This is a genomic window from Sorangium sp. So ce145 (assembly GCF_051525985.1).
In the GTDB taxonomy this organism is placed as follows: Bacteria; Myxococcota_A; Polyangia; order Polyangiales; family Polyangiaceae; genus Sorangium; species Sorangium cellulosum_B.
Genome location: NZ_CP150315.1, coordinates 4,071,445 through 4,129,115 on the forward strand (window position 1 = coordinate 4,071,445; position 57,671 = coordinate 4,129,115).

Genomic DNA, 57,671 nt, shown 5'->3' on the forward strand with positions numbered 1-57,671 from the left:
ATGCGGGTGGTCGAGGAGGCGATCGCCCGCCAAGTGCTCCACGGCGGCGATCTCGCCACGAATGTGCTGGAGCTGGGCGCGGTGCGCGAGCGAGAGCTCACGGCGCTGCTCGCGGAGAGCCTCGGGCTCCCGCCCGCCGTGGGCCGGCTGCGACCCGCGTCGCCCGAGGTGCTCAGGACGATCCCCGTCGATCTTGCGGTCCAGCACCGCGTGTTCCCCCTCGACGTACGCGCGGGCCTCGACGTGGCAGCGACGGGAGCCCTGCAGCGCGAGGCGACGCTCGTCATCGCCACGGCAGAGCCCCTCGCGTTGCCCGTGGCGGAGGAGCTGAGCTTCGCGCTGGGGGTCAGCCTGCGGCAGCTCGCCGCGCCGCTGGTGCGCATCCGCCAGGCGCTCGCCGAGCACTACGGCGTGGCCCTGGAGCGGCGGTTGTCGCGGCTGGTGAAGCAGCTCGACGCGCGCGCCGAGCCGAGCCCGAACGAGTCGAGCGAGTCGAACCTCGCGAACGAGCCTGGCCCTCCGGTCGCCGCTGCGGTCCCGCCGGCGCCGCCGCCCGCCTCACCTGCGGGCATCGACGCGGCTCCACGCGCGGCCGTCGACGCCAGCGCGTCCGCGCAGATCGACACGGGTTCACCTGCCGAGGTCGTCGCGGATCCATCAGCTGAGCTCGCTGGCGCCTCGCCCCCTGGCGCCGATGCGGATTCACCGGCAGACGTCCGCCCCACGTCGCCTCCAGGAGTCGAGGCGGCTTCGCTGGCCAGCGTCGATGAGCCCGAGGATGCCGCTGAGACCCGGCAAAAGCGACCCAGCATCGAGGATGCTCCGACGGTCGAATCGCTGACCTCGATCTACGACGAGGACACGGTCGTCGCGGACGTGGCGCTCAACGAGGCGGTGCCCACGCCGAGGAAGCCGCCGCTCCACGAGATGGATGACGAGCCGACGGTCGTCGCTGCGTATCCGCTCGATCTCTCCTTGCTCCGCTATCCCGAGGCGCACATGCCTCGGGTCGAGGCGGTCGCTTCACCGCGCGCCACGCCAGGTCCTGGTGAGGCGGCCGCGCATACCGTCCAGGCGGCCGCGCTGCAGGCAGAGCCGGCGATCGAGCCGGCAGTGCCGACGCCGCGCTCCGCGCAGCTCGCGCCGCACCTTTCGCCGCTGGCGCCATCGGAGGCCGTGCGCACGTCGCCGCCCGTAGAGGCCCCGGGGCCGCCCGTCGAAATCCCGGAGCCGGCGCCGAAAGCAGCGGCTTCGCCGGCGTCGGCGCTGTCCGGCGTGCGTTCGCCAGCGCCAGGCACTCAGCTCCTGACGGGCTGGCTGAAGCGGGCCTCTGCTGCACACCGGCCTCAGCAGGAGCCGCTGCCGCGAGCCGCCGCGGCGCTCCAGCAGCAGCCCCACGGATCCGCATCCACGGCGTCGACAACGGCGGCATCGGTACCCGCAGTATCGACACTTGAGGCGCCGGCACCCGTGCCGTCAGCACCTGCGGCGCCGGCACCCGCGGCGCCGGCACCTGCGGCAGCTCCGGCGGAGCGACGCGAGCTCTCCTCGAGCGCGCCGGCGGCGAAGGTCTCCATGCGCGAGGCGGGACGGTCTGCGTCCGCTGCGCAGCGGCGGAAGGGCCCCTTCACGCTGGCCATGGCCGAGCAGGCGCTCGCCGCCGTCGGATCGAGCGAAGAGGTGCTCGGGGTCCTCTTCGACTTCGCTCAACAGTACTTCGAGTACACGGTCCTGTTCACGGTGCACGGCGAGCGCGCCGAGGGCCGCAACGCTTCAGGTCCAGGCGCCGATCGCGAGCGCGTCACGAAGATCGCCGTGCCCTTCGAACGTCCGAGCGCCCTCGCCAGGGCGCGCGCGCTCCGCGCGCCGGTCGTCACGACCGTCGCAGGCAGCGCGCCTGACGCCGAGCTCCAGCGCGAGCTCGGCAGGAAGGTCCATGCGGCCGCCGTGGCGGTCGTCCCGATCGTCGTGCGCGGCCGCGTCGTTGCGCTCGTCTACGGCGACGACGGCGCCACCTCGGTCGAGCTCTCGAGCATCGGAGACCTCATCGCGCTCGCCGGCATCGCGGCGACGGTGCTGGAGCGGCTCATCCTGCGGAAGAAGCAGAACCGCAGCGGCGGAGCCCAGCCAGGCGACGGCCCGGCGCCCCACGAGGCCGCCTCGCCTCAGCAGAAGGCGCCCGCGCCGCAGCCTCCCGCGCCCGTGCCTCCGGAGGACGCCGCCGCGCGTTCGGAGGACGCCGCTGCGCCGATGGACGAGCCGGCGACGGAGGGACCGCTCTCCCTGCGCACCCGCGCCGCGCTCATGGAGCTGAGCAGCATGGTCCGCGCGGACGCGCACGGCTCGCACGTCGCCGCCGCGGGCGCGCAGCTGCCTGCGGCGGATGCAGACCGCGACGCGGGAGAGCCCCCGCCCGCCGACCCCTCCGATGTCGCGCCGCAAGCCGTGCGGCCGCAGGGCGGCTGGACCACGGAGGACGGCGCTTCTGGGATCGACGCCGTCGCGCGGGCCTTCGGCCTTCGCGGCACCGGCGTGGAGACCGAGCCCGTGCGGCCGAACGAAGGTGTCGCGCACGCGATGGCCTTCAGCTCGACGATCCCGCCGGCCCCGACGCCGCACGCGCAGCGCATGGGCTCCGAGCCGCAGTTCCGGTCGGGCCTCGAGGTGGACGCGGACGTCGTGTCCGGCACGGCCGTCACGGCGCCGATGATGCCGGCGATCACGCCGCCGATGATGCCGGCGGTCACAGCGCCGATGATGCCGGCGATCACGCCGCTGCCTGCGCCGCGCGCCGCGGCGTCGTCGGCGCCGGCGATCATCGACGAGATCCCCGACCTCGAGATCCCCGCGGCGCCGGTCCCCTCGGCGTCGGAGGACCTCGATCTCGGCGAGCCGGAAGAGGCGCGGACGAAGCGGTACTCACGGCCTCCGTGGATGCTCGACAGCTCGATCATGCCGGGCGCAGAAGAGCACCGCGAGCTCGGGCCGGCGCCGGCCGCCGGGCGGCCCTCGTGGCGCCGCCGTACGCCTGTTGCCGTCGAGACCGCCACGGCGTACGCGAGGCCCCCGTCCGAGCGGCGCGCCGCGGTCTCGCCGTCGCCGGCCGGCGACTTGCGCGCGGAATACACCTCGCTCCTTCAACACGTCCTCGCGGGCGGCGAGGCCGGCGCGAGGGCGTTCGCCGAGCTCGTGCGCAACGGCGACACGGCGATCTCGGTCGTCGCCGCGCGGTTTCCGGGTCCGCTCCGGGTCGATCGTCAGCGCTTCCGTGAGCAGCTCGCCGGCCCGGAGGGCGCCGCGATCGTCGCCTCCGCGCCCCCCGCCTCCCAGTGCGGGCCGCTGCTCGAGCTCATCGTCGCGATCCGGCGCCCGGCGCTGCCCTTCATGACCGTGCGGAGCGCCTCGCCCGATCCCGAGGTGCGCCTGTGGGCCGCGCACGTGCTCGGCGAGCTGCCGTACCCGGAGGCCGCCAACGCGCTGCTCCCGCGGCTCTTCGACGACAGCATCGCCGTGCGGCGGATCGCGATCCAGTCGGCCGCCTCGCTGATCGCGGCGCCGCCTGCGGGCGGCCCGATCCTGCAGGGGCTCGACCACATCGCGCGCGACCGCGAGGAGGCGTCCGCGCGGCGGCTCGCGGCCATCGAGACGATGACCGAGATCCGCTCGGGAGCCAGCGTGCCGGCGCTCATCAGCGCGCTCACCGATCCTCACGAGGCGATCGTCGAGGCGGCGGCGCGGGCGCTGGTCGTCATCACGCGGGACGATCTCGGCCGAGACGCGCGCAGGTGGCTGTCGTGGTGGTCGAGGAACGGCGAGCGCCATCGCATCGAGTGGATCATCGACGCGCTCACGCACGAGAAGCCTGCCATCCGCCGCGCGGCGATCGACGAGCTGAAGGGCGTCACCAAGGAGTACTTCGGGTACTACGAGGACCTGCCGCGGCAGGAGCGGGAGGCCGCCCAGGAGCGCTACCGCGCGTGGTGGATCTCCGAGGGGCGCTCGCGGTTCCGCACCACCGGCTGACGCCGCCACCATGGCGCGGGCGGCGGCGGGGAGGCGGGCGGCTCAGCTGCTCAGCGGGAGCCGCCCGTCGGGTGGGCTTCAGGGAGGGTCAGGGGAAGGGGAGAGAGCGAACCGCGCGGCGGCGGTTCACTTCGGCGCGGCGGGGGCGGCGGCCGGCTGCGTGGCGGGCGCCGGCCTCTTGGCGGGCAGCCCGGCGGGCGCGGTCTCGCCGGCCTCCTTCATGGCCTTGTCGATGAGCTTCTTGAACTTCGAGAACGGCTGCGCGCCGCTGATGAAGTAGCCGTTCACGACGAACGCCGGCGTCCCGCTGATGCCCGCCTTGTCCGCGACGGAGTTCTCGGAATCCACGAACGCCTTGTGGGTGTTCGCGTCGAGCGCCTTCTTGAACTTCGTCATGTCGAGGCCCTGCTCCTCGGCGTACTTCTCGAGCGAGGCGCGCGAGAAGGCGTCCGGCTGCCCCTGATTCTTGAAGAGCACCTCGTGGTACGCCCAGAACCCGGCGTTGCCCTTCTGCGTGTAGGCCTCCTGCGCGGCCTCGGACGCGAGCGGCGCGTTCTTGTGCATCGGCAGCGGCCGGTGGCGCCACACGATCTTCAGCTTGTCGCCGTAGGTCTTCGAGATCTGGGAGACCGTGTCCTCGACGCGCTTGCAGAACGGGCACTCGAAGTCCGAGAAGACCTGCATCACGACCTTGGCCCTCTCGCCGCCCTTCCACGGGCTGTTCGGCGCCGGCGCGGAGACCTCCTTGCGCTCGGGCGGCGGCGGCTCCTTGCCGTCCTTGATGATCTCGGCGTAGAGGTCCTTGGCGGCGACGCCCTTGGCGAGCAGCGCCTCCGACTTCTTGATCTCCTCGTCGATGATCGTCTTGAACTTGTCGATCGGCTGCGCGCCGACGAGCCGGCGGCCGTTGATGAAGAAGTGCGGGGTCCCGGACGCCTGCAGGTCGTCCGCGAGCTCCTGATCGGCGGCGATGGACGCGCCGAACTTCTTGGTGGCGATCGCGGCCTTCACCTTCTCGACGTCGAGCCCCAGCTCCTTGGCGTAGCCGAGCAGGTCCTCGTCGTTGAGCTTCTGCTGGTTCTTCCAGAGCAGGTAGTACGCGTCCCAGAAGCCCTTCTCGCCCTTCTGCGCGCGGGCCTCCATGGCGAGCTCAGCCGCGGGCTCGGCGCGCTGGTGGAACGGGAGCGGGTTGTTCTTCCAGACGAACCGGACCTTGTCCCCGTAGGTCGTGAGGATCTCGTCGATGGTCGGGACGACCTTGCTGCAGAACGGGCACTGGAAGTCGGACCACTCGACGATGGTGACCAGCGCGGTGGCCGGGCCTTTCGCCGGCGCGTCGCCGACGGGCACCTTCCAGACGGTCTTGTCGTCCTCCTGCGGGCGCTCGCGGTCCTTCTGCGGCGGCGCCTTCGCCTTGTTCTCCGCGGCGAGCTTCGCGTACACCTTGTCGGGCTTGGTCCCGGCGGCGACCGCCGCCTGCGCGGCCTTGAGCTGCTCGTCGATGACCGACGTGAACTTGTCGATCGGCTGAGCGCCGCTCAGGAACACGCCGTTGATGATCGAGGCGGGCGTGCCGGTGACACCCGAGCTCTTGCCGACCGCCATGTCGGCGTCGATCTTGGCCATGTACTCCTGCCGATCGAACGCCGCCTTGAACTTCGCCCTGTCGACGCCGGCGTCGCCGGCCCACTTCTCGAAGTTCTCGGGCGTGAGGCTCTTCTGGTTCTGGAAGGCGAGCTCGTGGAACTTCCAGAACGCCTTCGAGCCGCCGAGGCGGAACACGGTCTCGGCCGCGAGCGCCGCCGGGCGCGCGTTCTTGTGGAAGGGGAGCGGGTTGTTCTTCCAGATGATGCGCAGCTTCTCGGGACCGTACTTGTCCTTGAGCTGGTTGATCGTGGTCTCGACCTTGGTGCAGAACGGACACTCGAAGTCGCTGAAGACGACCATCGTCACCGGCGCCGCCCGCGTGCCCCACATGGGGTCCTTCGACGACACCGGGACCGCCGCGTCCTCGTCGGTCCACGGCTGACCGTCCTCGTGGACCGCCGAGATCTCGTGCCCGCGCGAGCCGGCGCTCCGATCGATGCTCCACATCAGCCCCATCCCTGCGATGAAGCAGAGAAGAAAGCCGACGATGGCTGTTCCCTTGTTCATGATGTTTCCTCTCTCAACGTGGTGGGGCTCCGCCAGGCGGGCCCCTCCTTCAACGCGGGCGCGGCACCGGGTGCAGCGCCCGCGACAAGATCGCCCATCGTGACCTCCCGGGGCGGCGAGCCACCCCGGGCCAAGGGAGCCGCCGCCGCGTGCGCGCGGCGCAGCCCCCGGCGGAGCGCCAGAGCCGCTCTCGACCCCTCACGCCGGCGCCAGCGACCGGCCTCAGGCGCGGCTGGCACGTCGCCCTCGAGAGGGCGAGCCTGCGCGACGTGGGACCGGACCAGCGCCTAGGAGGCTCGGGTCAGACCGGCAAGCGCTCCGGACCTCGCGGCAGCGCCGCCCTCGCGCCGACAGCTGCGGTCTACGAGAGACCACGCGGCGCGATCGGGTGTGGGCTGCCGGCGAGCTCGCCTCATCGAGGCGGGTGGTAGACGCCCTGCGCGACGCCGGGACGCGGTCCTCCGGAGACCGCCGCGAACGAGAAGAGCGAGAGCGGCGCGCACGGGGCAGGGAGGACGAGGTCAGCAAGGAGCAACGCCTGCTGCGGGGGGCTGGAGAGCTCGCTCACAGGGCCGGGGTGCCGCGAGTTCGGGCCGACCATCGGCCCGCCATCGCCCCTGGCGCAGCCTGGCGCCGCGTCGATCCGCGCGTCGGTGATCGGGAGGGTGCGGGGCGGAGCGACCGAGGAAGCTCCGCGGGGATCGCAGATCGGCGCGTCCCTCGTCTCGCCCGTCGCATCATCGACGCTGGTCAGGACGGTGCACGACGGCTCGTCCGGCGGTGCGACGATCGTCATCCGGTCGTCCTCGCACACGGGGACGATCGCAGCGCGCGCTGTAAGCGGCAGGACCAGCGCCAACGCGAACGTCAGCACGGTCATCAGGCGCTGGACAGCGTGTCGCGACATCCCTCGCAAGGATTAGCCGAGGCGTGCAGGGAGAGCAATGGCCCGGATCCCCGCAGGAACGCGACACTTCGGGGTCTTCCTGGACGGATCCCGACGCTTCTCCAGGGTACCGCCCGGAGGACGCCACTTGTCGACAGGGTGTGGATAACCCTGTGGATAAGTTGGAGATCCCCTGTGTCGAAACGGTGGTTCGAGCGGCCCGCGCCAGCAGGAGTACGGCCGGTTTCCGCGTCGTGCAGCGGTTCGCGCGAACTTGGCCCACCTTGTCCTACATCCGGTAGGTTCGCTGCATGGCGAACTCCTCCGCGACCGTGCCTCGCCCGGTTCCTCCGCCCTCGCACGAGCCCGCCAAGAGCGGCTTCGCTGCGGACGATGTTCCCCGGCCGCTCGGCCGTTACGTGCTCCTGCGGCGCATCGCTCGGGGAGGCATGGGGGAGGTGTTCCTCGCCTCCACGACCGGGCTGGAGGGGGCCGAGCGCCCCGTCGTCGTGAAGATCATCCGCCGCGAGCACGCGTCCGATCCGAGCTACATCGCCCGCTTCCTGGACGAGGCGCGGGTGCAGGCGCAGCTCCAGCACTCCGGCGTCGCGCAGGTCATCGAGGCGGACGTCGACCCCGCGACGGGGGAGCCTTACGCGGTGGTCGAGCACGTCGAGGGCCGGAGCCTCGGCGAGGTCCGGGCCCGCGCGGTGCAGCTCGGGCACCGCTTCGACTGGGCGGAGGCGGTCGCGATCGCGACGATGATCGCCGAGGCGCTCGCCCACGTGCACGAGCGCAGGGACCCGTCGGGCGCCGCGCTCGCCATCGTCCACCGCGATCTGTCGCCGCAGAACGTGATGCTCGGCTTCGCCGGCGACGTGAAGATCATCGATTTCGGCACCGCCCGCGGCCAGAACCGGCGCTGCCACACGGTCGCGGGCGTCGTCTTCGCGAAGCCGGGCTACGTCGCGCCGGAGGTCGCCAACGGCGACCCGGGCGACGCGCGGGTCGATCTCTATGCGCTCGGGATCATGCTCTGGGAGCTGTGCGCGGGGCGCCGGTTCCTGCAGGGCGACGCGCAGACGCACATGGCCGCGGTCGCGCGCAACCAGAACGACCCGCCGCCGATCGCGCTGTCGCTCGGGGCCCCGTCGGCGCTCGACGCCGCCATCGGGCGGCTCACGGCCTTCGACCGCGAGGCCCGGTACCCGTCGAGCCGCGCCGCCGCGCGCGACCTCGCCGCGCTCCTCGGGGCGGCGGTCGCCCTGCCCGGCGGCGAACGCGGCGTGCGCGCGCGGGCCGCGCACCTGATGCAGCGCCTGTTCCCTGGCGAGCCGGGGCGCTCGCGCGGCGAGTTCGCGGCCCTCGTCGCCGCCGCCAAGGCCCATCGCGCCACGGCCGTGACGCCGGTGAGCCCGCGCGCCGAGGCCATGGCCTCCGCCGAGCGCGTGGACGACGGCACGCTGCCCGGGACGCGCTACCGGCTGCTGCGCGAGATCGGGACGGGCGCGAGCAGCACCGTCCACGAGGCGGAACACGTCGATCTGGGGCGCCGCGTGGCGCTCAAGGTCGTCTCGGCGGAGCACTCGGCGACCGACGTGATCGCGAGCCGCTTCCGCCGCGAGGCTCGCGTCCTCTCGCGCCTCTCCCACGAGCACCTCGTGAAGGTCCACGATTTCGGCATGGCCGCGGACGGCCGGCTGTTCTGCGCCATGGACCTCCTGGAGGGCGAGACGCTCGACGCCCTGCTCGTCCGCGGCGGCGCGATCGACTGGAGGGACGCGCTCGCGATGGCCGCCAAGGTGCTGAGCGCGCTCGAGCTCGCGCACGCCGAGGGGCTCGTTCACCGGGACATCAAGCCCGAGAACCTCTTCATGACGCGCCCTCGCGGCGCCGAGGGGGCGCTCTCCCTCGCGGACGCCGGCCTGAAGCTGCTCGATTTCGGGCTCGCGAAGCGCCTCTCCGAGGATCGCGGCGAGGCCTGTGGCGTCGCGGACGAGACGGGGGCCGGCGAAGGGCCGGCCCGGGCCGCGGTCGCGATCGTCGGGACGCCCGAGTACATGGCCCCCGAGCAGGCCGCGTCGGGGCGCATCGACGGGCGCGCCGATCTCTACGCGCTCGGCTGCGTCCTCTACGAGATGCTCACGGGGCGCCTGCCGTTCGTCGAGCAGAGCCTCGTCGCGCTGATCGACGCGAAGATCAAGGGCAGCCCCGAGCGCCTCCGCGAGCGCGCGCCGACCCGGCAGATCCCGACCTTCGTCGACGATCTGGTGATGCGCGCGCTGGCCCGTCACCCGAGCGTCCGCTTCCAGAGCGCCGCCGAGATGCGACAGGCCATCCTGGAGGCGCTGGGGCGACCCGCTCGCGCGCGCACCCGCCGCCGCGCGCTGGGGTTCGCCGCGGTCGCTGCCGCGATGACGCTCGCGGGCGTGCTGGTCGTCGGCAAGGGGCGCGAGCTGGTGGCCCGTGTCCCCGCGGTCGCTGCGCTCGTCGGCGCTGCGGGCGAGGCGGCCGCGACGTCGGGTGATGCGGCGCAGCCCGCCGCGCCGGCCATCGCCGCGGAGGCGGCGGCCGTTGCCGCGGAGGCGCCGGCGGCAGCCGCGGAGGCGCCGGCGGGCGGCGTGCTCGCGGCAGCTTCCTACGCGCCGGCGTCCGTCGCGGCAGCTCTCGCAGCGGCCAGCGCGGCAGGGCAGGGGAGCGCCACGCCTCCGGCCCTCGCGGCTGTGCCCGCCGCCGGCTCCGATGCCGCCGCGCCCCGAGAGGGAGCCGCGCAGCCTGCGGCGGTCGTGTCGCCTGCGCAGGCCGCCGTCGCGAAGAGCGACGCGGCGAAGCCGCCCGCGAGGGACGAGCCCGCCCGGCGCGCCTCGGCGTTGACCGCGCGCGCGCCGGCGCCGAAGGCCGGCAAACCTGCGGCGCGCGGCGCGGCGGATCGCGCCTCCCGCGAGGTCGCGAAGCGCGAGCCGAAGGCGCGCGAGCGATCGTCCTCGTCCGCGGCGCGCGAGTCCGCCGCCCCGACGCCCGCGCGTGGCGAGGCTGACACGGCGACGAAAGACGCGCACGAGGATCGCAGCGAAGCGAAGCGGCGCCGTCACAAGCGGCGGTCCCGGGTCGCGAAAGCGGAGTAGCCGCGCGTCGCGCGGCGCATTTCGCTCGCGCGTGGGCTGCGGCGTTGTATACCGCGCAGCCTGCGATGGCTCAGATCGCCTTGTCCGCGCCGGGCTCGAACGCCGTTACCTCGGGCCCACCCCATCGCGCCATCCTGCGGCTCGCGCTGCCGACCGTGGCGGCGATGCTCACCCAGAGCATCGTCAACGAGGTCGACATCGTCTTCTTCGCGCACCTGCCGTGCCCCGAGTCGTCGAACGCGCACGCGGCGCTCTTGCCATCGCTGATCGTCCTGTGGCTGTTCGGCGGCTCGCTCAGCGCGATCTCGGTCGGCACGCAGGCGTTCACGGCGCGCCGCTTCGCCGAGAATCGCCCCGGGGACGCCGGCGCGGTCCTCGCGAACGCCCTGTTCTTCGCGATCGTCGCCGGCGTCGTGTTCTCCGCGATCGGGTACCTGACGATGCCGTACATCCTGTCCGTCATCATCAAGGTGCCGGACGCGCGGCAGGCGGCGCTCGATTACCTCGGCTGGCGCCTGCTCGGCGTGACGTCGATGGCGGCGACGTTCGCGCTGAAGGCGTTCTTCGACGGGATCGGCAAGACGCACATCCACCTGGTCTCGGCCCTCGCGATGAACGGGCTGAACATCGTGCTCTGCCTCCTGCTCATCTTCGGCAACGCCTCGCTCGGCATCCCGAAGTACGGCATCGCCGGCGCGGGCATGGCCGGCTTCATCTCGACCTACGTCGGCCTCGCGATCATGCTCGCGTACGCGCTCCTGCCGGAGTACCGGCGCCGCTACCGCCCGTTCGCCACGAGCAAGCTGTCGGCCCCGCTCGTCTGGTCCATCCTCAGGCTGTCGATCCCGAGCGCCGTCGCGACCGTCGCGATCATGACGGGCTTCGCCCTCTTCTACGCGATCGCCAGCAAGCTCGACCAGGTCGCGCCGGCGGGCGTCGTCTCGCCGCTCTGTCCCGGCGGCCGCGCGGAGCCGGTGTACGGCGCCGCGACCACGGTGATCGTCGGGATCCTGAAGCTCACGTTCACCGCCTGCCTCGCCTTCGGCACGTCGACGGCGACGCTCGTCGCGCAGTCGCTCGGCGAGAAGGACGGCGACAAGGCCGCGCGCTTCGGCTGGACCAGCGTCCGGCTGGGGCTCGCGATCTTCGGCGTCGTCGGCCTGCTCGAGGCGATCTTCGCGCCGCAGATCCTCGCGTTCGCCAGCAGCAGCGAGCTCGTCCAGGCCGCGGCGCTCCGGCCGCTCCAGATCATGGGCATCTGCACGCCGCTCGTCGCGGTCGGCATGATCCTCACGCAGGCGCTCTTCGGCGCGGGCAACACGATGTTCGTGATGATCGTGGAGCTCATCCTGCACTTCACCTGCCTCGTCCCGCTGGCGTGGCTGCTCGGCATCACGCTCGGCTTCGGCCTGATGGGCATCTGGGGCGCCGGCGTCGTCTACGTGGTCCTCCTCGCCGCGATCATGGTGTGGAAGTTCCGCTCGGGGGACTGGAAGAAGATCCGGCTCGACGGCCAGAAGCCCGTCGACGAGGCCGCGCTCGGCGAGGGCGGCGGCGGGGCGAGCGCGTAGGGGCTCTGAGCCGAGCGGCTCAGCGCGGGAAAGCGGCGGCGTTCCCGCCGTCGACGGTCACGACGCAGCCCGTCGTGGCCTCGGCGGTCGCGAGATAGAGGAAGGCCTGCGCCACGTCCGCCGCGGTGGTCTCGCGCCGGAGCAGGTTGTCGCGGAAGTAGTCGTCGACCGAGACGTTGCGGGCGTGGGCGCGCGCCTCCAGCAAGCCGGCGCCGAAGAGCGCGGTGCGGATCCGGTCGGCGTTCACGGCGTTGGCCCGGATGCCCTGAGGTCCGAGGTCCACGGCGTACTGGCGCATCAGCGAGACGAGCGCCGCCTTGGCGACGCCGTAGGGGCCGAAATCGGGCCCCTGGTTGAACGCGCTCTTCGACGCGTTGAACAGGATCGCGCCGCCTGAGCCCTGCGCGAGCAGCACCCGCGCCGCCGCGCGGGCGACGTTCTGGTGGCCGAGCAGGTTCAGCTCGAGCGACGCGCACAGGGCCTCGTGCCCCTCGGACGTGTGGAGGGCTCCAGAGAACGCGCGGCCGGCGTTCGACACGACGACGTCGACGCCGCCGAAGTGCGCCGCGCTCTGCGCGAACGCGCGGTGCACGCTCGCCTCGCTGCGCACGTCGCAGGCGACCTTCATGCAGCGGCCGCGGTAGCGGCCCCCGAGCTCGGCGGCGGCCTTCTCGAGCGACTCCTCGTCGCGATCCGCCAGCACCACGTGCGCCCCCGCGGCGAGGAACGCCGCCGCCGTCGCGCGGCCGATCCCCGAGGCGGCGCCGGTGATCAGCGCGATCCGCCGATCGAGCGGGCCCCGCTGGCCTGCGCCGAGCTTCAGCTTCGCCTGCTCGAGGCTCCAGTACTCCATGTCGAAGAGATCGAGCTCGGGGACCGGCTGGTACCCGCCGAGCGCCTCGGCGGCCTCGATCACGGAGACGGTATGGGCGTAGACGTCCGCGACGATCTCGGCCTCGGCGCGGGAGCCGCCCACGCACAGCGCGCCCGCCCCGGGGAACAGCAGCACCCGCGGGAACGGATCGAGCTCGTCGCGAACGACGCCACGCGCCGCGCAGGAGCGGCGGAAGTACTCGTGGTACTCGTCCACGTACCTCGCGATGGCCTGCTCGACGGTCGCGCGGAAGCGCGCCGTGTCGGCGATGTCGTGGCCGTGGATGACGAGCGGCCGCGCCTTGGTGCGGATGACGTGATCCGGCGTGGCGCAGCCGATCTGCGAGACCCTGGCCAGATCGTCGCGCGCGCAGAACGCGAGCAGCTCCAGGCCGGTGCGGAGCGTAGAGACCCAGGGGCGCCCCGACGCGCGGGCGAGCGCTCCGCGGACGACCGGCCCGATGGCGGCCCGGAGGTCCGGATCCGCCACGACCGTGGGGTGCGAGACGATCACGCTGCGCTCGGCGATGTAATGCTCGGCGCGCGTCACGGCGTCGATCATGCGCGTGTAGCTCTCCTCGGCGGTGTCTCCCCACGTGAAGACGCCGTGCTTGTCGAGGATCATCAGCGACGGGAGCGCCCCGTGTGCGAGGCGCTCCCGGACGAGCTCGGCGACGCGGCGGGCGAGCGCGAAGCCCGGCATGACGTACGGCACGAAGAGCGCGCCGTCCCCGTAGATCGCCTGGACGACCTCGGCCGAGCCGGGCTGATCGATGACCGCGAGCACCGCGTCCGCGTGCGTGTGATCGACGAACTTCGCGGGGATGATCGCGTGCAGCAGCGCCTCGACCGACGGCGTCGGGCTCGCCGGATCCAGCATCTGGCCGCGCAGCAGCGCGACCATCTGCTCGTCGGTCATCGCCTCGAGCGCGCAAGCGCGCTGGAGCGGCGCGAGGCGGCACGCCGGGAAGCCGCGCGGCTCGATGGTCGCGAGGTCCCACCCGCTGCCCTTGATGAAGAGCACGTCGACGCGATCGCCGAGCAGGTCGACGGCCGTGCTCTTGACGCTCGTGTTCCCGCCGCCGTGGAGGACGAGCGACGGATCGGCGCCGAGCAGGCGGGAGGTGTAGACGCGGAGGGCGAGATCCTCGCCCCAGGTCGAGGCGTAGGTGTCGAGGTGGCGCTGGGCTTCGTCCTTGCTGTGGCGAGGATCCATCGATCGGCCGCCTACCCCAGCGGCGGAGGCGCCGAAAGCCCGCCGCTCAGTAGCGGTAGTTCTCGGCCTTGAAGGGGCCCTCGGCGGGGACGCCCAGGTACTTCGCCTGCTCCGTCGTGAGCTGGGTCAGCTCGACCCCGAGCTTCGGCAGGTGCAGCGCCGCGACCTTCTCGTCGAGCTTCTTCGGCAGCAGGTGGACGCCGATCGTGTGCTTCTCGGTCCACAGGGCGATCTGCGCGAGGACCTGGTTGGAGAACGAGGTCGACATCACGAACGACGGGTGGCCGGTGGCGCACCCGAGGTTCACGAGCCGGCCGCGCGCGAGGACGATCAGCCGCTTGCCGTCCGGGAAGATGAAGTGATCGACCTGCGGCTTGATGTTCTCCTCCTTGATCTCGGGGTTCTTCTCGAGCCACGCGATCTGGATCTCCGAGTCGAAGTGCCCGATGTTGCAGAGGATCGCCTCGTCCTTCATCGCGAGCATGTGCTCCGCCCGGACGACGTCGGCGCAGCCGGTCGCCGTGACGAAGATGTCGCCGACCGGGGCGACGGTCTCGAGGCGCTTCACCTCGTAGCCCTCCATCGCCGCCTGCAGCGCGCAGATCGGGTCGATCTCGGTGATGATCACGCGCGCCCCCAGGCCGCGCAGCGACTGCGCGCACCCCTTGCCGACGTCGCCGTAGCCGCACACGACGGCGACCTTGCCGGCGAACATCACGTCGGTGGCCCGCTTGATCCCGTCGCCCAGCGACTCGCGGCAACCGTAGAGGTTGTCGAATTTGCTCTTGGTCACCGAGTCGTTGACGTTGATCGCGGGCACCTTCAGCTTGCCCGCGCGGTGCATCTCGTAGAGCCGGTGCACGCCGGTCGTCGTCTCCTCGGAGAGCCCGCGGATCGGGTCGGCGCCGGTGAAGAGCTCCGGGTGCTTCTCGTGGGCGACGATCGTGAGATCGCCGCCGTCATCGAGGATCATGTTGGGCCCCTTGCCGCCCTTGAAGGCGTAGAGCTGCTGCTCGATGCACCAGTCGTACTCCTCGAGGGTCTCGCCCTTCCACGCGAAGACCGGGATGCCGGCCGCCGCGATCGCCGCCGCCGCGTGGTCCTGCGTCGAGTAGATGTTGCAGCTCGTCCAGGTGACCTCCGCGCCGAGGGCCACCAGCGTCTCGATCAGCACCGCGGTCTGGATCGTCATGTGGAGGCAGCCGGCGACGCGCGCGCCCTTGAGCGGCTGCGTCGGGCCGTACTCCGCCCTGAGCGCCATCAGCCCGGGCATCTCCTTCTCGGCGATGCGGATCTCCTTGCGACCCCAGTCCGCGAGCGTGATGTCGGCGACCTTGTAGGAGAGCTTCTTCTCAGCAGTCATGGTGTCCCTTTGCCTTTTCGGTGAATGCGCTTGTGCGCGCGCCGCGCCAGCCGACGAGCAGCTGCCAAACCAGGTGTCGATCCGGGCCTTCGCCCTGCCATGCGGACGGCAGCCGCCGGAGCTCGACGCCGGAGAGCCCGGCCTCCTCGGCGAGGCCTCGGAGGTCGCCCGGCGAGAAGCCGAGCCAGATGTCCGCCTCCTGCTCCCGGAGGGCCTGATCGTGGTGCGCCTCGTAATCGAGCACGCACACCGCGCCCCCGCGGGCGTGAGCGCCGTCGCCGCCTCCGGGCGCGGCCGGGCGCGCGAGCTCGACGAGCGCGCGCATCGCCTTCGCCGGCTGAGGCGCGTGGTGCAGCACGCGCGCCGCGAAGACGACGTCGGCGCCCCCGGAGAGGGCCTCGCCGGCCTCCGGAGGATCGCCGCCGAGCGCGCGCGCCACGGCCCGGATCACCTCGGGCCCGTCGATCTCGCCGCACACCAGCTCGACGTTCTCGAGGCTGCGCCGCCGCAGGCGCTCCCCGGCGAGCTGCAGCTGCGCGCTCGCGCGATCGAGCGCGACGACGCGATCGAAGACGGGCGACAGCACCTCGAGCAGCGCCCCGTCGCCGGTGCCCGCGTCGACCGCCAGCCGCCGATGGGGCAGGAGCGGCGCGAGCGCCGCGAGGTAGGCGGCGAGCTCGGCCGGCGGCCCCGGGCGCAACGGCCGCCCGCCGCGCGCGAAGAACTCGCGCGTCTCGGCGTCGCGCGCGGCCAGCACCTCCTCGACGCGCGCGAGCGTCCCGTCCGCCGCGCACGCGCGCTGGCCCGCGCGCACCGCGTCGTCGACCACGGGATCGGTCGTCGCGCGCGGATCCAGGCGGAGCAGCGTCCACGTCCCCTGGCGCCTGGCGAGCAGGATCCCCGCTTCACGGAGCGCGGCCGCGTGGCGCGAGATCTTCGGCTGGCCCTCGCGGAGCAGCTCGGCCAGCTCTCCGACGGCGAGCTCCTCCGCCGCGGCCAGGCCGAGGAGCCGCACCCGCACCGGATCCGCCAGCAGCCGGTACAGCTCGCACCGCGCCACCGCCTCCTCCGGTTGAGCCGGCGTCTCTGCGACCGAGACCATGGGTCATGTATATGTGTTGATGCGCATAGATGCAAATAGTTTGAGCAAGGCCCTGAACGCGCCCGATTCGCCGCGAAAGCCCCGGCCGACACGTGTGCCTGGGCACCCGGGATCGCACGCCGAGGAAGGCTCCCCTGCAGCGGGCAGCCGTGGCCGGCCGTGCGCACGGCGGGCGCCCTTCAATGGCTGCCCGCGCACGGGGCTCCTTCCGCTTCCTTGCGATCGCCGCTGTCGTGGTGCGCCGCGGCGCTTGGCTCGCGCCGGGTCAACCGAACGAGCGGACGGCCTTCTCCAGCTTCGCCTCTTCCGAGGAGCGGAGCAGGCCCACGGCCACCACGGTGAGGCGCTCCGGCCGGAACAGCGCGCGCGCGGCGTCGCGCACGTCGGCGACGCTGACGCGGGCGAGCTCCTCGTGCCGCGCCTCCGGGGTGCGCGTGATGTCGGCGAGCGCGGCGAGCCCATGGAAGCCGGCGGTCGCCTCGGCGTCGTCGAGCATTGCCTCCACCGACCAGAGGTGGCGGTCGCGCGCCTTGGCGAGCTCGTCCTCGCGCGGGCCGACCTCGGCGAGCTCGCGGAGCAACGCGAAGATCTCCCGGACCACCACGGTCGCGCGGTCGTGCTGGACGCCCGCGGCGATGTCGACGACCCCGTCGTCCTCGTAGGCCTCGAACATCCCCGACACGTCGTAGCAGAGGCCCAGCCGATCGCAGATCCGCTCGTACAGCCGCGTCGACATGCCGTCGTCGAGGACGCGGAGCAGCATCTCCACGGCGGGCTCGCGCGGATCGCGCTCGCTCACGCCCCGGAACGCGATCCGCAGATCGGTCTGGCTCGACTGGTTCTCGATGAAGCGGAACCTCGGCTTCTTCTGCCCGTTGGGCGGGGGCGCGGCGGGCACCTGCTCGCCGCGCGGCATGGCGCCGAAGTGCCGCTCGGCGACCCGCGCGCACGCCTCGGGATCGAGCCGCCCCGCGAGGCAGAGCACCGCGTTCGCCGTCGTGTAGTGCCGGGCGTGGTGGGCGCGCAGCATCGGCTCGTCGAAGCGATCGAGCGCCTCGATGTCGCCCGTGATGGTGAACCCGAGCGGGTGTCGCTCGTACATGAGCGCGCGCGCGTTGTTGTCCGCGTCGATGTCGCGCCCCTCGTCGTCGAGGTCCTCGAGGATCTCCTCGCGCACGATGCCGCGCTCGACCTCGATCGCGGTGAAGCGGGGCGACGTCGTCACCTCGCCCAGCAGGGCGAGCACCGGCTCCAGGTTCGTCGGCGGCACGGAGATGCTCATCACGCCGTGGTCGACGTGGGTCGCCGCGTAGAGCGTCCCTCCGAGGCGCTCGAAGGCGAGCGCCTGCGCGTGCGCGGTCGGCAGCGTCGGCGTCCCCCGGAACACCATGTGCTCCAGGAAGTGAGAGATCCCGTTGTTCTGCTGGCTCTCGAACCGCGAGCCGACGCGCAGGTAGAGCGAGGCGACCGCCCGGTGGACGTGCGGTTGCGGGACGAGGACGACCTTGAGGCCGTTCGAGAGGACGACGTCGCGCGCGTCACGCAGGGGGAGCGACGTCATTCCCCCTCTTCGAGCGGCAGCGGCGGCTCGCCGGAGCCGTCCTCGGCTGGCCTGGACTCCTTGAGGAGGTTCTGGTCGTACTTCACCTCGCTGCCGATCGTCGACTTCAGCCGGCGCACGTACCCGATGAGCGCGTCGTTCTGCTTCGCGGCGCGCATGGCCGACGTGTAGAACTCGCGATCCTTGTCCCACTGCTCCTGGCTCGCGGAGGTCTTCTCCTTGAGCTGGATCACCGCATAACCGTTCGCCAGCGCCACGACGTCCTTGGGCAGGTCGCCCGGCTTGTCGAGCTGGAAGGCGATGCGCGCGGCCTCGGTGCTGTCCCTCGCGTCGGCGATGGGCGAGCCGGAGACGTTGAACGGCAGGCTCGTCTCGACGGTGGGCCGGTTCGGGTGCGTCGCGATCGTGTAGGGAGCCCGCGCCTCGGCCTGGCCACCCTCCTTCGCGCCCGCGTCCTTGTCGCCGTCCTGCTTCCCTGCGGCGGCCCCGCCGCCAGCCTTCGCGCCCGGCGCGGCGCCACCCTCCTTCGCGCTCGCCTTCTCCTTCGAGTTCGCCGGCGTGAGCTGGGCCATGTACGCGGCGAGCGCGTCCTCCAGCGACTTGCCGCCCGCGGCGGCGGCGAGCACCTGCTTCGCGGCCTCGGCCGCGAGCCGCTCCGACTCATGGGCGATGTAGAGGTCGCGCGCCGTCTCCTGCCGGCCGATCTTCTCGGCCTCGGCGTCCTTCGCGATCTGCTCGAGCTTGATCACGTGGAAGCCGTCCTCGGTCTCGATGAGGTCCGACACGTCGCCCGCCTTCATCTCGAAGAGCTTGTCCTCGACAGGCTTGCTCAGGCGCCCCTTGGCCACGCATCCGAGCTCGCCGCCGCGCGCCGCGCTCGGATCGTCGCTCGCGCTGCGGGCCACGTCGGCGAAGCTCTCGCCCTTCTTGAGGCGCTGGACCGCGCCCTCGATCCGCGCCTTCGCGGCGGCCTTGCCCGCCTCCGGCCCCTGCTCGGCCTCCTCGGGCCTCACCTCGACCGCGAGGACTCGGGCGACGCGGCACTCGGGCTGATACTGCGCCTTCCGCCCCTCCCAGGCCTTGTCGAGCTCTTCTTTGTTGTTGTCGGCCCAGGCCTGGATCGCCTTCTCCGACGTGTCCACGATGAGATCGCTGTAGAAGCGCCGGTCGAAGCGCACATAGGCGAGCGTCCTCGTGGATTTCTCGCGCGAGAACTGCTCGAACGCCTCGTTCTCGCCGACCCGGACCCGCGCCCGGATGAGCTCGCGCATCCGGGCGGCGATGAGCTCCTTCCGCTGGTATTCGCGGAAGTCCGTGGGGCTCATCTTCGTGATGTTCCGGATTTGCTTCTCGTACTGCTTGTTGTCGAATTTCTTCGTTTGCCGGTTGCGGACGTCCAGGTAGCGAATGAGGTCTTCCCGGAGGCTGAGGGCGTAACCGACCTGGCGGATCTTGTCTGCCGGGAGCGAGACATGCACCCTGCCAGCCACGAGCTCGCTCGTGAGCTCGTCGTCCGAGACGGTGATCCCGAGGCGCTTCGCGTCCTCGTTGAGGAGCCACCGCTCGTAGAGCCCCTCCGCCGTGAGCCGCCGGTAGCCCATCGCCCGGAGGCGGTTTTCGTCGGGGCTCCGCATCGCGAGCAGGTTCTTCGACGCGTTGAAGTCGATCGAGGAGATGCAGCTGCCTCGGACCTCGACCGCACAGGTGTTCCCGGCCGACTGCACGGGCCCCGTGCTCGGGCGGAACTGGACGATGAAGACGACGGCGATCGCGATGATGATGGCGGCGCCGAAGATTTGGCTCAGTCTGTTCACGAAGGGTTCGCTCCCGGGGCGTGCGCCGCTCGCTCTTCGAGCGGCCTCCCGCCTTGGCCTGGCGCGGCATAGCACGGCGTCGACGGCGTGTCTTTACGGCGGTCGGGAGCGGGGCTAGGGGCACATGCCATGGCAAGCTCGAAGTCACACCTCCCCGATTGCGGCCTCTACCTGACGACAAAGCCGCTCCCCGGAAACGAGGACAAGGTGCCTGCTGGCACCATCGTCTCCTTCCACAACCACTCGGACAACGGTCTGCCGACGGTGACGACGCCCGACCACAACGTTCACAACCGCTGGCACTTCCACGGCCCTGCCGTCGCGTTCCGGGGCACGACGTGGGCAGACTCCCTGCAGCGCCTCCCCGCCGAAGGGTTCTACACGCTTCGCAAGGAGCTCGCGTTCGACGGCGGCAACTGGCCGAAGGGCACGCTCGTGCAGCTCGGTTACACGCAGGCAGGCATGCCTATCCTGTTCATCGCCCGTGTGCGTTCGCGGCTTCAGGAGAACGACCTCTTCTTCTCCGACAAGGGCGTAGGCATCAAGCGCGAGCAGCTCTCCCTGCTCGAGCCCGTCTCCGTCTTCGAGGAGCCGAGCGACGGCTCCGGCCACCAGCCCGATCACGCCGACGCGCACTGAGCGGCCGCCGTAAGGGGCGGATCCTCGTGCACCGCGCAGGACGCAGCTCCCGTCCATACTGAATATCGACCGGAGCCCACATTTCTGTCCCCGGGTACGGCGTGTGCTTGTAATTTTCTTTCGTGATTCGACGCAGAACCCTCACACCCCCGTCACTCCAGATTCCACCTGAGCTCCTGGCCAACCGTCGCAGGAGCCCACGCCGCGAGCTGAGCGAGCGGGTACGCCTGGAGACCGGCGAGCGCGCCGTCGCCGGCTGGACGCTGAACGTGAGCGTCGGCGGGCTCAGGGTGGTGATAGAAAATTCACTCGATCCCGGTACCGAGCTGACGGTCTGGCTCGACGGCAGAAGCCCGCGTCCAGGTAGGATAATGTGGGTCCAGGACGAGCCCGATGGATCGATCGTCGGGGTGTGTTTCCTCGATGGTCTGGAGGATCGGGAGGGCATCAACGGTCTGGGGGGCCTGGAAGGAGGCCCCTCGAGGTCGCCGCGATCGAGCTCCTGAGCCCACAGGAGCGCGCCGGCGCGCCAGAGCGCCACACGTGGTCGGCGCTGTCGGCTTGACGAGGCACCCGCAATTTTGCGATGGATGTTCCTGCTGACAGCTGGGGGTAGCCGGAAACCAGCGGAAGATGCCGACACCCGCGGAGATAAAGAAGGCCCTGCTCCAGGCCGGATTCGAGGTCTACCGCACCCGGGGCGACGCCGTGCAGGTCGCGGAGCGGGTGCGGGAGAACCTCCTCATGGACTCGGGGATCGTCGTGGGCGCCGAGCCGCTGCGGGTCGGGTTCGTCGTGCGCGCCCAGCGCAACGACTTCCCGGGGGCGGCGGACGAGCAGCTCTTCGAGCGGGCGCGCAGGATGGCCGAGTCCGCCGTGGCGCATGGCTACACCGAGGCCGAGGCCGCCCTCCGCCACGTCCGCGACCCCGGCGACGCCGAGCGGACGCTCGATACGTGGTGCGAGGTCCACTTCGAGAAGCGGGTGGCGTCGCTCGAGCTCGCCGTCAGCGAGGTGGGGTTCGCCCTCTCGCTGGAGAAGACTGCCCTGCCGCGGTGAGCGGTACGCGATGCCCTTTGACCGCGCCGCGAGCCTGCTCGGGCCCTCGGGCCCGTTCGCGCGCGGCCTGGACGGGTACGAGGACCGACAGGGGCAGGTGGCGATGGCGAGCGCCGTCGAGCGGGCGCTCGCGGAGGACCGCATCCTCCTCTGCGAGGCGGGCACCGGGACGGGCAAGACGCTCGCCTACCTCGTGCCCGCGATCCTGAGCGGTCGCAAGGTCGTCGTCTCGACCGCGACGAAGGCGCTCGAGGACCAGATCTACACGAAGGACCTGCCGCTCGTGGCCGAGCACCTCCGGCTGGATCCGCGCGCGGCGCTGGTGAAGGGGCTCGGCAACTACCTGTGCCTGCGGCGCTTCAGCGAGCTCCGGACCAGCCCTGGCGCGGGCGCCGGGATCGCGGGGCGCTCGCTGCCGCTGATCGAGGCATGGGCGCAGGAGACCGAGATGGGCGACGTCGCGGAGCTCGCCCACCTCGCCGAGGGGGATCCGCTCTGGCGAGAGGTCGCGTCGTCCAGCGAGACGCGCCTCGGCGCCTCGTGCGAGTACTTCGAGAGGTGCTTCGTCACGCGGATGAAGCGCGACAGCGAGGCGGCGCGCCTCCTCGTCGTCAACCACCACCTCTTCTTCGCGGATCTCGCGCTGAAGATGGCCGGAGCGCGCCGCGGCTTCGCCGGCGCCGGCGCGCTCCCGCCGTACGATGCGGTCATCTTCGACGAGGCGCACCAGCTCGAGGACATCGCGACGGGCTTCTTCGGCGTCCGCGTCTCTCGCGCGCGGGTCGACTCGATGCTGCGCGACGCGGACCGGGCCTTCATCGCGTCGGGCCTCGCCGATCGCATCCTCGGGCGGGGCGAGGGGACGGCGATCACGGCCGTGGTGCGCGAGTCCGCGGACGCGCTCTTCGATCGGCTCGCGTCGCTGGGCGGCGCCGCCGGCGGCGGGGATCGCGGCGAAGCCCGGAGCCCGCTCGCCAGGGACGCCTGGTCCGGCGAGCTGCTCGACGCGTACCACCGCCTCGACGACCACCTCGAGGCGCTCGCGGCGTACGCGAGCGCGAACGCGATCAGCGAGGCGGTGCAGCTCGTCGGCAACCGCGCCGCGCAGCTGCGGGACGACGCGGCGCGGATCGTCGACCCCGCGACGAACCAGGTCACGTGGGTCGAGGTGCGCGGCCGCGCCGTCTCGTTCGGCGCGTCGCCGGTCGATCTCGGGGACATGCTGCGCGAGCACGTCTTCGAGCGGATCGGCGCCGTGGTGCTGACGAGCGCCACGCTGACGACGGGCGGCTCCGCCGGGGCGGGGTTCCGCTTCCTCCGCTCGCGGATGGGCCTCGACGAGGACGTGTCGGTCCCTGTCGACGAGCTCGAGGTCCCTTCGCCCTTCGACTACCCGACCGCCGCGCTGCTCTACACGCCGCGCGACCTCCCCGAGGCGACCGACGCGGCGTTCGTCGAGCGGGCCGCCGATCGCGCGGCCGAGCTCATCGGCATCACGGGCGGCGGCGCGTTCCTCCTCTGCACGTCGATCCGCGCCATGAACGCGCTCGCCGCGGCCCTCCGCGTCCGGCTCGGGCGCGCCGCGGCGGTGGCCCGCGCGGACGGCGGCGCTCCGGGGCGGCAGGCCCCGCTGCTCGTGCAGGGGGACGCGCCGAAGGGCGCGCTGCTCCGCCGCTTCCGCGCAGAGCGGCACGCGGTGCTCGTCGCGACGATGAGCTTCTGGGAAGGGGTGGACGTCCCCGGCGAGGCCCTGCGCCTCGTGATCATCGAGAAGCTCCCGTTCGCGGTGCCGACCGATCCCGTCGTCGCGGCCCGGTGCACGGCGATCGAGCAGGGCGGCGGCAACCCGTTCATCGCCTACAGCGTGCCGCAGGCCGCGATCACCTTGAAGCAGGGCTTCGGCCGGCTGATCCGCGCGCGGACCGATCGTGGCATCGTCGCGATCCTGGACCGCAGGATCCGCACGCGCGGCTATGGCCGCGTGCTGCTCGACAGCTTGCCCGACGCACGCCGGACCGACCGCATCGAGGACGTGCGCGCCTTCTGGGCGGCCCGCGCGGCCGACGCGGAAGCGGAGCGAGGAGGAGCGCCGGCGCGGACGTGAGGCGCGGCGTGGAGGAGCCGCGAGGCGAAGCGCGGGATGAGGCGCGCGCTGCGGCGACGCGCGCGCCGCGCCGGAGCGCTCGTCAGGGATACGACGTCTTCCCGTAGATGCACCAGGCACCGCCCCTCCGGAGGGCGATGACCTGGCGGAGCCTGTAGTCCGCCTTGAACCTGGGGTCCTCGTACGAGGCGCGGGAGGAGGGCACCGTCGGGGTCTTGCAGTCGATCCCGGAGGAGATGAGCAAGAAGTAACGCGGGTTCTTCGCGAAGATCGCGTCGGTGTAGCCGGCCCCGACCTTGTGCGTGTACGCGCCCGGCAGGCGGGAGACCTCGGGGCTGAGCAGCCCGAGCATGTCGACGACCGGGAAGCCCGTGCGGTAACCGATGTAGCCGATGTCGGCGAGCGCGATGGGGCCAGGCTCCGCGTTCTGGACGAGCCACTCCGCGGAGCGCCCTGCGGCGTCGTCCCAGAAGCCCTTGTCGTTGACGAGGAGGTTCCGCTGGGCCCGCACGAGCTCGCCGGCGCGGGTCGCGATCGTGATCGCGCCGAACGCCGCGATCGCGAGCGACGCCACGCGCTCGCGGCGCGCGGCGATCGCGCGGACCGCGTCGTCGGCGAGCAGGAACGCGAACGGCTCCGCGGGCGCGAGGAACCGGAAGTAAGGCATCCAGTCGCCGCCCACCGCGACGACGTACACGCCGAACAGCAGCGCGATCGACGCGATCGCGAGGCCGCTCCGGCGCCGGTGGACGATGGATGAGGCGACCGAGAGGATCCCGAGCCACAGGAAGGCGCCGGCGTGCTGCGCGTACTTGCGGACGTAGTCGCCTCCGCCCTGGATCTGCTGCGCGAAGTCGCCCGTCTTCGCGGCGAGCGTGTTCGGGAGCCACGCGCCGTAGTAGCTGTGCCGCCACACGAGGTGCGCGGCGACCGGGAGCGCGAACGCGACCAGGCGCAGCACGCTCCGGCGCGAGAGCGCCTGCTCCGAGTGCCAGACGACGAGCAGCCCGAGGAACAGCGGCGCCTCCGGGCGGGTGAGCGCGGCGAGCGCGAACACCGCGCCGGACCAGGGGAACCATGAGGACCATGAGGAGACGAGCGCGGGTCGAGCGTCGCTGTCGTCGCTGGCGGCGTCCTCTTCGCGGAAGAAGAGCTCGGTCCCCGCGAGCGTGAGCAGGAGGAACAGCGGCGTCTCCAGCCCGAACACCGCGTAGCCGGAGAAGAGGACGCTCATCGCGAGCAGCCACGTCGCGAGGCAGGGCACGTTCGAGAACGGACGCAGCCGCCTGGAGAGGAGGTAGGTCGGGACGAGCGCACCTGCGGCGCAGGCGGCGCCGAGCACCTTCGACGCAGCCGCCGGCGCCGCGCCGAGCTTCACCGCCGCGGCGAGGAGCACCGTCCAGAGGAAGTTCGTGTAGCCCTCGACGCGCTCGCCCACGTTGTAAACGAGCCCGTTTCCGTTCGCGAGGTTCTCCGCGTACCGGAACGAGATGTATGCGTCGTCGATCGTGAAGCTCGCGACGCGGAGCGCGGCCGCGATCGTGATCACCATCGGCGCGAGCAGCCCGAGCGTGAGCTCCAGCGAGGCGGGGAGGGGAGCGCCGGCGAGCCAGGTTCGAAGATCGCGCGCCGGCGAGCTGTGGCGCTCGGCTCCCGACGGCTCGTCGCCTTCGATGGACTCGTCGTGTCCCACCTCCTCGTTCCTCCCCACTGCGGTCACGGGCTCGTCGCTCATCGGGCGCCGACGATACCGCGATTGTCACAGCCACAACGTCGAGCTGCGTAAATCGGGACAGGATGGTGTGCGAACACCCGGACGCAGTGCGAACGAAATTGCGCACTCTGACTGTAGGGCTACGCTGTCGAGGCAGCCACGGCGACGGCTTCCCGTGCTGACAAGGAAGGAGTCGAGTGATGAGCGAGCTCGTTGCGCACCTGCCCGTGATCGGTCCCGTCGTCGTCCTGGCGGCGCTCGCCTTCGCCGCCGTCTTCCTCGTGCGCAGGGCGTCGGCCCCCGGCGCGCCCTCTTCCGCGCTGTCCGTGAAGGAGCGGGCCATCGTGGCGGCCTGCGCTGACGCCCTGTTCCCGGCCGGGGGCCCGATCCCGGTCTCCGGCACGGAGGCCGGGCTGGTCGAGTACGTGGACCGCTACGTCGCGCGCACACCGCGGCCTCTCCGGCCCTACATGCGGCTGCTGTTCCACTTCGTCGAGCTCTCGCCCTGGGTCTTCGGGCCGCGCCGCGCACGCTTCACGCGCCTCCCGCAGGCCGATCGCATCGCGGTGCTCGCGTCGATGGCGCAGAGCTGCATCTACCTCCGGCGGGTGACGTTCCTCTCGCTGCGGACGATGCTCTCGATGGGGTATCTCGCGAACGAGAAGGTCGCCGGCGCGATCGGCGTCGCCTGCTGCGCCACGCCCTTCGAGCGCCGCGCCGCCGGGAGAGCGGCGGGTGAGCTCGCCGCCGCGGCGCCCCCGTCGCTCGCGCCGGGGGTGACGGCGTGAAGCTCCCCGTCTTCCCGGAGCCGCCTCGCGCCGCGGGCCGCGAGCGGCGCTCGCTCTCCGAGGCGACGCTCCGATCGAGGGGCGCGGTGGAGCCGCTCGCGCCCGGCGAGCCGCGCTCGCAGGTGAAGGTGTTCGCCGACTACGAGCGCGAGGTGCGGGCGTCGTGCGAGGTGCTCGTCGTCGGCTCGGGTCCGGGCGGCGCGGTCGTCGCCAAGGAGCTCGCCGAGGCGGGGCGCGACGTGATCCTCGTCGAGGAGGGGCCGCCGTTCGGCGTGGACGATTTCCGCCAGGAGCCGGGCGAGTCGCTTGCGCGCACGCTGCGCGAGGGGGGGATGCGCGCCGCCCGCGGGCGCATGCTCATCCCGACCATGCAGGCGATCGCGCTCGGGGGCGGCTCGGTCGTCAACTCGGCCATCTGCGCGCGCTCGCCCGCCTGGGTGTTCGACAAGTGGGCAGAGCGGACCGGCACGTCCTCGCTCACCCTGGACGCGCTGCTGCCCCACTACGATCGCGTCGAGCGCCTGCTCGGCGTCTCGCCCACGCCGATGGAGGTGCAGGGCGAGCGCAACCTGCGCTTCAAGCGCGGCTGCGACGCGCTGGGGCTGTCGAGCGAGCCGACCCACCGCAACGTGCGCGGCTGCCGCGGCTCGGGCGAATGCTTCACGGGGTGTCGCAACCGCGCGAAGATGTCGACCGACGTCTCGTACGTCCCCGCCGCGATCCGGGCGGGCGCGCGCGTCTTCACCAGCGTGCGCGCCGAGCAGCTGCTCCTCTCCGGCAGGCGCGCCGCCGGGATGCGCGGGCGCACGATCGAGCCGTTCACCTGGCGCGAGGGGGCGCCCGTCGAGATACGGGCGGAGCTCGTCGTGCTCGCGGCCGGCTGCATGGCGACCCCGCTCATCCTGCTCCGCAGCGGCGCCGCCGGATCGAGCGGCTATGTGGGCAACGAGCTGCAGCTCCACCCTGGGCTCGCCATCATGGCGGTGTTCCCTGAGCCCATCGATCCATGGGAGGGCGCGACGCAGGGCTATCACTCGCTCCACTTCATCGAGCAAGGGATCAAGCTGGAGGTCCTCTGGTCGCCTCCGGCCGTGCTCGCCGCGCGATTTCCCGGCCTCGGGCACGACTACCAGCGTCATCTCCGGACATACAACCGGATGGCGCCGTTCGACGTCATCATTGCAGCCGAGCAGTCGCGCGGGACGGTGCGTCCGAAGCGCGGCAGCTGGGACCCTGATGTGCGATTCGACTACGCACCGCGCGACGTCGAGAAGATCCAGCGCGGTCTCGGCATCCTGTCCGACATCTGCTGGGCGGCGGGGGCCTCGTCGATACTGCCCGGGCTGCACGGCGTGCCCGACGAGCTGACGTCGCCGAAAGAAGCCGAGATCCTGAAGAGCAAACGGCTCGACGGGCGCGACACGATCACCGCGGCGAATCACGCCTTCGGTACGGCGCGGATGTCGAGGCGCCCGCGGGACGGGGTGGTCGATGAGGCGGGGCGCTGCCACGATCTGGACAATGTGTACGTCGCTGACACGAGCATCTTTCCCGGAAGTCCCGCCGTGAATCCGATGCTTACGTGCATGGCGCTGGCCGATCGCATCGCATGCGGCATCATCGAGCGCTGGTGAGGCGCGCGGCGGCGTGTCACCACAGGAGTCAGTGAGCCAGGGGCGCTGCATCCGTCGGGCAGGCACGGCATGTCGCGGACGGCATGTGAGGGGGGCTTTGCACCCGAGAAGGAGGCAACTCCCGAGTTGATACGAGGCCCCCGCGAGGTACAAGTTTAACGGCACGTTTCAACTCGCACGGGGCCGAGCCGTCCGTCCGCCGAGCTGGGAGGGAAGCTTTGGGACCGAACGCAGTTTCAGCTGCAATTCCGCGCGGACAAGCGCGCTCGCCGCATCGGAGCCACAGCCATCACGGCCGTGTGCTCCTCGTCGAGGACGAGCCCGACCAGGCGGCCATCCTCGAGGCGGTGCTGCGCCACGAAGGGCTCGACGTCGTCGTTGCGTCGAGCGGCGAGCAAGCGCTCGAGATCCACCAGCGGACGCCGGCTGACGTGCTCGTCACGGATCTCAACCTGCCGGGCATGACGGGGGTCGATCTGATGCGCCGGCTCTCGCCCGGCGAGCTCGAGGGTCCCGAGCCGAAGGCGCCGCCGCCCCACGTGGTCATGGTCACCGGCGCGGCGTCGATCACCAGCGCCGTCGACGCGCTCAAGCTCGGAGCGGCCGACTACCTCCAGAAGCCGCTCGATCCGGCGCGCCTCGTGCTGCTCGTGCGCGAGCTCCTCTCGTCGCCGCCGACCGAGTTCGACGACGACGATCCCCTCCATGGGCAGCTCGTGTTCGAGGGGATGATCGGCGGCTCGCCGCGGATGCGGGAGGTCTTCACCCGCATCGATCGCGTCGCCGCGACGATGGCCCCCGTGCTCATCGTCGGCGAGAGCGGCACGGGCAAGGAGCTCGTCGCGCGCGCCATCCACAACCGGAGCCGCCGCCGCGCGGGCCCGTTCGTGCCGGTCCACACGGGCGCGATCCCGCGCGAGCTCATCGGCAGCGAGCTCTTCGGCCACGAGAAGGGCTCGTTCACCGGCGCGTTCGCGGCCGCGGAGGGCAAGTTCGAGGCGGCGGCGGGCGGCACCGTCTTCCTCGACGAGGTGGGCACGATGGACGCGGCCGTGCAGGTCAGCCTCCTCCGCGTGCTCGAGACGTACCGGTTCACGCGCGTCGGCGGCCGCAAGGAGATCGAGGCCGACGTCCGCGTCGTCGCCGCCACGAACAAGGACCTGCTCGACCTCGTCGACGACTGCGTCTTCCGCGAGGACCTCTACTACCGGCTCAACGTGTTCACGGTGACGCTGCCCCCGCTGCGCGAGCGCAGGGAGGACATCCTGCCCATCGCCGAGCGCTTCCTGCTGAAGTTCGCCAAGCGCTACGGCACCCCGGCCCGCCGCCTCTCGGACGCCGCCGTCGAGCGGCTGGCCGAGCACGACTGGCCGGGCAACGTCCGCGAGCTGCGCAACGTCATCGAGCAGACGGCGCTCTTCGCCTCGAACGAGCTGGTCTCGGCCAACGACGTCCAGCTCGGCCAGGGCCGGATCGAGCGGCGCTCGGGCCGGCGTTCCTATGACAGCATCCCGTCGGCGAGGGTGGCGGCGCCGGTCGTCCCTGCCGAGCCGGCCGAGCCGCTCTCGGTGCCGATCGTTCATGCCGCCGACCTGGTGGTCCCCTCCGAGCCCGTGCCGTCGCACGTCGGCGCGCAGCCGGTGCCGTCCTCCATCGGCCCAGCCTCGATGCCGCGGAGGCCGGGGGAGGCGGGCACGCACGAGGCCGAGCCGTCGCGGGACGCCGGCGAAGCGGCCGAGCACCCGCTCGTGCTGCGCCTTCCGGTCGGAACGCGCCTGGCGGACGCGGAGCGCAAGCTCATCCTGCTGACCCTCGAGGCGGTGCGCGGCAACAAACAGCGCGCCGCCCGCGTGCTCGGGATCAGCCGCCGCGGCCTGTACTCGAAGCTGCAGGCGTACGGGGAGCACGTGGGGAGCCACGAGGCCCAGGGGCACAGCGAGAGCGCCGAGCCGCAAGACCCGGTCGACGATGTGCCGGTCGTCACCGACGAGCCCGTCCTGGAAGAGCTCGGTTCCGCGCGCGGCGACGCCTGACGGAGCCTCCTTGCCGCTCTGCGCCGCGAGGCCACACCGCGCCGCGCCGCGAGCTCACACCGCCACACCGCAGGTTCGCAGTACAGCAGCAATCACGGGTCGGGCGGGCGCGTCGAGTGTGAGGCGCCTCCCCGCGCGGATGGGCGCCCGAGCCGCGCCGCCAGGCGGCTGGTCGCACTCCGGAGCCCGACCTGCGCGCTGCTGCGCCGCACCCCGACAACGGTCCCGTCGGAGGTCCGTCCCTTTGTGCTTTACGAAGGGACGACGACCTCGGCTATCGTAAAGCGGAGCTGCGAGATCAGACGCGCGACTGGCACGTCAGAGAGCGAGCCACCGGCGCGGCATCAAGGTAAACTCTACGCGACGCCTCGCCGGCACTACACCCCAGCGGGCCAGCCCCCAATGAAGATCACCTGCCAGTCCTGTCAGTCGAAATACACCGTCTCGGACGAGAAGGTCCAAGGCAGAACCGTCAAGATCAAGTGCCGCAAATGCGGCGCGACGATCCTCGTGAACAGCTCGGGCGTGACGACCAACGGCGGAGTCGCCGATCCGGTCTCCGGCACGAGCGTTCCGAATGACGGGACGACGTACCTAGTCAACGTGGCGGACGGCGATCAGCGCTCGATGGCGCTGGCCGAGATCGTCACGAGCTACCAGTCGGGGGTGATCAACGCCGAGACGTACGTCTGGGCGGACGGCATGGCCGACTGGCAGCCGCTCGGCCAGATCGACACGATCGTCGCGGCCCTGCATGCAGGCAGCGCTCCTGCCTCCGTGGCCGCGCAGGAGGCGGCGCCGGTGCAGTCGACGTCCGCGCCCAGCGGGGGAGCGGCCCTCGGGCAGACCTCCCCGGGCGTCGAGTCGGTCGCGGCGGCCGCTCCTCGAGCAGCGGCGGTGCGTCGCGATCCGGCGCGTCCGACGCAGGATCTCTTCGGCGCGAGCCCGGGCGTCGAGGCGCACCGGCCCAGCTCCGACGACGTGGCCACGAGCGCTCCGCTCTTCAAGAGCGGCGCCGCGCCTGGCCAGCGCGACGAGAACTCGATGCTGTTCTCGCTGAGCGCCCTCACGGCGAAGGCCGCCGCTCCGGCCCCGGCGCGGGCGGCCGTCAGCGCCTCGGACGACTCCGGCCTCATCGACCTGAAGGCCCTCGCGTCGGGAGCCGGCGTCCGAGCGCCGTCGCCCGTCGCGAGCATCGTCGCCAACGACGGCGGCCTGTTCCAGCTCAGCGCGCCGATCGTGACCACGGCGCGAGCGCCGTCGGTCGCGCCGCCGAACGTCGGCGAGGCCCCTTCCAAGAACCGCGCCCCGTTGATCATCGCCGCCGGCATCGCGATCGCGGGCATCGCGATCGCAGGTGTCTTCTTCCTGATGAAGGGCGGGGGCAGCACGCCGGTTCCCACCGCGGTCGAGACCGCGCCGCCCACGGCCGCCGCGCCGGCGACGCCGGCGCCCCTCGACACGGCGCCGGCGCCCGCGCCCACCGCGTCGGCGACGGCGTCGGCGACCGCGACGGCAGAGCCGGTCGCGAGCGCTGCGCCGAGCGCGACGCCGACGGCAGCGGGGGCGCGCCCGAACGCGAAGCCGTCGCCGCGACCGAACACCGGCGGTAGCACCGCAGGCAAGCAGGCGCCTGCTGCGGCCGCCCCGGCGCCGGCCGCTCCGGCCCCCGCGAAGCGCGGCGGCTGCGGGTGCGCGGTCGGCGATCTGATGTGCGCGATGCAGTGCTCCGCAAAGGGCAAGTGAACGCGCGTCGGCCGCCGTCCGATCGGTGAGCGGAGATCCTCGTCGCCGGAGCCGCGCGTGCAGCGGCTGCTCCGGCGCTGGGCGTGCGGTGCGCGACCGGCGTGAGCCAGCCGCTGCAGACACGCGCGACGCGAGCCGCGGCTGAAGCTTGGCGTGTGCGCTCGCAAGGACGGTGCGGCGCCTGGACCGCCGCGCTAGCATCGTCCGTCATGAGTGAGCCCGACGGGCGGCTGCGCGCGCCGGTTCCTCGGCGGATGCCGGGCGCGGCGCGGCGCTCCGCGATGGCGCTGGTCCTCTGCGCGAGCGCGGCAGGGTGCGGTGGACAGGCGGCGATGGCGCCCTCCGGAGGACCGGCGTCGAGCGATCGCAGCGCTTCCGGGCAAGCGTCGCGCCCGGCTCCGGGCGGGCGATCCTCGCAGGAGGCGCTCGTGACCATGGTCACTCCATCGCGGCTGCTCCCGGATCTCGTCGGAGAGCGCGGCGTGGTGGCCAGCGAGGCGGGGGCCAAGCGGGTGCTCATCGATCGCATGCGCGTCGTCGCGCACGACGATGGATCGCTCGAGCGCGCGGCCGACCTGTTGCCGTCAGGTCAGGTCACCTCGCTCAAGCTGCCGACGCGCCTGGGCGGCGGGTACCTGTTCCACGCCTCGAACCGCGGCAGCGCGCAGCTCTGGCGGGCCCAGGGGTGGCTCGCCCCGCTCGAGCCGCTCGTCCAGCTGCCGTCGGAGGCGAACGAGATCCTCGCGGGGTTCGATCGCCTCTACGCGCGGCTCTCGCACAGCCACCGGCTCCTCGCGCTCGACGCGCAGACGGGCGCGGCGATGCCGCTCGGCCCGCTCCCACCGGCGAGCACGTACGGCCAGATCGCGTTCGCCGACGGATGGCGCGCCCTGGTCGAGGCCGATCTGCGCGGCTTGCTCGTCACGTTCGACGCCGGGGCCACCTGGCGTGAGGTCGAGATCGACGCGCGGCCGACCTCTGTCGCCGTCGTCGGCGGCGATCCTGCCGTCATGACCGCGAGCGGGCTCTACGCGGTCGATGCGCGCGGCGGCGTGACATACCGCGCGCTGGAGGCTTCCGACGACGTGCAGGAGCCGCCGGCGCGCGCCCAGGGGCCTCTCGGGAGGCGCCCGCTCCGCGCCGCGGTCGAGGACGGGTGGCCCGACTCGAGCGCGACCGCGGTGGTGGCGCGCGGCGGCGCCCTGGCGCGCGTCTCGCTGCGCGACGGGGCGGTCATCGACGTCGCGCCCGACGCCTATCCGGAGCGAGAGGCGGCCTGCCATGCGATCCGCGCCGGGGCGTCGTTCGGGTTCGTGTGCGGCGAGCGCGAGGGGCCGACGACCGTGTACGCGTTCCAGCCGCCGCTCGGCATGCGCCGGCTGATGCGCTTCGACGAGCCCCGCTTCGTGGTCGCGAGCGGCAACGGCGCGCTGGTGATCCGCGGCTCCTGCAGCGAAGACAGCGCGGTGCGCGCCGGGCGTGCGTACTGCGTCGTCGCCGCCGACGGGCGCACCCGCGAGATCCACGTCCGCGCGCCCGCGCGAGACGTCGGCATCGAGCGCGTCGTCGCGCTGTCCGACGGCCGCATCGCCGTCCTCTCGCCGCCTCGCCTGGACGCTTCGGGGCAGCTCACGCTGCTCAAGGGGAGCGACGTCACGACCGTCCCGCTGATCCTCCCGCCCAAGCCGCGCAGCACCGCGCGCGATCTGCAGCGCGGTATGTGGATCGAAGGGTTCGAGGAGCGTGAGCCCGGCGTCATCGGCGGCTGGGTGGAGGCAGGCGGTCCGATCGTGGGCGTTCGGATCGACACGAAGAGCGGGAAGGTGACCGCGGGGGCGCCGCGCCAGGACGGCACGGGCGCGCTGTTGTCCGGGCGGTTCGCGTTCTCCCTCGGAGAAGGCGAGCGCGCCGCCGAGTCGACGGACGGCGGCATGACCTGGCGCTCGCTCGATCTGCCGGAGCGGGACGACGACACCGCGGCGTCGAGGACGCGCGCGTGCGGCCCTGTCGGCTGCGTCTTCAGGGGCTGGATCCGGGTCGGCTGGGGCAAGACGGCGCTGCCGGACGATCTCGCCGAGGCGAAGCCGCCGCCGGTGCTCCAGACGCCGCTCCGCGCGGGGAGCCCGATCGCGATGCGCTGCGAGGCCCTCGGCTCCTCGACGCCGCCGCTGCCGGACAAGCCTCCCGCGGCGCCTTCCGCGCGCGCCGAGGGAGCGCGCCCGGCCTCGTCGGTCACGCGCTCGGCGTCGACGGAGATACCGACGTCGCCGTGGGCTCCTTTCCGCAACACGCCCCCGCCCAAGCGTGGGGCGGACGAGATCGGACTCGATAACGGGGCTCCGTACGACATCGTGACGATGCGCGCCTACGCATGGGGCAAGCGAGGCGCAGACTGGGCGCGCGCCGGGCGCTGGCTCCTCCGCTTCGACGATCGCTTCGACCCGGATGGCGGGGTGCGTTCCAGCGGCGTGAGCGCCTCGCCTTGGTCGGATGAGGCGTCGGCCGCTGAGGCGCTCGGCGTGGTGAGCCAGGGGGCGGCGTCCTGGGGCGCGTACCTCGATCCCGGCGGACGGGCCGCGCTGACCCACGTGTGTCGGGGCGCCGGATGCAGCCTGTTCGCAGCCTCCGAAGGGCTGCCGATCCTTCCGTTGCGCGACAGCGCCGGCCGCGCCGGCAATTTCCTCCGGCCATTTCCGAACGGCGCCGTGCGGCTCGGCGAGACGTGGTTCTTCGTGACGCCCGGCGGCTCGTACGACGTCGTGGCGCTGTGGCGCGCCGACCTCGGCATCGCGCGGCAGCTGGCGACCTACTATCGCCCTGGCCGCACGGGCTACGGCGTGGATCCTCCGCGGCTGGTCCGGCGTGCGCTGGGCGGCGGCGTCGGCCTGCTCATCTCGGCGGCTCCCGACCCTGGCGTGCGCGCCGGCTCCTGGCACGTGCTCCCGATCGACCGCGAGACCGGCGCGCTCGGCGAGGCCGTGCCGCTCGGTCGCAAGGACCTCGCGGATACGCGGATCGAGCGCTGCGCTCCGGGTCAGGACGGCTGGCTCCTCGACACGAGCCTGGAGGGCTCGCCGAGCTTCGATCTCGGCGGAAGCGCTCCCTCTGTCGACGGCGCCGAGTTCCGGCTTCGCCTGGATCCAGGCAGCGCGTGCGTCGAGGCGATGGCGGTGAGGCTGCAGGGCGCCTTCTCGAAGGCACCCGAGAAGCCGAACGACGTTGGCGCCAGCGCGATCCCGCTCGCTGCGACCGAGCGCGCAACGGGCCGGAGGTGGCGGTTGCGCTGCGAGCCGAAGGACGCCGCCAGATGATCCGCTAGCGGGTGATGGCCTCCGGCGAAACGGCGTTCACCCGTCCCTCGACGCCGACCTCCTCGCCTTCGCCGTAGCGGATGGTCCCGAGCCAGTCGGCCGTCCATGCGATCGGCGCGGCGGAGCTGTTGAGCTGCGCAGGGCCTGAAGCGTTCACGACGATCTCGCCGATCATCCCGGCCGTCTCCGATGCCTCGGTGCCAGCGCGCCACAGGAGCTTGAGCCCGCCAGCGCACAGCATCGCCATGCAGTCGCCTGTGCAGTCGGAGTAGCCGCCGAGCAGCTCGCCGAGCGCCTGGCACTCTGCGGCGGTGGCGAGCGCCGCGGGGACGGACTCCGCGTCCGCCTCCGCTGCGACCCCGAGCCCGGTCACTCCGCCGATGTAGTGGGTTGGTGACCACGTCAGCGTCCCCGCGAGCCGGAGCACGTCGCCGGGATCCGCCTTCCACGACATGAAATGTGCCGGTGGTACGCCCGCGTCGTCAGCGGTCACGCTGCCGAGCCAGCTCGCCTCGAAGAGCGCGCGTCCCTGCATGTCTGCCACGCCGCTCAGCTGGCCGTCGAGCGCGAGCGGCGTACCCGCGAGCCCGGCACGCGCCCATCCACGACACCTGTCGCGCAGGGGGAGCGGGAGCGCGGCGAGGTGCGCCTGTGCTGCAGCGTCCCAGTCACGCTCGATCCGCTGCGCGGCAAACGCGCGCGCCTGGTCCGGCGGCGCCGCGCGCTGCATGGCGTCGAGCAGGGACGCGGCTTCCGCGCCGGCAGGCAAGAACGCGTCGAGCAGCTGCTCGGCCGCTGCTTCGAGCATCGCGGTCAGCCCGTCCGCCGTCACGAGGGTCAGCTTCGTGTCGAGGCGCGTCGCCGCCATATCGATCGGCAGGTCCTTGATCGGGACCCAGACGTCGCGCGCTGAGCCGGCCTGCAGCTCTCGTTCACCCACGCAACCCCACATGATCCGACCGCTGTGGAGAGCGACGGTAAGGCTCGGCCCTACAGGCGCGCCCTCGACGACGACCGGTTCGTCTGGACCGCCGTGCGCCACGAGCGCGCCCACGGGGGCTTCGGGCGCAGCGGCTGCGATCTCCTCGCAGGTGGCCTCCGCGACGACGCTCGCCGTCCAGTCCTTCGCGACACGCGTCCCCTCGTAGACCGGGATGACGCGGAGCGTGCCGAAGCCCTCCGCGCTCACCGAAACACCGAGCTCCGCGGACGGCCCGCCCTTTGTCGCGGCGCGGAGCCGAAACGTGCTTCCCAAAGTCGACGCGTGGAGCTGAACCGAGGCCCTGCCATTTTCGTCCGCGACGGCCGTCGTGCGGTCGACCCATGCACCTGCAGCTTCGCCGAGGAGGGTGAAGCTCACCTCGTAGGGCGCTGGCGGTCGTCCGGTGACCCAGACCGTGCGCAGCTCCCCTGGCACGAGCTGCAGCGTCCCTTCCTCCTCGAACGCCAGGACGGCCGGTTGAGCGGTGTCCCCGGGCAACTCGGGGCTGTCCGCCGACTCATCGGCCATACGAAAAGAGCAGGACGCCAGTCCGACGATGGCGATCCAGGGAGCCGAGTACTTCCAAGGCAAGCTCACCCTTGGAGTGTACCTTGCATCTCCCCCGGCGAACAGTGGAGGGGCAAACGTACGACGGAGGTCCCGAGGCGCGAGCGGCGGCGCCGCGCCTCGATGCGTGAGGCAGACGGCGCCGGCCCGAAGGGACGCGACTACTTCACGTAGATCTGGGCGACGGCGAGGCCGCTGCCCCGGACGGTCATGACGGCCTTCGCGGGGCCGCCCACGGGGAGCGGATTTTTGAAGCAAGAACCTTTGCCGCCGAGCGTGGCGTTCGGTCCGGTGGTGTTGTCCTGGGAGAGCACCACGGGCGGCAGCATCGGCGCGGGCTGCGCGACGATCTGCAGGTTGAGCTCCTGGACGCCGAGGCCCACGCCGATCACCGAGTAACACTTGCCCGGCTGGATATTGAACGGCTGCTCGAGCGTCTGGCCGTCCTGGAACTGCCCGGCGAACGCGCCGCCCTCCGGCTGCATGCCCTGGACCTCGGAGGCCGCCATGGCGGTGAGGATCGGGGTCGCTGCGCTGACCGCGGCAGGCGCGATCGGGGTCGCCTGGCCGGTGCTCGTGCCCGTCGCGGTCGGCGTCGTCGGCGTCGGGGTAGGGGTCGTGGTGGCCGGCGGCGGATACTGGCCCGGCTGGGTGGGCTGGCCGTACTGGCCCGGCTGGGTGGGCTGACCGTACTGGCCGGGCGGGTATTGTCCGGGGGGGTACTGGGTTGACGCCCCGTACTGGTTCTGCATCTGCGACGGGTTGTTCGGCTCCGGGTCGCTGCCGCCGCAGGCGAGGGGCGCGAGGCCGAGCAGGGCCGCTGGGATGAGGACGTGCAAGCGCATACGAGGCTCCTTCAGGGTTGTGCGGGTGAGGCCGCCACAATGGGACGCTCGCCGCACCCGCGGCGGCTCACCGCCGCTGGTCACGGTCGGTAAGACGGCCGAGGTGGGGGCGTGTTCTACAACGACTTGGCGGCGCGAGGCCAGACGCTGCGGTGCAGATGGCACGAGGCGCGTCCAGCGAGCGGAAAGCGGCGTCGCCGCGGCCTGGGTACACAGGTCCTGGAGCACGTTGTCGACCAGCGTTCGACGTTTCCGTGTTCGCGGGCGGGCGCGCGCGGTGTCGGCGGTGTCGATCGCCCGCCGTGCCCCCGCACGGCCGCGGCCGTCGAGCCCCCCGACGGATGCGCTGAGCCTGGCCGGCGCCGCCTACCGCCCCCCATCCCTCGCGAAGACGCACCAAGCCGTCGGCGCACCCACCAGAGGAACCACCAGTCCATGCAGCCCTCCATGGGACCCCTGCGGCGCTCCAGCCCAGTTGACGCGGGCGGAGGGCGACACCAGAAACCCCGTTCACAACCGCGCGCGGGGCGGGGCGGTCATGTGGTCCGCTTGGCGAGCCCAGCGCGGTCCCGTCGCGAGCCCCGCCGGCACGCCACGGCGTGCGGCCCGGCTGTCACGCGCCGCTTCTGTGTAGATTGAACAATGGGCGATCCCGCTCGCGGCGGGAGATCAGGAACGAGCCATGAGCGACATCCACCAGGCAATCAAGGATACCGTCGAGAGCAACCGCGTCGTCCTCTTCATGAAGGGCACCAAGACCTTCCCGCAATGCGGGTTCTCGGCGCGGGCCGTCGACATCCTGAAAAAGTGCGGCGTGGACTTCAAGGACGTCAACGTGCTGTCCGATCCCTCGCTGCGCCAAGGCATCAAGGACTACTCGCAGTGGCCGACGATCCCGCAGGTCTACGTGGACGGGAAGTTCATCGGCGGCTCCGACATCCTGATGGAGATGTTCCAGTCGGGCGATCTGCAGAAGCTCCTGTCGAAGCAGGACTAACGTCCGGATCGCTCGGGGGCGCGAAGCCCCGCCGCGCTGACTGCGCGGCGCAGGACCTCGTCGAACATGTCGCCGGTGAGCCGCCCCGTCTGGGTGTTCTGCTGGCTGACGTGGTAGCTGCCGAAGAGCAGCGCCGCCCCGGCGCCGCCGCGCGGATCGGGGATCGCCGCCTCCACGCCGTGCGCGAACGGTGGGAGGCGCGGGTGTGCCTCCGCGCGATCCCCCGCGGACGCGCCGCGCGAGCGGGCGAGCGCGCCGACGGCGTCATAGCCGATCTTGCCGAGCGCGAGGTAGACGCGCGCCCGATGCAGCACCGCGAGCTCTCGGTCGATCCACCCGCGGCACGCCGCGAGCTCGGCGATCGTGGGCTTGTTGTCCGGCGGAGCGCAGCGACAGGGGGCGGTGATGAACACGCCCCGGAGCGAGAGCCCATCGTCGCGCGAGGTGCTCGTCGGCTGCGAGGCGAGCCCCGCTCGGTAGAGCGCCGCGTAGAGGAAGTCACCCGATCGATCGCCCGTGAACATGCGGCCGGTGCGATTCCCTCCGTGCGCCGCCGGGGCGAGCCCGACGATCACGAGCGGCGCGTCCGGATCGCCGAAGGCCGGCACAGGGCGGCCCCAGTAGGTCTGGTCCCGGTAAGCGCGCCGCTTCTCTCGCGCGACGTCCTCGCGCCACGCCACGAGCCGCGGGCAGCGCCGGCACTCGACGAGCTCCGCCGTGATCAGATCGAGCGCGCGCGCCGCGCCGCCGCGGCTCACGCGGCGGGCTCGCCGCCCGAGCTCGTCGAGGCGCTGCTCTGCCCCACGTCCGCGCCGCGCTCCGATGCGAGCGGGCGCGGCGGCGCCGCCGCGTGCTCTGTCAGGCCGCCCCGCTCGCCGGCCACCATCCCGGTCACGATGCGGTCGAGCACCGCGTCGAAGCGCAGGCGATTGAAGCGGGCTCCGCTCGCCAGCCAGTCGATGTGCCCGCCCTTGCCCGGAAAATGGCCCACGATGTCCAGGTGGTCGGCCTTGCCGGCCCAGATGAGCTCCCCCCAGACCTGCGAGGCCAGCGGAACCACGCCGTCGTTGGCGTCCGGCGGCGGCAGCTCCCCGAGCACGCGCGCGAGCTTCTGCTCGATCGAGCCGTCATGGGAGCGACAAGGGTAGTGCTCGTTCAGGCGGGCGGTGATGTTCGACAGCGCGGTGAAGATGGCTGCCGACATCGCTCCCCACGGCGACCGGAGCGCCGACACCCAGTCGCGGACGGCGTTGCGCGGCGCGTACGTCGCGACGCTCTGGTACCGCAAGCCCGCGCGGTCCTCGAGGCCAGCGTGGAGGAGATCCATCGCCTCGGGCATGAGCTGGACGATGGCGCCCTGGTCGTCGCGCAAGAGCTTCAGCCAGGCGCGCAGCTCGCGGCTCGAGGCGTCGTCGAGCACGCGGATGAAGCTCTCGACCGCGCGATCGATGAGCTCGATCTCGAAGAAGCCGAGCTGCGCCCGGCCGAACGCGGCGACCAGCGCCGACGCGGCCGCGAGCGGCGGCGCGCCGAGCTTGAGGCCGGCCACCGTGAGCGCGGTGACGGCGTAGAGCAGGCGCTGGCCGCTCACCGTGGCGAAGAAGGCGGCGAGCGGGGTGCCGAAATGAGGCGTGTTGATGGTGGTGACGGACCGCAGCCGGCTCGTCCAGCCGAGCCGGCGGTGAGCGTTCCCGGGGAGCCGCGCCGTCGGCGAGGCGACGAGGCGAGCGTCCAGGCCTCCGGTCGAGTGGCCCACGATGTGGATGGGGCCGCCGTCGTCCCCGGCGCTCTCGTCCACGAGGCGGGCGAGCTTCGCCGCCCGGCGGAGGATGGAGGCCGTCGGGTGGACCTCGCAGACGTGGATCTCGACGATACGGCCGCGATCGCGGAACCGCTCCTCGATCGCGCGGATGAAGTGCTCGAAATACTCGAGGGAGGCGAGGGTCGCGAAGCCGAACATGCCCGGCGACAGGTAGACGCGCGTCTTCTGCACGCGCGGGAATGTGCCATGTCCGCCGGCCCTCCGCGGCATTTCCATCGCCGCCCGCGCCTGCGACCGTGACAGCCGGGCGGCGTGAAGAAGCGGCGGCATGCCGGCGGCAAATCCGGCTACCCTGCGATCGTGGACGACCCCAGCGCGCGGGAGATCGAGGCGGCTGTACAGGAGGCCCTGGGCCTGTTTGGAACATCGGGCTCGGTGAGCGTGCAGGGACGCCAGATCGCGCTGCGTGGGCGCGGTGCGCCCGTGGCCATCGATCTGGAGCAGCTGGTCGAGCAGTGGCCGCTTCTGCCACAAGAGCTACGCACGCGTAAGGCGTCCGACATCGCGCGGCGGCTCGCTCAGGCGCACCGCTCGGTGAGCTCGCTCGCGCCGCCAGCGCCGGCCGCCCGGGTCCGGCCAGCGCGGCACCTCGTGATCCCCGTCGGCGTGCTCGCGCTGGTGATCGTCGGCGCGCTCTTCGCGTCGCGCATGCTCCGATCGCGAGAGGCCCCGGCCGCGTCGCCCACGGAGCCGGAGACGACCGCCGGCGAGGACGCGGCGCGGAACGCGCGCACCTGCGAGGCCGCGCGCAAGCGGATCTACGCCGGGGCTTCCATGGGGCCCTTCGAGCTCGCGGGCTGGGTCGCCGAGCTCTGGCTGGCGATGCCGCGCGGCGCCGCTGCAGAAGAGGTCGCCGCCGGCGCCGGGGAGCCAGCAGCCCTGGCCGCCGAGTCCGTGGGGCTCGGCGCGCTCATCGCGCAGGGCAAGCTGACGGCGGGCGCCGACGCCGAGCTCGCCGCGATCACCGACGGGGCCGTGGAGATCGTCCCCGGGTTCGATGCGGAGGAGGCAAGGCGCTCTCCGTCGTGGCGCGCGATCACCGCGCGCTTCTCCGGCGGATACGCGCGGGCATACTTCGATCCTGCGCACCGGGCGCGCTTCGTCGCGCTCGGCGATCGCATGGCCGACGCGGCCGCCGCGGCGCTGGGCGCCCTGTACGCGCGCTGCGCGCACCTGCCCTACCACGACGCCGGCGCCTGGTTCCGCGGCTCGGATCCGGCCACGGCGGCGACGGCGCTCGTCTATGCGTCCGGACTCTTCGCCGAGATGTCGGCGGTCGATCGAGGGGCGCTCGCCGCGCTGCCAGGGGTGGGGCCGATCGACGCCTTGCGCGGCGCAGGCGCCTCGCTCGACGCGGCGAGCCTGGGGAAGCTGGTGGGGGTACACGGCGGGGGCATCACCAAGGGCGGGACAGGCGCGGTCGTCATCACGTTCCCCGTCGGCGGGCCGACCCGGGCGACGACCGCGAGCCGCACCGTCGCGCGCAAGCTGCAGGTCGGCGTGGGCCAGGAGTGAACGCTCACTCGCCCGCGGCGAAGTGCACGATCGAGAAGACCGGCGCCGCGTCGCCGGCGCGCTCCGCGAGGAGCGCACGACCGCCGAGGAAATCGAGCTCGACGACGAAGGCGAAGCCGGCGACCTCGCCGCCCTGCTTGCGCGCGAGCTCGGCCGCGGCCGAGGCCGTGCCGCCGGTCGCGAGCAGATCGTCCACGATCAGGACCCTGGCCCCCGGCCTGATCGAGCCCTTGTGCATCTCGAGCTCTGCCGTGCCGTATTCGAGCGCGTACGCCACGCGATCGGTCGCGGCCGGGAGCTTGCCTGGCTTGCGCACGGGCACGAAGCTGGCGTTGAGCCGGGCCGACAGCGCGCCGCCGAAGATGAAGCCCCGGGACTCGACGCCGACCACGACGTCGACGTGCTCGCCGACGAAGCGCTGGGCCAGGAGATCGAGCGTGATGTGGAGCGCCCGCGGATCCGCGAGGAGCGGCGTGATGTCCTTGAAGAGGATCCCGGGCTTCGGAAAATCCGGGACGTTCCGGAGGTGCGCCTTGAGATAACGGAGCGCGTGCTCGGAGGGCAGGGCGTCGTGATTGAACATGACGCCGAGCGTAGGCGAGCGCATTCGAGCCGGAAAGCGCTCCACGCGTCGCGACGCGCGCTACGTCAGGGGATGGGGCCGTCGTTGAGCTCCGCGGCGAGCAGGCCTGCGATGCCCTCGTGCTGCGCGGCGAAGAGGTCGAGGGTCAGCGGCGTGACGCTGACGGCCCCTGCGTCGTAGGCCTCGGTGTCCGAGCCGGGGACGAGGTCGTGGCGTACGCCCGCGCCGCCGATCCAGAGGTACTCGTGCCCGCGCGGATCCCGGCGGAAGATCACCTCTTCGGTGTACAAGCGCGCGCCCATGCGCGTGGCTCGCACGGGCCAGCTGCTGCCCGCGGGGATGTTGACATTGAGCAGCGGCGCTGGCCGGCGTCCCTCCTGCCCGGCGGCGCGGTGGAGGGCGAGGGCGAGCTTGACGCCGAGCGCCGCTGCGGCCGGGAGCGACGCGCCTGCATCGGCGGAGAGCGCGATCGAGGGGACGCCGCGGAGCGCTCCTTCGCGCGCGGCGGCCACGGTGCCCGAGTAGAAGATGTCGGCGCCCAGGTTGAGCCCGTGGTTCATGCCCGACACGACCAGATCGGGGCGCCGCGGCAGCACGCGCGTGCCGGCGTGAAGGGCGACGTAGATGCAGTCGGCGGGCGTCCCGTCGACCGCGAACACGCCGGGCGCAGCCTCCAGCAGCCGGAGGACGCGGTGCAGGCTCAGGGAGTGGCTCGTCGCGCTCTGGTTGACCGCGGGGGCGCACACCACCACGTCGGCGTGCCGGGCGAGCTCGTCCCGCACCGCGGTCAGACCCGGCGCTGAGTAGCCGTCATCGTTGGAGAGGAGGATCAGAGGGCGCATGCGTTCGTTCGATGGGTCTCTGGATCAGCGACCGAGCAGGCGCCTCGCGAGCGCGGCGACGAGCTCGACGAGGGCGCTGACGCGGCCGAACCATCTCGCTCCACCTCGCGCCCGCGCCATCGCGAAGGCCACCGTCCGGAGCGCGGGCGTATAAGGGTACCACCACAGCTCGCTCTTCGCCCTGCTGCGGTCCTCGAGCAAGAAGCGCGGCCGCGTGAGCTCCGCGAGCGCGTGTGGGCTGCTCGTGACGCCGTAGCCGCTGTCGCCCGCCCCCGTCCACGGCGCGGCCGGGAGCGCGCCCGTGAAGCCGTGGTTGTTGATCGTCACCACGCCGGAGCGCAGCCGTCGCGCGAGCGCGTGGGCCCGCTCGTAGCCGCGGGTCCAGAGGCTGGTCGTGAGCGCGAAGCGGGACGCGTTGGTGCGCGCGATCGCCTCCTCGGCGTCCTTCACCACGATGATGGGGAGAACGGGGCCGAACGTCTCCTCCAGGAGCAGCGGCGTGTCCTCGCGCTCCACCTTGAGGACCGTCGGCGGGAAGGCGAGCGAGCCCTCTTCCGGCGCGCCGCCGGCGAGGATCTCCGCCCCGCCCTCGACGGCCGCCTCGAGCTGATGCCGCACGATCTCCGCCTGCCGCGCCGTCGTCATCACGCCGACGTCGATGCCGGCTCGGAGCTGCCCCGTGAGCGCGATGACGCGCGCGATGAAGCGGTCCGCGATCGCCTGCTCGACGTAGACGCGCTCGATGGAGGCGCAGTTCTGTCCGGCGTTCGTGAAGGCGCCCCAGAGGACGCCGCGCGCGGCGCGCTCCAGATCGCAGTCGCCGAGGACGATGGCGCTGTCCTTCCCGCCGAGCTCCAGGGACGTCGGGATGAGGCGCTCGGCGCACGCGACGGCGATCTTCTTGCCGGTGGCGACGCTGCCGGTGAAGACGACGAGATCGACGCCGGCCCCGACGAGCGCGGCGCCGACGTCGCTGCCGCCCTGCGCGACGGCGAGGACGCCGTCCGGGAGCAGCCCGTCGAACAGCGAGGTGACGAGCGCGCCGGAGCGCGGCGTGACCTCGCTCGGCTTGAAAACGACGGCGTTGCCCGCGAGCAGCGCCGGCACGATCGTGCGCAGCGGGATCGCGACAGGGTAGTTCCAGGGCGTGATGAGCGCGACGACGCCGCGCGGATCCCTCTGGATGCGCCCGACCTTGCCGGGGTAGGCGAGCGGGTCGAGCGCGACGGGGGAGTCGTCGAGGAGCTCCTCGATGGACCGGGTCCAGTAGTCGATGAGATCCGCGTTCGGGAGCACTTCAGCGAGCGCGGCCTCCTCGATCGGCTTGCCGCACTCGCGGTGCACGAGCGTCGCGATCTCCTCGGCCCGCGCGAGCAGGCGGTTCTTGACGCGCGCGATGAGCTCGGCGCGCTCCCTGATCGGGACCTCCGCCCAGGCGATCTGCGCCGCCCGCGCGCTGGCGACGATCGTCGCGAGGGCGCTGAGCTCTGTCTCTGCCACGCCGTCGAGGGGCGCTCCCCCTGCCGGGCTGCGCAGAGAGAAGGGATCGGAGCGCGCTACCCTGGCGGGCGCCGACGACGCCGCGTCGCCAGCTGCGGCGCCGGCCTCGTGGGGAAGGGGAGTCGTCTCGGAAGCCATCGGGCGCGGAGCCTAGCACCGCGCTCCTGCCCCTCGGCATGGGGCATGTCGCGACCCTAGGGAGCAGGCCCCGACCGGACCGGCCGGGGGCGCGGGTTTCTACGGAGCGGGATCAGGCGCAGGCGCGGTCTCTTCAGCGGGCGTGGGCGCAGCGCCCTCACCGTCCGGGGTGGCGGTGCCGGCGGGGCTGCCTTTCCGCTTCGTGGAGCGGTCGGGCGTCGGGCTCGCCGCGGAGGGCGTGATCGACACGACCGTTTGCTTGCGGCAACCGACGATGACCGCCTGGCCGGCGGAGAGCCACGCGGGGGTCGACGTCTTCTCCGTCGTCAGCTTGCCGAGCCGCACGTAACGCGTCCCGCAAGGCACGTCGAGCGTCTCTCCGGTGCTTCCCGCGAGCGAGCCGTTCACATACACCGACGCGCGCTCTGGCGAATTGACCGTCAGGTGGCCCCGGCTCGGCGGCAGATCCTCGGCCTTGCCTGCGGCCGGCGCAGCGCTCGCCTCGGGTGCAGCGCTCGCCTCGGGCGCGGCGCTCGCTTCGGGCGCAGCGCTCGCTGCCGGCGTCGCGGTCTCGGCCGCGGACGGCGCAGCGGGCGCCGTCTCGGTGGGCGCGGCGGTCGGCGTCGGCGCAGTGGCCGGCGGCTGCGCGGTCGCGCCCTGGGTCGCTCCCGGAGGCGTGTCGACGTTGGGGAGGGGCGCGGGCTCGGGGTCAGACGCGCTGAGCCGGTACGCGACCGCTGCGCCGCCCACGAGGAGCGCCACGGCGGCGATCACGATGCCCACGCGGGAGCGCGGGCGCGGCGGCGGTCGCACGGTGATGCCGGCGTCCGCGGCGGGCCGCGCCGTGACGTGGTCGGAAGGCTTCACGTCCTTGTCGGCCGGGAGGGGCGGGTCCTTGGTGATGACCTTCGGGAGAAGGTCGCGGTCGGCCGCCTTCGGCCTGGACCTGCGATCCGCTTCGTCGCCCGCGTCTCTTGACAGCGTTCCGGGCGATGCATCGCCGGCCTCTTCCGCGACCGAGCGCGCGACGGCCTGGGCTTCGGACCGGGCGGAACGGACGGCCGTCTCCTCGTCTTCGAGGCCCTCGGGGCGAGAACGAATGACGGTGGGCTCGTCCTCGAGCATGCCGCGGATCACGGTCGGCTCGTCGTCGACCATCTCGCGGCTGAACTCTCGTTCGGTGGCAGGCTCCCCCATCGCGCGCCGCGTGGCGGCGGCGATCGGATCCGGCGCCTTGGGGGTGACCGGCTCACCAGAAGAGGACGGCCCACGGGCAGTGACCGCATCGAGCGCGGAGGCGTCGTCCGCGGCGGCCGACGCGATCGCGGCGTGTGCCTCCGCGCGGGGTCTGCGCTCCGCGCGCGCCTCGGCGTCCGGCGCCGCCCTGCGCTCGGCCGGGAGCTTCAGCGCGGCAGCGGGCTTCTGGCCGGGTTCCGGCTCGTCGGGGAGGAGCCCTGCGAACGAGAGCTCGCTGTCGCCCTCCGCGACCTTCGGCCGCGCAGCGACGTCCTCGTGAGGGAAGAACGGCTTCGTCTCTGCGCGCGGGCTGGAGCCCCGGGCCGGGGGCACCGCCGGGCCTGCAGCGGGCGCGTCCTTGCCCAGGGCAGCTGACCTGGCCGCAGGCGCCGTGACCTTGGCCGCGGTCCTGGCTGCCTCTCTCGGCTTCAGCTCGGCCGCCTCCGCGGGAGGGCGGAAGGTCTCCTGAGCACCGGCGGGGGGGCCGGCGTCAGCCCGCGGGAGATCGATCGAGGCGGCGGGCCTCGCGACCGGCTTCCCGGGTGAGCTGGGAGGCGGCGCAGGGTTGCGCGCCGGCGTCGCCGCTGCCGGCTTGACGGCCGCGGCCTTGACCCCGCTCGCTGCGGGCGTGGCTGCTGCGGCCGCCTTCACCGGCGGCTGTTGCGGCGTCTTCGCCGGAGATTGCTGCGGTGCCTTCGCGGCCGCTGCCGGCTGCTTCGCGGCGCTGGCCGCCGCGGTCTGCGATGCCTGCGCGGCCGCCGGGCTGAAGGCGTCGATGCCACCGACATCGTCCAGGACGGGCTCGATGGCGCGCGGCGCAGACGGCCCGCTCGCGGCGACCGCGCTGGCCGCCGCTGCCGGCCGTGCTTCGTTCGCCGGCGAGCTGAACCTGGGGTCGGGCGAGGCCGCGCCCGCCGTGTCGTTGGCGATGGCGCCGGGCGCCTCGCCGCGATGCGGGACGAGCTCGGCGGAGGCCGCGAGCTGCGCCCGGGTGCGAGGCGCAGCGGCGTTCCGCTGCACCCGGTGGAGGAGCGCTTCGAGGGTGGCGACTTTTTCGGCGACGTTCACGCCGCGCCAGCATATCGCGGCTCGGCGCTCGTTACATCATTCGCGGTGAAGGGGCGCGATCGGGCGGGCTCATCGGCGGAAAATCCCGCCGGAAGGGGTCAGAGGGTCTCGAGGTAGGCGACCAGATCGTCGATCTGGGCGTCCGAGAGCTGGGACGTCTTGCCGTGCCGGTCGCCGCCGCCGCAGGCGGGGTTGGTGAACCGGTCCTTCAGCGTCGGCGCGCATCCGTCGTGCATGAACGGCGCGCGCGCGCCGATGCGGACCAGCGACGGGACCTGGAAGGCCTTGCCCGTGCCGACGTCGAACGAGTCGTTGGTCGTGAGCTGAGCGCCCGCGTGGCAGCTCGCGCAGTCGACGGCCTTGTCGTGGAAGAGGGCCTCGCCGCGCGCGACGGCCTCTGCGTCGGGCGCCGACGACACCGGCGGAGCGGGGAGGCTGTCGATCCACCGGGCGAAGACCTTCACCCGGCGCGGCCCCTGGTGCATGCCGCCCATGCGCCGCTCGAAGACCTCGTCCATGATGGCCTCGATACCCGACATATCGCCGTCCCAGTGGAACGGGGCCGTGTTGAGGATCCCGCCGCTGACGAACTGGGTGCGCCGCGGTCCGATGGGGTTGAAGTGCCAGGTGTGGCTGTCCTCGCCACCCTCAGGATGGCATGACGCACACGCCATCGGGCCTGCAGCGTTCCGGTGGAACATCTCGTGGCCGGTGTCCCTGCGGCTCTCCCCGGGGAGCGTGATGACCTTGGCGACGCGGTTGCCGGCGGTGTTGGGCGCCCCGAGGACCTGGATGCCCGCCGGCTCGCGGGTCTGCACCACCACAGAGCCGCCGGCGAACGCGACGGCCGTGGGCTCGCCTTCCACGACCACGCGCTGCTCCGCCTCGACGCAGGTTCCTTCGAAGGAATCCATCGTCACGTTCAAGTTCGCGCGGCTGGTCATGAGGATCTCGCTCCTGCCGGCCGCGACGACCGCATACGAGAGACCGTCATCGGACACCGCGACATCGACCGGCAGGGTCGCGGAGGGGAGGGCAGCGGCCAGGTTCGGCTGGCCGTCGGAGTCGGGCGTGCCGACCTCCGAGACCGTGCCGTGGACGACGCTCCCATCGCACCCGCCGGAGCTGTAGCCCCCCTCCACGATCTCGACGGGCGCGATCAAGGCGCGCTGGTGGACCATCGCGATACCGCCTGTCGGCAGCTTGATCGTCCGCCATGCGACGGTCGGCGCGAACTCCTGCCCGAACAGGTTGAAATTCGGGAGCTTCTTTTGCTCCATGACGATGCCGTCCGCCCCGACGGTGAGCAGCTCGGCAGACCGGAACTTGCTGACCAGGAGCCGGTCCCCGTCAACGACCACGTCGCGCAGGTCGCGATCGAGCTTCAGGCGGCGCGTCGCCGCGCCGGGACCGGCCGGGAGCGTGACGAGCTCGCCGCCGAGGCAGGCGACATGGAGCGCGTCGGCCTGCGCATCGTAGGCGACCCCCCGCGGGGCCGGGCATACGTCGCGCCGGTCGACGATCGTCCCGCTGTCCGCGTCGACCGTCACGATCGCGCCGCCGCGGCGGAGCGCGACGTGGAAGCGACCCGCGTCGTCCTCGACGACCCTGCCCGGCTCGTCGCCCTTCTGCAAGGCGATCTCCGCGGTCAGCTTCTGCGCCTGGAGATCGACGATCCACACCCGGTCGCGATCCGGATCGGCGGCCACCGCGCGGAGGGCGCTCTTGCTCACGGCGAGCGTTCCGCCGCTGATGGCGGGCGGCGGCTCCGCCGCGACCGCGACGCTCCCAGGATCGCCGATGTCGGGGGTGTCGTCCTCACCGAGCTCCCACGGAGCGCAGGCGGCAAAGGGTGATGCGATCACGAGGATGGCGAGGAACGGGGAGAAGCTGCGGCGCGACGCAAGCAGTCTATGCATGAGGGCCTCCGGTCCGCCGCCAAGCAAGATGGCGGCCACTTCATTCGATGTTCTTCCATCCGATTGCGCGCGGCAATACGTGTTGCCGCTTAGAGAGCGACGTATTCCTGCCGTCCACAACGCGCGTGAGCGGGTTGGGTGGCGCGTCTGGCGAGGGTCCCGTGATGCGCATCGGTGACGCCGTCCCTGCTGTCGTGGCCCATTGCGGCACGGCATGACGAGCGCACCAGACCATCGGGTCCGGCGTGGTCCCGGACGGTGTCCTGCGCGGCCAGCCCATGACCCGGGCCTGGGGGCGCAAGCATTCCGTGGGCCGAGAGCGCGGGCTGCCCGGTCACCTTCTCCAGACGGCGAGGCGAGCCATCGCCGAGACGCGATGGGTGGGATCGCCTGTGACTTGACGGGTGCTCTCGCCGCCCATAAGTGACCGACCGGTCATGAAAAGCACCGCACCCTCGTCTCGACGCAGCATCTCGCTGGCTTCGACGCTCGCCGGGCTGCTCGCCCTCGGGCTCATCGCCTCACCGGCCGCGGGGCAGCCGGCCGCCCCCCGACCGGCGGCTCCGCAGCCGGTCACCCCGCCGCCCGCCCCGGTGCCTCCTGCCGCGGGCCAACCGCAGCCCACGGGCGCTCCTGTCCCTGCGGCCCAGCCGGCGGCGCCGAAGGCCGATCCGCTCGCCACGGCCCTCGCGCCGCAGCCGGGAGGGCTGACGCCGGACGACGTCGCGAAGGCTGCGCTGCGGACGCGCGCGTCGCTCCGCGCCAAGCAGGCCGATCTCCGCGCGGCGGCTGCGAAGGTCGACCAGGCGATGGTCAATTTCTTTCCGCGGCTGACGCTCACGGCCACCTACACGCGTTTGTCAGAGGTCGAGACCCCGGCCCTCGGCGCGGGGGCGCCGGCCTTCAGCGTAGTCGATGCGGAGGGGGAACCTGTTTTCGATGCGGCGGGGCTACCTAGATTTACCCCGGGCCGCCTCTCCACCGCGCCCTGCCCAGGCGCCGCCGACTCGCAGTGCATCGTCGACGCCAACACCGACCCCGCCAGCCGCGTCTTCGTGGAACTTGCCAGATCTCCTGGGCTTAGCCTCCCTTCGTCCGTCAACTCCTACTCCCTGACGGCCAGCCTCGCCGTACCCATTTCGGATTACGTGTTCCGCATCTCGCAGGGATACGCCGCTGCGTCCCACGCAGAGAGCGCGAAGAAGCTCGAGCTGCAGGCGGAGACGCTGCAAGCCGCCGCCGACGCGAAGATCGCGTTCTTCAACTGGGTCCGCGTGAAGGGGCAGGTCGTCGTCGCAGGTGAGGCGGTGTCTCAGGCCAGGGCGCACGTCGAGGACGCGCGCCGCACCTTCGAAGTCGGGCTGCTCTCGCGCGCCGACGTGCTCCGGCTCGAGGCCCAGGTGGCCGGCGCGGAGCAGGTGCTCAACGAGGCGCAGGCCGCGCTCCTGGTCGCGGACGACCAGATCCGTATCGCGCTCGGCGCCGCGCCGGACAGGCCGCTCACGTTGGGGATCGACGTGATGGGGAGCGCGCCTGCGAAGCCGCCCGCGGAGGCGCTTCCGGCGCTGGTCCAGGAGGCGCTTCAGAAGCGCCTCGAGATCCGCGCCCTCGACGAGACGCAGTACTCGCTCGAGAAGGCCGAGGCGGTCACGAGGGCCGGCTACTTCCCGCGGTTGGACGGGTTCGCCGATCTCACCTACGCGAACCCCAACCAACGCGTCTTCGGAGCTCAGGACAGGTTCGATGCGACGTGGTCCGCCGGCGTCCGCGCCACGTGGGTCGTCAACGACATCTTCGCCACCGCGGGCGCGTCCGCCGAGGCGAACGCCCGCACCACGCAGATCGCAGAGCAGAAGGCCGCGCTGCGCGACGCCCTCCGCCTCGAGGTGGTCTCGGCGTATTCCGAGCTGAACAAGGCCGCGAGCAGCATCGAGTCGGCAGAGCGCCAGCTCGCGGCGGCCGCGGAGTCGATGCGCGTCCGATCCGAGCTGTTCCGGGCAGGGCGGGCCACGAGCGTCGACGTTGTCGACGCCGAGGGCGAGGTGACGCGCGCGCGGCTCCAGCAGCTCAACGCGCGCGTCGGCGCGCTCGTCGCCAAGACCCGGCTGGATCACGTGGTCGGGCGCGACGCGAAGGACGTGAAATGACCTTGCCGCGCGCGTCTTCTTCGCTTGCACGGCCCTCCTGGCCGGAGTAGGGAAGGCGTGCGCCGCTGCAGCGCGGGTTCCTGCGGCGCCTTTGTCGACACCGCGGCAACCACCCGCATCATCCCTCACCGGCCGAGGTAGCGCGTCCACGGTGCGCGCCCGGTCCGCCCGTCATGACGGAGCTTGCGCTCATCCTCAGCGGCGGCCTGCTCGGGCTCGCCTTTGCGGCTTACCTCGCTCGCTGGGTCGTCGCGCGCCCCGCGGTCGAGCCCGAGATGCAGCGCGTCGCCGCGATCATCCAGGGGGTCGCGGAGGCGTACTTTCGCCGCCAGAGCAGCGTGATCGGTGCGGTCTCCGCGATGCTCGGAGGCGCCATCTTCCTCGCTTACGGCCTCCTCCGGCGCACCGGGGAGAACAACCCGGTGCCAGCGCTGGAGCTCGGTGTCTGGCTGACGCTCTCGTTCGCGGTCGGGGCCGCCAGCGCGGTCGCGACCGGCCGCGTCGCCGCCTGGATCGCGCCTCGCACCAGCGTACGCGCCGCGAGCGGCGCCCGCCGCTCGCTCGATCTCGCCTTGCAGATCGCCCTCCGCGGCGGCGCCGTGTCGGGGCTCTTCGTCGCGAGCATGAGCCTGCTCGGCCTCGGCGGCCTGTTCGCCGCGGTCCTCGCGTTCCGTGGCGGCTTCGGCGCCGAGCCGGCCGAGGCGCTCGCGCTCGCCCCGACCATCCCCTGGGTCATCGCCGGTTACCCGCTCGGCGCCTCCTTCGCCGCCCTGATGGCGCAGCTCGGCGGCGGCACCTTCTCCAAGGCGGCCGACCTCGGCGCGGACCTCGCCGGCGCGGAGGTCGGGCTCGACGAGGACGACCTCCAGAACCCGGCCACGATCGTCGATCTGGCAGGCGATACGGTCGGCGACTGCGCCGGGCGCGCGGCCGGCGTCTTCGCCTCCTCCGTCGCCGAGAACGCGGGCGCCATGGTGGTCGGCGCGATGCTCTTCCGCAACAACGTCGGGCTCCCGAGCGCCCTCGCCGTCGTGCTCTTCCCGCTCGTCAGCCGCGCGTTCGGCCTCATCGCGACGCTCTTCGGCGTGATGGTCGTCAAGACCGACGACCGCGAGGACGCCTTCAACGCCCTCGTGCGGGGGCTCTACGTCACGGCCACCCTCCACGCCGTCGGCATCGCCGGGGCCGCCAAGTGGCTGCTCGGCGCCCACTGGGTCATCTTCTTCGCCTGCGGCGTGATCGGCATCGTCACCGGCATCGGCGTGCTGCACGTCACGCAGTACTACACCGAGCAGCGGCACCGCCCGGTGCGCGAGCTCGCCGAGGCGGCCCGCAGCGGCTCCGCGATGGCGGTGCTGCGCGGGCTCGCCATCGGCCTCGAGAGCTCGGTGCTCCCGCTCCTGGTCGTCGTCGGCGCCACCTTCGGCTCCTACCTGCTCGGCGCCCGCTCCGGGCTCGCCGGGGGCGGCCTGTTTGGCACCGCGGTCGCGACGATGGGGATGCTGGGCACCGCGGGGTACGTCCTCGCCATGGATGCGTTCGGCCCCATCGTGGACAACGCGGGCGGCATCGTCGCCGTGACCGTCGCCCGCGAGCGGCCGGACGTGCGTGGCCGCACCCTCGTGCTCGACGCTGTCGGCAACACGACCAAGGCGCTCACGAAGGCGTACACGGCCGGCGTGGCCGCGCTCGCCTCGCTGCTGCTCGTCGCCGGCTACCTCGATGAGTCCCGGCGCCGCGCGTTGACGTCGAGCGCGCCGATCCGCGGCGAGACGACCGCGATGGTCCTGCGCCTCGACCGGCCCGAGGTCTATCTCGGCGCCCTGGTGGGGATCCTCCTTGTCTTCTGGCTGGCCGGCCGCTGCATTCGCAACGTCCTCCAGGCTGGCCGGCGCGTCCTCGACGAGGTGAGGCGCCAGGCCCGCGCCCGCCCGCCGGGTTTCGTCGGCGACCACGAGCCCTGCGTCGAGATGGTCTCTCGGGCCGCGCTGCGCCATATGATCGCGCCAGCCCTCGTCTCCGCGGTGGTGCCCGTCGTCGTGGGACTTGCCTTGCGCTTTGCAAGGACGGAAGATAATCCTCTGGTCGCGGCCGATTCAGTCGCGGCCTTGATCATGGCCGGGACGGTCGCAGGCGTCCTCGGGTCGCTCTTCTTGGGGAATACCGGGGCGATCTGGGACAATGCGAGGCAGTACATCGCGACCGGCGCGCACGGTGGGCGCTACCTTGTCGACGAGACGGGGGCGCGGGCGGACAACCCCACCTATGGTGCCGCCGTCGTCGGCGACACGATCGGCGATCCGCTCAAGGACGTGGCCGGCCCCGCGATCCACGTGCTCATCAAGATGCTCCCCGCCGTGATCATCGTGTTCTTGCCGTTCTTCATCTGATGACGGTTCTTCACCCAGCGGGATTTGCCAAGAGATCCCGTTCACCCGACCCATCCCGGCGAATAACCGCCGCACCCGTATCCCGAGCCCACGACGTGCCGCCTCCGATCTCCGACGCACTCTCCACCCTCAGCGATCGTGGCCTGCGAAGGCTGCTTGGCGCCCGCACCTTCCTCCGCGGGCTGGAGTACTTCCGCCGCCGCGTCGTCGAGGACATCTCCATCAACGAGACGATGGCGAGCGGCACCGTCCGCGCCGCCGACTCCGAGCCGTATCCGGTCAAGGTCGAGCTATCGCCCGATGGCATCCAGTCGCAGTGTTCCTGTCCGGCGTTCCAGAAGGCTGGGCAGCACTGCAAGCACGTCGCGGCGCTGCTCATCAGCATCCGCGACCAGGCGCGCGGCGCGCAGCCGCGGCGCGAGCCGCCGATCCCGGCGCTCGTCCCGCAGACCGCCCACGCCGGCGGTGACGCCCTGAAGCGCGTGCGCCGCCGCGATCGCCGCGGGCGCCTGGCGATCACGCCGGCGGCGCCCGTCCCGACCGTCGTCGGCACCCACGGGCCGCCGGGCTCACCCGTCGCCCTCGCGGCGCCGATCCTGGACGCGACGGCCAAGCAGACCGGGATCGGCGCCTGGCTTCCGCCCGAGGGCGTCACCGGGGCACGGCGCGTGGAGTTCCGCCTCCACGTGCGGCAAGGGGCGCTGACCGTCACCGTCCTCGACGCCGAGGCGCGCGTGCCGGTGCTGCCCTCTGCGGCGCTCGCCTGGCAGGCGCTCTATCCGACGCCGGATCGCGACGCGCTCCGGCTGCTCGCCCGGTTCGAGAGCGGCAACCCGCGCCACCCGGCCGTCGACATCCGCGGCGAGGACGTGGCCGAGCTGCTCCCGCTGCTCGAGGGCCAGCGCGTGCTGCTCGAGCCGGCCCTGATGCAGCTCCGCTTCGGCGACGACAGCCTGCGGCCGCGCTTCGATCTCGAGACCGTCGGCGGCGACACCATCATCGTGAAGACGAGCTTCGAGCGGGGGAACGACAAGCGCCGCTTCTCGCTGCTGCAGGGCGGGTGGTTCGAGGGCTGGCCGGGCTGGCACATCGACACGCAGGAGGGGCTCGCGCGCCGCATCGACAAGCGCGTCTCCCCTGCGGCGATGCGCCGCCTGCTCCGCTCGCCGACCATCGGCGAGCCGATGAGCGAGCTGGCCCGCATCATCATGCAGGGGCTGCCCAAGATCGCGCTCGAGGTCGGCGCGGAGCTGCCCGATCTCAACCAGATCGCCGAGGTCGTCGATCTCGTGCCCACGTTCCGCATGCGCGCGGGCGGCTCGCTCATCGAGGCGCGCGTCACGCTGACCGCCGCCTACGGCGACGCCGAGGTCGCGGTGCGCGCCGACGGCATGTCGCCCCCGGTGCTCGTGCAGCCGCCCGAGGAGGGGATGAAGCGCGCCCGCTGCATCCGCGTGGACATCGCCGCTCAGCAGGAGGCGGCGAGCAGGCTGCTCGCCCTCGGGCTCAAGCCGGACGAGACGGGCCAGGGCTTCATCGCGAACGGCGACCAGGCGCTCACCTTCTGGACCGAGGGGCTCGCCGAGCTCCCCGACGACTGGGACCTCTTCGTCCCCGAGGATCTCGTCGACACGCAGGTGCGCGGCAGGCCGATCGGCGTGTTCGCCAAGGTCACCTCGGGGATGGACTGGCTGAACGTCAAGCTCAGCTTCGAGAGCGAGGGCATCGGCGTCGATCGCGACGAGCTGCGCCGCTGTCTCGCCGAGGGCAAGCGCTACGTCCGCCTCGAGGACGGGTCGTTCGCCGCGTTCGATCCCGACGCCGTGCGCGCGATGCTCGATCGCGAGGTCGAGCTGATGATGGCGGCCGGCAAGAACGGCCGGCTGCCGCTCGCGCAGGCCGGTCGGGTGCACGAGCTCCTCCAGCACGCGAGCGGATCGAGCGTGACCGCCTCCGCGCGCGAGCTGTTCCAGAAGCTCAGCAACATCGACGAGATCGGCAGCACCAAGCGGCCCAGGAACCTGAAGGCCACGCTCCGCCCCTACCAGGAGGCGGGCCTCTCGTGGCTCAAGTTCATCCATGACATCGGCTCGGGCGGCGTGCTCGCCGACGACATGGGCCTCGGCAAGACGGTCCAGACGCTCGCCCTCCTGCTCGCCGTCAAGCAGGAGGAGAAGCACATGCGCGCGCTGATCGTCGCCCCGACGAGCGTCGTCACGAACTGGGAGCGCGAGCTCGCCCGGTTCGCGCCGTCGCTGTCGGTCGCCCTCTGGCACGGCGCCGATCGCAAGGATCAGATCGACGAGGTGAAGGCCGCGGAGGTGGTGATCACGAGCTATGCGCTCCTCCGTCGCGACGAGGATTTCCTCGCGCAGCTCGACCTCAGCTACGCCATCCTCGACGAGGCGCAGCACATCAAGAACCCGATGAGCGCCACCGCCGCGGCGGCCAAGCGGCTCCGCGCGAAGCGCCGGCTCGCGCTGACGGGCACGCCCATCGAGAACCGGCTCTCGGAGATCTGGTCCATCTTCGACTTCGTCTCGCCGGGCCTGCTCGGCTCGCTCGACAAGTTCGAGGCCCGCTTCTCGCGCCCGATCGAGGCGGGCGACTACAAGACCGCGCAGCGCCTCCGCGCCGCCATCCACCCGTTCATCCTGCGCCGCACGAAGCAGGAGGTCGCCAAGGATCTCCCCGAGAAGATCGAGATGGATCAGATCTGCGATCTCACCGGCGAGCAGCGGGCGCTCTACCTGCAGGTCGCGCGCGAGGTGCGGGCGCAGGTCCTCGGCGAGGTCGAGCGCGTCGGCCTCGCGAAGAGCCAGCTGCAGATCCTCGCCGGCCTCACCCGCCTCCGGCAGGCGGCCTGCGACCCGCGGCTGCTCGGCTTGCCGCGGGAGTTCGGCGACGACGACTCGGGCAAGCTCGTCGCGGTCCGGGAGCTCATCGCGAACGCCGTCGAGGGCGGGCACAAGGTCCTCGTCTTCAGCCAGTTCGTGATGATGCTGAGGCTCATCGAGAAGGCGATGAAGGAGGATGGTGTCGCCTACGAGTACCTCGACGGCTCCACGAAGGACCGGGCGGAGCGCGTCGAGCGCTTCCAGAACGATCCGAGCGTGCCCGTCTTCCTCATCAGCCTCAAGGCGGGCGGCACGGGCCTGAACCTCACCGCGGCCGACACGGTCATCCACTTCGATCCGTGGTGGAACCCGGCGGTCGAGCAGCAGGCCACCGACCGCGCCCACCGCATCGGGCAGACGAAGGTGGTGACGGCCTACCGGCTCATCGCCGAGGGGACGATCGAGGAGAAGATCCTGCTGCTCAAGGACAAGAAGCGTCAGCTCGTCGCCTCCGTCCTCAGCGAGGACGCGGGCGGCGCGAAGAAGCTCACCAAGGCCGACCTGGAAGAGCTGTTCGCGGTGGACTGAAAGAACGACGGCGCGCGCAGGGGGGCGCGCCGATCGGGGCGCTCCCGGCCGAGCCATGAGGGCGCGCAGGGGAGCGCGCCCTTCATGGGGGCACGGGTGGATCCATGGCGGCGCTCGGAGTGGCGCTCGCGGCGCCTTCCGGCACCGCAGGGCGGGGGAGGGGGGCTACGGCTTGCGGCCGCCGCTCAGGACCATCAGGTGGTACTTGCCGAACTCGCTCTGCCCCAGGGTGAACAGGACCTCGATCAGGAGGCGGTACGGCGTGGTTGCGTCGGCGACGATGATCGCCTCCGACGACGATGGATCGAGCCCTTTCGCAGCGCGAATGGCCTTGTCCGTCTCGCGCGCGTGGGACAGGGCGTTCGCCAGCGGCACGATGTAGAGATCGTTCGGGCCGCTGCGCTTGTACTTTGCGTCGACGCCCGACTGCGCGAGCTGCTCGCGGTTGGGCAGCATGACGATCGGGGTCGGATCCTCGCCGACCAGGATCTGCGACTTCGAGACGATGACGACGACACCCTCCTGGGAGGGCTCGGCCTGCATCACCGACTTCGGCAGGGTGAGGTCCTTCGACTGCGGGATGGATGCCGCCGACGATCCCACGCTCTTCAGCAAGAAGACGAGGATGATCGTCATCAGGTCGAGCATCGCCGTGATGTTCAGGAAGTCGATCTCAGGGTCCCGCCGGTTCCTTCGGATCGCCTTCCGGAGGGCCGCTTTGTAGCGGACGACGCTCGCCTTCGGCCGCGGGGCAGGTCGCTGCTCGGCGCTCATCGGGCCACCCCGAAGTGGACCTCCGGGAACAGCACCTCCCCGTCGTCGCTCCTCAGCGCATCCATCACGTCGATGATCGTCTTGTAGTCGATGCCCGGGTTCGCCGTGATGGTCACCTGCGTCTCCTCTTTGAACTCGGGGCGGGCGTTCTTGAGGCGCTTCGCGCACGCCGTGAGCGCGGGGTAGTCATAGCTGTCGTTCGCCT

At 72.2% G+C, this 57,671-nt stretch carries 36 protein-coding genes (2 of these 36 only partly in view); 17 read left to right on the top strand and 19 right to left on the bottom strand.

Translation table 11 applies throughout. The features are described 5' to 3' along the window. On the top strand, positions 1–4,023 hold the 3' portion of the coding sequence (locus WMF34_RS15440) for a HEAT repeat domain-containing protein (protein WP_437993745.1). Its footprint begins 45 nt before the window's first position; 4,023 of the gene's 4,068 nt are visible here — the last part of the coding sequence; the start codon falls outside the window, past its left edge; the stop codon is at positions 4,021–4,023. A gap of 126 nt (positions 4,024–4,149) precedes the next feature. Here WMF34_RS15440 and WMF34_RS15445 read toward each other — a convergent pair whose 3' ends face one another. Both WMF34_RS15445 and WMF34_RS15450 read right to left on the bottom strand, forming a co-directional pair. Next, positions 4,150–6,177 (bottom strand): DsbA family protein, encoded by a 2,028-nt coding sequence (locus WMF34_RS15445; protein ID WP_012235589.1) that lies wholly within the window; start codon positions 6,175–6,177, stop codon positions 4,150–4,152. 412 nt (positions 6,178–6,589) lie between these two features. Continuing rightward, complete coding sequence (locus WMF34_RS15450) at positions 6,590–7,084, bottom strand: hypothetical protein (RefSeq protein ID WP_012235590.1); 495 nt, start codon at positions 7,082–7,084, stop codon at positions 6,590–6,592. 290 nt (positions 7,085–7,374) lie between these two features. Between WMF34_RS15450 and WMF34_RS15455 the strand changes: the two genes are divergently transcribed. Further along, the gene (locus WMF34_RS15455) at positions 7,375–10,188 is read left to right on the top strand and encodes a protein kinase domain-containing protein (RefSeq protein ID WP_437993746.1); all 2,814 of its coding nucleotides are present in this window, start codon (positions 7,375–7,377) and stop codon (positions 10,186–10,188) included. A gap of 65 nt (positions 10,189–10,253) precedes the next feature. After that, positions 10,254–11,759, top strand: a complete 1,506-nt coding sequence (locus tag WMF34_RS15460; RefSeq protein ID WP_437993747.1) for an MATE family efflux transporter — start codon at positions 10,254–10,256, stop codon at positions 11,757–11,759. Positions 11,760–11,778: 19 nt separating this feature from the next. On the opposite strand, the gene WMF34_RS15465 is transcribed toward WMF34_RS15460, so the two are convergent. From WMF34_RS15465 to WMF34_RS15485, 5 genes are all read right to left on the bottom strand, one after another. Beyond that, positions 11,779–13,848, bottom strand: coding sequence for a bifunctional aldolase/short-chain dehydrogenase (locus WMF34_RS15465; RefSeq protein WP_437993748.1), 2,070 nt, complete (start codon positions 13,846–13,848; stop codon positions 11,779–11,781). Between the two features lie 46 nt (positions 13,849–13,894). Continuing rightward, positions 13,895–15,211 carry an adenosylhomocysteinase gene (gene ahcY / locus WMF34_RS15470; protein WP_012235594.1) on the bottom strand — a complete coding sequence of 439 codons (1,317 nt, stop codon included), beginning with the start codon at positions 15,209–15,211 and terminating at the stop codon, positions 13,895–13,897. Then, entirely contained in the window at positions 15,201–16,313 is a 1,113-nt protein-coding gene (locus WMF34_RS15475) for an ArsR/SmtB family transcription factor (protein ID WP_012235595.1), read from the bottom strand. The genes ahcY and WMF34_RS15475 overlap by 11 nt, the downstream gene beginning before the upstream one ends. Before the next feature lie 265 nt (positions 16,314–16,578). Beyond that, positions 16,579–17,874 carry a M16 family metallopeptidase gene (locus WMF34_RS15480; RefSeq protein WP_012235596.1) on the bottom strand — a complete coding sequence of 432 codons (1,296 nt, stop codon included), beginning with the start codon at positions 17,872–17,874 and terminating at the stop codon, positions 16,579–16,581. Next, positions 17,871–19,688: a peptidylprolyl isomerase gene (locus tag WMF34_RS15485; protein ID WP_012235597.1), complete on the bottom strand. Its 1,818-nt coding sequence runs from the start codon at positions 19,686–19,688 to the stop codon at positions 17,871–17,873. Before WMF34_RS15485 ends, WMF34_RS15480 begins: the two co-directional genes overlap by 4 nt. A 129-nt stretch (positions 19,689–19,817) precedes the next feature. On the opposite strand from WMF34_RS15485, the gene WMF34_RS15490 reads away from it, so the two are divergent. The 4 genes from WMF34_RS15490 (at position 19,818) to WMF34_RS15505 (ending at position 23,490) form a co-directional block, all read left to right on the top strand. Next, on the top strand, positions 19,818–20,327 hold the full coding sequence (locus WMF34_RS15490; RefSeq protein WP_012235598.1) for a hypothetical protein: 510 nt from the start codon (positions 19,818–19,820) through the stop codon (positions 20,325–20,327). Between the two features lie 122 nt (positions 20,328–20,449). Next, positions 20,450–20,833, top strand: coding sequence for a PilZ domain-containing protein (locus tag WMF34_RS15495; RefSeq protein ID WP_373372243.1), 384 nt, complete (start codon positions 20,450–20,452; stop codon positions 20,831–20,833). Positions 20,834–20,960: 127 nt separating this feature from the next. Beyond that, positions 20,961–21,386: a hypothetical protein gene (locus WMF34_RS15500; RefSeq protein ID WP_012235600.1), complete on the top strand. Its 426-nt coding sequence runs from the start codon at positions 20,961–20,963 to the stop codon at positions 21,384–21,386. A 10-nt stretch (positions 21,387–21,396) separates the two neighbouring features. After that, complete coding sequence (locus WMF34_RS15505) at positions 21,397–23,490, top strand: ATP-dependent DNA helicase (protein WP_012235601.1); 2,094 nt, start codon at positions 21,397–21,399, stop codon at positions 23,488–23,490. An 82-nt stretch (positions 23,491–23,572) separates the two neighbouring features. Here WMF34_RS15505 and WMF34_RS15510 read toward each other — a convergent pair whose 3' ends face one another. Beyond that, positions 23,573–25,225: a hypothetical protein gene (locus tag WMF34_RS15510; protein WP_437993749.1), complete on the bottom strand. Its 1,653-nt coding sequence runs from the start codon at positions 25,223–25,225 to the stop codon at positions 23,573–23,575. Positions 25,226–25,404: 179 nt separating this feature from the next. Here WMF34_RS15510 and WMF34_RS15515 point away from each other — a divergent pair, with 179 nt between their 5' ends. The 5 genes from WMF34_RS15515 to WMF34_RS15535 all read left to right on the top strand — a co-directional run bounded on the left by WMF34_RS15515 (position 25,405) and on the right by WMF34_RS15535 (position 34,716). Further along, complete coding sequence (locus tag WMF34_RS15515; RefSeq protein WP_437993750.1) at positions 25,405–25,992, top strand: gluconate 2-dehydrogenase subunit 3 family protein; 588 nt, start codon at positions 25,405–25,407, stop codon at positions 25,990–25,992. Continuing rightward, positions 25,989–27,626, top strand: a complete 1,638-nt coding sequence (locus tag WMF34_RS15520) for a GMC family oxidoreductase N-terminal domain-containing protein (protein WP_437993751.1) — start codon at positions 25,989–25,991, stop codon at positions 27,624–27,626. The genes WMF34_RS15515 and WMF34_RS15520 overlap by 4 nt, the downstream gene beginning before the upstream one ends. A gap of 299 nt (positions 27,627–27,925) precedes the next feature. Next, the gene (locus tag WMF34_RS15525) at positions 27,926–29,659 is read left to right on the top strand and encodes a sigma-54-dependent transcriptional regulator (protein WP_044964970.1); all 1,734 of its coding nucleotides are present in this window, start codon (positions 27,926–27,928) and stop codon (positions 29,657–29,659) included. Between the two features lie 402 nt (positions 29,660–30,061). Then, positions 30,062–31,405 carry a zinc-ribbon domain-containing protein gene (locus WMF34_RS15530; RefSeq protein WP_044964972.1) on the top strand — a complete coding sequence of 448 codons (1,344 nt, stop codon included), beginning with the start codon at positions 30,062–30,064 and terminating at the stop codon, positions 31,403–31,405. Between the two features lie 209 nt (positions 31,406–31,614). Beyond that, positions 31,615–34,716, top strand: coding sequence for a hypothetical protein (locus tag WMF34_RS15535; protein ID WP_437993752.1), 3,102 nt, complete (start codon positions 31,615–31,617; stop codon positions 34,714–34,716). A gap of 4 nt (positions 34,717–34,720) precedes the next feature. Here the strand turns inward: WMF34_RS15535 and WMF34_RS15540 are convergent, their stop codons facing one another. Together WMF34_RS15540 and WMF34_RS15545 are read right to left on the bottom strand one after the other, a co-directional pair. Then, positions 34,721–36,295 carry a hypothetical protein gene (locus WMF34_RS15540; protein ID WP_437993753.1) on the bottom strand — a complete coding sequence of 525 codons (1,575 nt, stop codon included), beginning with the start codon at positions 36,293–36,295 and terminating at the stop codon, positions 34,721–34,723. A gap of 131 nt (positions 36,296–36,426) precedes the next feature. After that, positions 36,427–37,110 carry a hypothetical protein gene (locus WMF34_RS15545; RefSeq protein ID WP_012235609.1) on the bottom strand — a complete coding sequence of 228 codons (684 nt, stop codon included), beginning with the start codon at positions 37,108–37,110 and terminating at the stop codon, positions 36,427–36,429. Between the two features lie 682 nt (positions 37,111–37,792). On the opposite strand from WMF34_RS15545, the gene grxD reads away from it, so the two are divergent. Further along, positions 37,793–38,107 (top strand): Grx4 family monothiol glutaredoxin, encoded by a 315-nt coding sequence (grxD, locus tag WMF34_RS15550; protein ID WP_012235610.1) that lies wholly within the window; start codon positions 37,793–37,795, stop codon positions 38,105–38,107. Here grxD and WMF34_RS15555 read toward each other — a convergent pair. Both WMF34_RS15555 and WMF34_RS15560 read right to left on the bottom strand, forming a co-directional pair. Continuing rightward, positions 38,104–38,865, bottom strand: coding sequence for a uracil-DNA glycosylase (locus WMF34_RS15555; RefSeq protein ID WP_437993754.1), 762 nt, complete (start codon positions 38,863–38,865; stop codon positions 38,104–38,106). The two genes, grxD and WMF34_RS15555, sit on opposite strands and share 4 nt — an antisense overlap. Continuing rightward, positions 38,862–40,100, bottom strand: a complete 1,239-nt coding sequence (locus WMF34_RS15560) for an esterase/lipase family protein (protein WP_437993755.1) — start codon at positions 40,098–40,100, stop codon at positions 38,862–38,864. The genes WMF34_RS15555 and WMF34_RS15560 overlap by 4 nt, the downstream gene beginning before the upstream one ends. Positions 40,101–40,181: 81 nt before the next feature. Between WMF34_RS15560 and WMF34_RS15565 the strand changes: the two genes are divergently transcribed. Next, positions 40,182–41,444: a hypothetical protein gene (locus WMF34_RS15565; protein WP_437993756.1), complete on the top strand. Its 1,263-nt coding sequence runs from the start codon at positions 40,182–40,184 to the stop codon at positions 41,442–41,444. A gap of 4 nt (positions 41,445–41,448) precedes the next feature. Here the strand turns inward: WMF34_RS15565 and WMF34_RS15570 are convergent, their stop codons facing one another. The 5 genes from WMF34_RS15570 to WMF34_RS15590 form a co-directional block, all read right to left on the bottom strand. Beyond that, entirely contained in the window at positions 41,449–42,051 is a 603-nt protein-coding gene (locus WMF34_RS15570; protein WP_012235614.1) for an adenine phosphoribosyltransferase, read from the bottom strand. 41 nt (positions 42,052–42,092) lie between these two features. Further along, positions 42,093–42,869 (bottom strand): 5'/3'-nucleotidase SurE, encoded by a 777-nt coding sequence (gene surE, locus WMF34_RS15575; protein ID WP_012235615.1) that lies wholly within the window; start codon positions 42,867–42,869, stop codon positions 42,093–42,095. A 24-nt stretch (positions 42,870–42,893) separates the two neighbouring features. After that, positions 42,894–44,507, bottom strand: coding sequence for an aldehyde dehydrogenase family protein (locus tag WMF34_RS15580; RefSeq protein WP_437993757.1), 1,614 nt, complete (start codon positions 44,505–44,507; stop codon positions 42,894–42,896). Between the two features lie 99 nt (positions 44,508–44,606). Further along, positions 44,607–46,811, bottom strand: a complete 2,205-nt coding sequence (locus WMF34_RS15585) for a hypothetical protein (protein ID WP_437993758.1) — start codon at positions 46,809–46,811, stop codon at positions 44,607–44,609. Between the two features lie 98 nt (positions 46,812–46,909). Beyond that, positions 46,910–48,730, bottom strand: a complete 1,821-nt coding sequence (locus WMF34_RS15590; protein WP_012235618.1) for a c-type cytochrome — start codon at positions 48,728–48,730, stop codon at positions 46,910–46,912. 437 nt (positions 48,731–49,167) lie between these two features. Between WMF34_RS15590 and WMF34_RS15595 the strand changes: the two genes are divergently transcribed. The 3 genes from WMF34_RS15595 to WMF34_RS15605 all read left to right on the top strand — a co-directional run bounded on the left by WMF34_RS15595 (position 49,168) and on the right by WMF34_RS15605 (position 56,692). Further along, positions 49,168–50,877: a TolC family protein gene (locus WMF34_RS15595; protein WP_437993759.1), complete on the top strand. Its 1,710-nt coding sequence runs from the start codon at positions 49,168–49,170 to the stop codon at positions 50,875–50,877. A gap of 173 nt (positions 50,878–51,050) precedes the next feature. Beyond that, positions 51,051–53,267, top strand: a complete 2,217-nt coding sequence (locus WMF34_RS15600) for a sodium-translocating pyrophosphatase (protein ID WP_437993760.1) — start codon at positions 51,051–51,053, stop codon at positions 53,265–53,267. Between the two features lie 95 nt (positions 53,268–53,362). Continuing rightward, a complete protein-coding gene (locus WMF34_RS15605) occupies positions 53,363–56,692 on the top strand; it encodes a DEAD/DEAH box helicase (protein WP_044964980.1) in 3,330 nt (1,109 codons plus the stop codon). Between the two features lie 165 nt (positions 56,693–56,857). Here WMF34_RS15605 and WMF34_RS15610 read toward each other — a convergent pair whose 3' ends face one another. Then, positions 56,858–57,466, bottom strand: coding sequence for an ExbD/TolR family protein (locus WMF34_RS15610; RefSeq protein ID WP_012235622.1), 609 nt, complete (start codon positions 57,464–57,466; stop codon positions 56,858–56,860). Continuing rightward, positions 57,463–57,671, bottom strand: the 3' end of a protein-coding gene (locus WMF34_RS15615; RefSeq protein ID WP_012235623.1) for an ExbD/TolR family protein. The gene runs 355 nt beyond the window's last position; only the last 209 of its 564 coding nucleotides appear in the window; its start codon lies beyond the right edge, outside the window — the gene reads right to left on this strand; its stop codon occupies positions 57,463–57,465. The genes WMF34_RS15610 and WMF34_RS15615 overlap by 4 nt, the downstream gene beginning before the upstream one ends.

Excerpts from the sequence above, each read along its gene's own strand:
- WMF34_RS15445 (WP_012235589.1), bottom strand. The coding sequence starts at position 6,177 with ATGAACAAGGGAACAGCCATCGTCGGCTTTCTTCTCTGCTTCATCGCA.
- WMF34_RS15450 (WP_012235590.1), bottom strand. The coding sequence starts at position 7,084 with ATGTCGCGACACGCTGTCCAGCGCCTGATGACCGTGCTGACGTTCGCG.
- WMF34_RS15455 (WP_437993746.1), top strand. The coding sequence starts at position 7,375 with ATGGCGAACTCCTCCGCGACCGTGCCTCGCCCGGTTCCTCCGCCCTCG.
- WMF34_RS15460 (WP_437993747.1), top strand. The coding sequence starts at position 10,254 with ATGGCTCAGATCGCCTTGTCCGCGCCGGGCTCGAACGCCGTTACCTCG.
- WMF34_RS15465 (WP_437993748.1), bottom strand. The coding sequence starts at position 13,848 with ATGGATCCTCGCCACAGCAAGGACGAAGCCCAGCGCCACCTCGACACC.
- ahcY (WP_012235594.1), bottom strand. The coding sequence starts at position 15,211 with ATGACTGCTGAGAAGAAGCTCTCCTACAAGGTCGCCGACATCACGCTC.
- WMF34_RS15475 (WP_012235595.1), bottom strand. The coding sequence starts at position 16,313 with ATGGTCTCGGTCGCAGAGACGCCGGCTCAACCGGAGGAGGCGGTGGCG.
- WMF34_RS15480 (WP_012235596.1), bottom strand. The coding sequence starts at position 17,874 with ATGACGTCGCTCCCCCTGCGTGACGCGCGCGACGTCGTCCTCTCGAAC.
- WMF34_RS15490 (WP_012235598.1), top strand. The coding sequence starts at position 19,818 with ATGGCAAGCTCGAAGTCACACCTCCCCGATTGCGGCCTCTACCTGACG.
- WMF34_RS15500 (WP_012235600.1), top strand. The coding sequence starts at position 20,961 with ATGCCGACACCCGCGGAGATAAAGAAGGCCCTGCTCCAGGCCGGATTC.
- WMF34_RS15505 (WP_012235601.1), top strand. The coding sequence starts at position 21,397 with ATGCCCTTTGACCGCGCCGCGAGCCTGCTCGGGCCCTCGGGCCCGTTC.
- WMF34_RS15510 (WP_437993749.1), bottom strand. The coding sequence starts at position 25,225 with ATGAGCGACGAGCCCGTGACCGCAGTGGGGAGGAACGAGGAGGTGGGA.
- WMF34_RS15515 (WP_437993750.1), top strand. The coding sequence starts at position 25,405 with ATGAGCGAGCTCGTTGCGCACCTGCCCGTGATCGGTCCCGTCGTCGTC.
- WMF34_RS15530 (WP_044964972.1), top strand. The coding sequence starts at position 30,062 with ATGAAGATCACCTGCCAGTCCTGTCAGTCGAAATACACCGTCTCGGAC.
- WMF34_RS15535 (WP_437993752.1), top strand. The coding sequence starts at position 31,615 with ATGAGTGAGCCCGACGGGCGGCTGCGCGCGCCGGTTCCTCGGCGGATG.
- WMF34_RS15545 (WP_012235609.1), bottom strand. The coding sequence starts at position 37,110 with ATGCGCTTGCACGTCCTCATCCCAGCGGCCCTGCTCGGCCTCGCGCCC.
- grxD (WP_012235610.1), top strand. The coding sequence starts at position 37,793 with ATGAGCGACATCCACCAGGCAATCAAGGATACCGTCGAGAGCAACCGC.
- WMF34_RS15570 (WP_012235614.1), bottom strand. The coding sequence starts at position 42,051 with ATGCGCTCGCCTACGCTCGGCGTCATGTTCAATCACGACGCCCTGCCC.
- surE (WP_012235615.1), bottom strand. The coding sequence starts at position 42,869 with ATGCGCCCTCTGATCCTCCTCTCCAACGATGACGGCTACTCAGCGCCG.
- WMF34_RS15580 (WP_437993757.1), bottom strand. The coding sequence starts at position 44,507 with ATGGCTTCCGAGACGACTCCCCTTCCCCACGAGGCCGGCGCCGCAGCT.
- WMF34_RS15590 (WP_012235618.1), bottom strand. The coding sequence starts at position 48,730 with ATGCATAGACTGCTTGCGTCGCGCCGCAGCTTCTCCCCGTTCCTCGCC.
- WMF34_RS15595 (WP_437993759.1), top strand. The coding sequence starts at position 49,168 with ATGAAAAGCACCGCACCCTCGTCTCGACGCAGCATCTCGCTGGCTTCG.
- WMF34_RS15600 (WP_437993760.1), top strand. The coding sequence starts at position 51,051 with ATGACGGAGCTTGCGCTCATCCTCAGCGGCGGCCTGCTCGGGCTCGCC.
- WMF34_RS15610 (WP_012235622.1), bottom strand. The coding sequence starts at position 57,466 with ATGAGCGCCGAGCAGCGACCTGCCCCGCGGCCGAAGGCGAGCGTCGTC.